38 protein-coding genes (1 of these 38 running past the window's edge) are annotated in these 41,129 nt (G+C 53.0%); 32 read left to right on the forward strand and 6 right to left on the reverse strand.

The features are described from left to right. The 4 genes from HVE01_RS07795 to HVE01_RS07810 all read left to right on the forward strand — a co-directional run. Window positions 1-191 carry the 3' portion of a hypothetical protein gene (locus HVE01_RS07795; RefSeq protein WP_125749045.1) on the forward strand. It extends 163 nt beyond the left edge of the window, so 191 of the gene's 354 nt are visible here — the last part of the coding sequence; its start codon lies off the left edge, out of view; the stop codon is at window positions 189-191. Window positions 192-275: 84 nt separating this feature from the next. Then, on the forward strand, window positions 276-3,008 hold the full coding sequence (gene secA / locus HVE01_RS07800; RefSeq protein ID WP_146943347.1) for a preprotein translocase subunit SecA: 2,733 nt from the start codon (window positions 276-278) through the stop codon (window positions 3,006-3,008). 36 nt (window positions 3,009-3,044) lie between these two features. After that, the gene (argJ, locus tag HVE01_RS07805; RefSeq protein WP_125749039.1) at window positions 3,045-4,274 is read left to right on the forward strand and encodes a bifunctional glutamate N-acetyltransferase/amino-acid acetyltransferase ArgJ; all 1,230 of its coding nucleotides are present in this window, start codon (window positions 3,045-3,047) and stop codon (window positions 4,272-4,274) included. Window positions 4,275-4,386: 112 nt separating this feature from the next. Then, window positions 4,387-5,334, forward strand: coding sequence for a Nudix family hydrolase (locus tag HVE01_RS07810; protein WP_125749036.1), 948 nt, complete (start codon window positions 4,387-4,389; stop codon window positions 5,332-5,334). A 172-nt stretch (window positions 5,335-5,506) separates the two neighbouring features. Here the strand turns inward: HVE01_RS07810 and HVE01_RS07815 are convergent, their stop codons facing one another. Both HVE01_RS07815 and HVE01_RS07820 read right to left on the reverse strand, forming a co-directional pair. Further along, a complete protein-coding gene (locus HVE01_RS07815; RefSeq protein WP_125749033.1) occupies window positions 5,507-6,409 on the reverse strand; it encodes a carbon-nitrogen hydrolase in 903 nt (300 codons plus the stop codon). 9 nt (window positions 6,410-6,418) lie between these two features. After that, window positions 6,419-7,489: an agmatine deiminase family protein gene (locus HVE01_RS07820; protein ID WP_125749030.1), complete on the reverse strand. Its 1,071-nt coding sequence runs from the start codon at window positions 7,487-7,489 to the stop codon at window positions 6,419-6,421. Window positions 7,490-7,688: 199 nt separating this feature from the next. Here HVE01_RS07820 and HVE01_RS07825 point away from each other — a divergent pair, with 199 nt between their 5' ends. Next, window positions 7,689-8,930, forward strand: coding sequence for a lipoprotein-releasing ABC transporter permease subunit (locus tag HVE01_RS07825; protein ID WP_125749027.1), 1,242 nt, complete (start codon window positions 7,689-7,691; stop codon window positions 8,928-8,930). Between the two features lie 10 nt (window positions 8,931-8,940). Then, window positions 8,941-9,651: an ABC transporter ATP-binding protein gene (locus HVE01_RS07830; RefSeq protein WP_125749024.1), complete on the forward strand. Its 711-nt coding sequence runs from the start codon at window positions 8,941-8,943 to the stop codon at window positions 9,649-9,651. An 11-nt stretch (window positions 9,652-9,662) separates the two neighbouring features. Here the strand turns inward: HVE01_RS07830 and HVE01_RS07835 are convergent, their stop codons facing one another. Next, window positions 9,663-10,214, reverse strand: a complete 552-nt coding sequence (locus HVE01_RS07835) for a DUF2062 domain-containing protein (protein WP_125749021.1) — start codon at window positions 10,212-10,214, stop codon at window positions 9,663-9,665. 96 nt (window positions 10,215-10,310) lie between these two features. Between HVE01_RS07835 and HVE01_RS07840 the strand changes: the two genes are divergently transcribed. From HVE01_RS07840 to murB, 7 genes are read left to right on the forward strand one after another with little or no spacing between them, the layout of a single operon-like run. Then, window positions 10,311-12,578: a DNA internalization-related competence protein ComEC/Rec2 gene (locus HVE01_RS07840; RefSeq protein ID WP_146943349.1), complete on the forward strand. Its 2,268-nt coding sequence runs from the start codon at window positions 10,311-10,313 to the stop codon at window positions 12,576-12,578. Between the two features lie 56 nt (window positions 12,579-12,634). Beyond that, the gene (msbA, locus tag HVE01_RS07845) at window positions 12,635-14,371 is read left to right on the forward strand and encodes a lipid A export permease/ATP-binding protein MsbA (RefSeq protein ID WP_146943351.1); all 1,737 of its coding nucleotides are present in this window, start codon (window positions 12,635-12,637) and stop codon (window positions 14,369-14,371) included. Further along, window positions 14,368-15,384: a tetraacyldisaccharide 4'-kinase gene (gene lpxK / locus HVE01_RS07850; RefSeq protein WP_146943353.1), complete on the forward strand. Its 1,017-nt coding sequence runs from the start codon at window positions 14,368-14,370 to the stop codon at window positions 15,382-15,384. Before msbA ends, lpxK begins: the two co-directional genes overlap by 4 nt. Further along, window positions 15,377-15,586, forward strand: coding sequence for a Trm112 family protein (locus HVE01_RS07855; RefSeq protein ID WP_125749008.1), 210 nt, complete (start codon window positions 15,377-15,379; stop codon window positions 15,584-15,586). The genes lpxK and HVE01_RS07855 overlap by 8 nt, the downstream gene beginning before the upstream one ends. Further along, window positions 15,586-16,374, forward strand: coding sequence for a 3-deoxy-manno-octulosonate cytidylyltransferase (gene kdsB / locus HVE01_RS07860; protein ID WP_146943355.1), 789 nt, complete (start codon window positions 15,586-15,588; stop codon window positions 16,372-16,374). Before HVE01_RS07855 ends, kdsB begins: the two co-directional genes overlap by 1 nt. Then, a complete protein-coding gene (locus tag HVE01_RS07865) occupies window positions 16,374-16,859 on the forward strand; it encodes a low molecular weight protein-tyrosine-phosphatase (RefSeq protein WP_125749001.1) in 486 nt (161 codons plus the stop codon). Before kdsB ends, HVE01_RS07865 begins: the two co-directional genes overlap by 1 nt. Further along, window positions 16,846-17,901, forward strand: coding sequence for a UDP-N-acetylmuramate dehydrogenase (gene murB, locus HVE01_RS07870; protein ID WP_146943357.1), 1,056 nt, complete (start codon window positions 16,846-16,848; stop codon window positions 17,899-17,901). Before HVE01_RS07865 ends, murB begins: the two co-directional genes overlap by 14 nt. A 39-nt stretch (window positions 17,902-17,940) precedes the next feature. On the opposite strand, the gene rne is transcribed toward murB, so the two are convergent. Continuing rightward, window positions 17,941-21,588 carry a ribonuclease E gene (rne, locus tag HVE01_RS07875; protein WP_146943359.1) on the reverse strand — a complete coding sequence of 1,216 codons (3,648 nt, stop codon included), beginning with the start codon at window positions 21,586-21,588 and terminating at the stop codon, window positions 17,941-17,943. A 434-nt stretch (window positions 21,589-22,022) separates the two neighbouring features. On the opposite strand from rne, the gene HVE01_RS19820 reads away from it, so the two are divergent. The 4 genes from HVE01_RS19820 to sppA all read left to right on the forward strand — a co-directional run bounded on the left by HVE01_RS19820 (window position 22,023) and on the right by sppA (window position 25,080). Further along, window positions 22,023-22,163 carry a hypothetical protein gene (locus HVE01_RS19820; RefSeq protein WP_164517093.1) on the forward strand — a complete coding sequence of 47 codons (141 nt, stop codon included), beginning with the start codon at window positions 22,023-22,025 and terminating at the stop codon, window positions 22,161-22,163. 101 nt (window positions 22,164-22,264) lie between these two features. Continuing rightward, window positions 22,265-23,206 carry an RluA family pseudouridine synthase gene (locus HVE01_RS07880; protein ID WP_146943361.1) on the forward strand — a complete coding sequence of 314 codons (942 nt, stop codon included), beginning with the start codon at window positions 22,265-22,267 and terminating at the stop codon, window positions 23,204-23,206. Window positions 23,207-23,212: 6 nt separating this feature from the next. Next, entirely contained in the window at window positions 23,213-23,863 is a 651-nt protein-coding gene (locus HVE01_RS07885) for an HAD family hydrolase (RefSeq protein ID WP_146943363.1), read from the forward strand. Between the two features lie 89 nt (window positions 23,864-23,952). Beyond that, window positions 23,953-25,080: a signal peptide peptidase SppA gene (gene sppA, locus HVE01_RS07890; RefSeq protein ID WP_146943365.1), complete on the forward strand. Its 1,128-nt coding sequence runs from the start codon at window positions 23,953-23,955 to the stop codon at window positions 25,078-25,080. A gap of 3 nt (window positions 25,081-25,083) precedes the next feature. Here sppA and HVE01_RS07895 read toward each other — a convergent pair whose 3' ends face one another. Further along, window positions 25,084-25,686: a Maf family protein gene (locus HVE01_RS07895; RefSeq protein ID WP_146943367.1), complete on the reverse strand. Its 603-nt coding sequence runs from the start codon at window positions 25,684-25,686 to the stop codon at window positions 25,084-25,086. Between the two features lie 163 nt (window positions 25,687-25,849). Here HVE01_RS07895 and HVE01_RS07900 point away from each other — a divergent pair, with 163 nt between their 5' ends. The 15 genes from HVE01_RS07900 (at window position 25,850) to HVE01_RS07970 (ending at window position 39,001) form a co-directional block, all read left to right on the forward strand. Beyond that, the gene (locus tag HVE01_RS07900; protein ID WP_146943369.1) at window positions 25,850-26,398 is read left to right on the forward strand and encodes a YceD family protein; all 549 of its coding nucleotides are present in this window, start codon (window positions 25,850-25,852) and stop codon (window positions 26,396-26,398) included. 36 nt (window positions 26,399-26,434) lie between these two features. Then, a complete protein-coding gene (gene rpmF / locus HVE01_RS07905; RefSeq protein WP_009099300.1) occupies window positions 26,435-26,605 on the forward strand; it encodes a 50S ribosomal protein L32 in 171 nt (56 codons plus the stop codon). A gap of 42 nt (window positions 26,606-26,647) precedes the next feature. Beyond that, on the forward strand, window positions 26,648-27,667 hold the full coding sequence (plsX, locus tag HVE01_RS07910) for a phosphate acyltransferase PlsX (RefSeq protein ID WP_146943371.1): 1,020 nt from the start codon (window positions 26,648-26,650) through the stop codon (window positions 27,665-27,667). A gap of 149 nt (window positions 27,668-27,816) precedes the next feature. Next, window positions 27,817-28,776, forward strand: coding sequence for an ACP S-malonyltransferase (gene fabD / locus HVE01_RS07915; RefSeq protein WP_125748975.1), 960 nt, complete (start codon window positions 27,817-27,819; stop codon window positions 28,774-28,776). A 66-nt stretch (window positions 28,777-28,842) separates the two neighbouring features. Next, window positions 28,843-29,586, forward strand: coding sequence for a 3-oxoacyl-ACP reductase FabG (gene fabG / locus HVE01_RS07920; protein ID WP_038485281.1), 744 nt, complete (start codon window positions 28,843-28,845; stop codon window positions 29,584-29,586). Window positions 29,587-29,710: 124 nt separating this feature from the next. Beyond that, a complete protein-coding gene (gene acpP, locus HVE01_RS07925; RefSeq protein ID WP_008956801.1) occupies window positions 29,711-29,944 on the forward strand; it encodes an acyl carrier protein in 234 nt (77 codons plus the stop codon). Between the two features lie 193 nt (window positions 29,945-30,137). After that, complete coding sequence (fabF, locus tag HVE01_RS07930; RefSeq protein ID WP_125748972.1) at window positions 30,138-31,376, forward strand: beta-ketoacyl-ACP synthase II; 1,239 nt, start codon at window positions 30,138-30,140, stop codon at window positions 31,374-31,376. 6 nt (window positions 31,377-31,382) lie between these two features. Further along, window positions 31,383-32,189 (forward strand): aminodeoxychorismate lyase, encoded by an 807-nt coding sequence (gene pabC / locus HVE01_RS07935; RefSeq protein WP_146943373.1) that lies wholly within the window; start codon window positions 31,383-31,385, stop codon window positions 32,187-32,189. Between the two features lie 30 nt (window positions 32,190-32,219). Then, window positions 32,220-33,227 carry an endolytic transglycosylase MltG gene (gene mltG, locus HVE01_RS07940; RefSeq protein ID WP_146943375.1) on the forward strand — a complete coding sequence of 336 codons (1,008 nt, stop codon included), beginning with the start codon at window positions 32,220-32,222 and terminating at the stop codon, window positions 33,225-33,227. 63 nt (window positions 33,228-33,290) lie between these two features. After that, on the forward strand, window positions 33,291-33,944 hold the full coding sequence (gene tmk / locus HVE01_RS07945) for a dTMP kinase (RefSeq protein ID WP_146943377.1): 654 nt from the start codon (window positions 33,291-33,293) through the stop codon (window positions 33,942-33,944). Beyond that, window positions 33,935-34,918 carry a DNA polymerase III subunit delta' gene (locus tag HVE01_RS07950; RefSeq protein ID WP_146943379.1) on the forward strand — a complete coding sequence of 328 codons (984 nt, stop codon included), beginning with the start codon at window positions 33,935-33,937 and terminating at the stop codon, window positions 34,916-34,918. The genes tmk and HVE01_RS07950 overlap by 10 nt, the downstream gene beginning before the upstream one ends. A gap of 36 nt (window positions 34,919-34,954) precedes the next feature. Next, entirely contained in the window at window positions 34,955-35,290 is a 336-nt protein-coding gene (locus HVE01_RS07955; RefSeq protein WP_146943381.1) for a PilZ domain-containing protein, read from the forward strand. A 76-nt stretch (window positions 35,291-35,366) separates the two neighbouring features. Further along, window positions 35,367-36,200, forward strand: a complete 834-nt coding sequence (locus tag HVE01_RS07960) for a TatD family hydrolase (protein WP_146943383.1) — start codon at window positions 35,367-35,369, stop codon at window positions 36,198-36,200. 30 nt (window positions 36,201-36,230) lie between these two features. Then, window positions 36,231-36,797 carry a DUF1285 domain-containing protein gene (locus HVE01_RS07965; protein ID WP_146943385.1) on the forward strand — a complete coding sequence of 189 codons (567 nt, stop codon included), beginning with the start codon at window positions 36,231-36,233 and terminating at the stop codon, window positions 36,795-36,797. Further along, window positions 36,794-39,001: an ATP-dependent helicase gene (locus HVE01_RS07970; protein WP_146943387.1), complete on the forward strand. Its 2,208-nt coding sequence runs from the start codon at window positions 36,794-36,796 to the stop codon at window positions 38,999-39,001. The genes HVE01_RS07965 and HVE01_RS07970 overlap by 4 nt, the downstream gene beginning before the upstream one ends. A 39-nt stretch (window positions 39,002-39,040) precedes the next feature. Here the strand turns inward: HVE01_RS07970 and HVE01_RS07975 are convergent, their stop codons facing one another. Beyond that, window positions 39,041-40,705 (reverse strand): electron transfer flavoprotein-ubiquinone oxidoreductase, encoded by a 1,665-nt coding sequence (locus HVE01_RS07975; protein ID WP_125748949.1) that lies wholly within the window; start codon window positions 40,703-40,705, stop codon window positions 39,041-39,043. Between the last annotated feature and the right edge of the window lie 424 nt (window positions 40,706-41,129).

Raw genomic sequence — 41,129 nt, forward strand, 5'->3', positions numbered from 1 at the left:
TTTGGGTGCCAGCGATGCTGCGTGCCCAATCTGAGTGGATTGCTAAGAAGCGCTGCGCGCTGCGCCGCTGGGTACGCAAAAAAGCGCATGTTTATCCTGCTGTTTTGCACTGTTCCCGCTACTTTCTTCATATCCCACGTCGATTGGTTGCCGCGATTGATGTGCTGACCCCTCGTGGCCCGCCAGCTTAGCTGTCCATTTACTAAATTTACCCTTATTTGCCTTATATAAAAGGGCGCGCCTGAATGGGGCGCTCGTGAAGATTTGGAACTTTCATGATTAATAATTTGTTACGTAAAGTCGTTGGCTCTAAAAATGATCGCGACGTTAAACGCATGCAAAAAAGTGTGCTCAGTATTAACGTTTTAGAGAAAACGCTTGAAGGGGTGAGTGACGCTGAGTTGCAGGCAAAAACAGAGCTGCTACGACAAAAGTTAGCAGAAGGCGCCTCTGTTGATAGCTTATTACCCGAGGCGTTTGCCGTCGTGCGCGAGGCTAGCAAGCGGGTAATGAATATGCGCCACTTTGACGTCCAAATGGTCGGTGGCATGACGTTACATCGTGGCCGGATTGCGGAAATGAAAACCGGCGAGGGTAAAACCCTAGTGGCCACGCTTGCGGTCTATTTAAATGCGCTGCCAGGCAAGGGCGTGCATGTTGTCACCGTTAACGACTATCTTGCTCGCCGCGATGCTGAGTGGATGCGGCCGTTGTATGAGTTTCTTGGACTATCGGTAGGCGTTATCTTTGCTGGTCAAACGGGTGAAGAGAAGCGCCATGCCTATCAGTGTGACATCACTTACGGCACTAACAATGAGTTTGGTTTCGACTATCTGCGCGACAACATGGCGTTCTCGCTTGAAGATAAAGTGCAGCGTGGTCTGCATTACGCCATTGTCGATGAAGTTGACTCTATTTTAATTGATGAGGCCCGTACGCCGTTAATTATCTCCGGCGCAGTGGATGAAAACACTGATCTGTATGGCATTGTGAATCGTCTGGCCCAACAGTTAGAGCAGGGTGAAGCCTCTGAAGACAGCGATGCGCCGGTTACGGGGGATTTCCTGCTTGATGAAAAACAAAAGCAGGTAGAGCTTACCGAGCAGGGGCACAACAAAGTTGAAGAGTTAATGCGTGCCGAAGGGTTGTTGGGCGAGGGAGAGTCGCTTTATGCAGCACAAAACCTAAACTTGCTTCAGCATATGCATTCCGCGCTGCGCGCACGACATCTTTATCATTTAGATGTTGATTACATCGTGTCTGAAGGCCAGGTCGTCATTGTTGACGAGCATACCGGGCGTAGTATGCCGGGGCGCCGTTGGTCAGAGGGGCTGCATCAAGCGGTTGAAGCGAAAGAAGGGGTGACGGTTCAGCGAGAGAGCCAGACACTGGCATCGACTACTTTCCAAAACTATTTCCGTTTGTATGAAAAGCTCGCAGGTATGACGGGTACCGCTGATACCGAAGCGTTCGAATTTCGGCAAATTTATGGCCTGGATGTGGTCGTTATTCCAACGAATCGACCGTTGGCACGTAAAGATCTGAACGATTTGGTTTATCTGAGCGCGGAAGAGAAATACGAAGCGATTATTAAAGATGTGAAGGCCGAAACCGAAGCTGGACGCCCTGTTCTAGTGGGCACCGCGTCGATTGAAACCTCAGAGTACCTAGCGCGCCTTATGCGCGAAGCTGGCCTGACGTTTAGCGTGTTGAATGCTAAGCAGCACCAAAGCGAAGCAGAAATCATCGCTCAAGCAGGTCGCCCTGGCGCGATTACTATTGCAACCAATATGGCAGGCCGTGGTACCGATATCGTCCTGGGGGGGAACTGGGAAGCAGAAGCAGCTAAGTTACAAAATCCCACCCAAGAACAGCTTGATGCGCTAAAGGCGGAATGGCAGAAGCGCCATGACGGTGTTTTAGAAGCGGGTGGTTTGCATGTGATTGGTTCTGAGCGTCATGAGTCCCGCCGTATTGATAATCAGTTGCGGGGGCGTGCGGGACGCCAAGGTGACCCAGGCTCAACACGCTTCTTCCTCTCGCTAGAAGATAGTTTGATGCGTTTGTTTGGCTCTGACCGAGTGAAGCGCTTGATGCTAGCTCTCGGGCTAGAGCGAGGCGAGGCGATTGAGCACAAGATGGTGTCGAACGCTGTCGAACGCGCCCAGAAAAAAGTAGAGGGGCGCAACTTTGATATCCGCAAGCAGCTGCTCGAATACGATGATGTCGCTAATGACCAGCGTCGAGTTATCTACGAACAGCGTAATGAAATTCTTTCCGCTGATGAGGTTTCTGACGCCGTTATCGGTATTCGCGAAGAAGTCATGGAAGATGCCATCAGTGATTTTGTACCCCCTCAGAGTCTGGCGGAACAGTGGGATTTACCTGGGTTAGAGGCGCATCTTAAAACTGAATTCAATCTTGACGCTCCTGTTACGCAGTGGGCGGCAGAGGATGAACGTTTCAGTGAAGAGAAGCTGCGTGAGCGTTTACAAGCGATGCACCGTGATGCGTATCAAGCCAAAATTGAGGCTGCTGGCGCCACGTTGATTCGCCGGTTTGAAAAACAAGTCATGCTCCAGGTGTTGGATACCCGCTGGAAAGAGCATCTTCAGTCGATGGATCACCTGCGTCGCGGCATTCACTTGCGTGGCTATGCCCAGAAGAATCCTAAGCAGGAGTACAAGCGGGAGTCCTTCGAGTTATTCCAGCATCTGTTAACCAACATCAAGGCCGACGTTACGCGTATTTTAAGCCATGTTCAGGTTCGTCAGCCTGAAGAGGTTGATGCGTTAGAGCAAAAGCGCCGCGAAGAGTCGGTGCGTGAACGTGCCGCAGCAGCAAGCCGCCACGATGACCCTAACGCCCCGCAGGGCGATGTTGCTCCGGAAGCGCCTGGGGCGGATGGTCGTCCGTTGCGTCGCGAAGGACCAAAAGTAGGGCGCAATGATCCGTGCTCATGTGGGTCTGGTAAAAAATATAAGCAGTGTTGCGGAAAACTAAGCTAATCACGCGTGGCGAAATTGAGCGTAAAGGAGAAAAACATGGCGGTGGGAGATCTTGCTTTTCCGGAATTGCCACCCCTTAACGGGGTGCGCTTGGGCAGTGCTATGGCAGGTATTAAAAAGCCAAATCGCCGTGATGTGGTGGTGATTGAGCTACCTGAAACTGCCACGGTAGCTGGCGTTTTTACTCGCAATGCGTTTTGTGCTGCCCCTGTGGTCGTTGCGAAAGCGCATCTTGAAGCGTGTGCCAGCGCAGAGCGTGTGCCTCGCTACTGGTTGGTAAATACTGGCAATGCCAATGCGGGTACTGGTGCATCGGGCCTGCAAGATGCTTATGCCAGCTGTAGCGCGCTTGCCGAGCAAATGGGGGTTGATAAAAGCCAGGTCTTGCCCTTTTCAACCGGCGTGATTGGCGAACCTCTGCCCATGACACGCCTGCTTGCCGGTATACCTCATGCGCTAAATTCCTTAACGGATACTAGCCTTGCTTGGCAGCAAGCGGGTGAGGGAATTCTAACCACGGATACCCGTGCAAAGGGCGCAACGGCAACTGTTTCAATTGGCGATCAGCAGGTCACGATCAACGGTATTACCAAAGGTTCAGGCATGATTAAGCCTAATATGGCGACCATGTTGGGCTTTGTAGTAACCGATGCGGCGATTGCGCAGCCGTTGTTAGCGAGCTTGTTACGAGAAACGGTGGATCGCTCCTTTAATTGCATCACTGTCGATAGCGATACATCAACCAACGATGCATGCATGCTGGCAGCGACAGGTACCGGCGCTTGCATCGAAAACGAAGCACAGGTGGCCATTTTTCGGGATGCGCTGCAGCGCGTGATGACCGAACTCGCCCAAGCGATTATTCGTGATGGCGAAGGGGCAACGAAGTTTGTGACGCTCCAAGTGGATGCAGCAGCCACTCGGCAGGAAGCTTTGGATGTTGCTTTTACCGTTGCTCACTCGCCGCTGGTGAAGACCGCGCTCTACGCTTCCGATGCTAACTGGGGGCGTATTTTAGCCGCAGTTGGGCGCGCGCCGGTTGAGGAATTCGATGTTAATCAAATTGTGATTGATTTGGGTGACGTTCGCTTGGTTGAAAAGGGCGGTCGTGCTGACAGTTATACAGAAGCGGCGGGCAGTGCCGTCATGGCGCAGGAAGAGATCATCATTCGCATTAATTTGGGCCGTGGTGAAGAGAGTGCCACTGTGTGGACCTCGGACCTGTCTCATGACTATGTGACTATCAACGCGGATTACCGTAGCTGAAGTGCACTGAAAAGTAGCCAAAAACAGTTGCAGTGACGTGCTAATGCAGCGAGATAGCGTCGTCTTTGGTTAAGGCGGCGCGCAAAAAGTGGGTAAAGACGTAATGAGTGTAATGGTAAAACGACGAGTTCATGTCGCGGCGGCTGCAATGATCAGCGCCGATCAGAAGCGGGTGCTGATTGCGCGTCGGCCCTCTAATGTTGATCAAGGCGGCCTATGGGAGTTTCCAGGAGGCAAGCTGGCGCCCTACGAAACAGGCTTGGAAGGTCTCAAGCGTGAGCTTCATGAAGAGCTTGGCGTCGAGATTGTACGGGCTCGGCCACTTATCCGCGTTCACCATGAGTATCCTGATAAGCACATCTTGCTAGATGTTTGGCAAGTTCAGGAGTTTGCCGGTGAGCCGTTTGGCCGCGAAGGGCAGGCTGTGCGCTGGGTGCCTATGGAAGAGTTGGTGAACTATCCTTTCCCTGCTGCTAACTTGCCTATTTTGCGTGCGGTAATGTTGCCCACCGATTATCTGATTACCGGCGAAGAAGCTAACGAAGAGCGTTTCGATAGCTTGTTAGAAAGAGCGCTTAGTGAAGACGGTGTCAGACTCGTACAGCTGCGGGCAAAAAATCTTGATGAAGCGGCATACATTGCCCGCGCTGAGCGCGCCCTGCGCCTTTGCCGTCAGTACGATGCAAAGCTGCTGCTGAATGGCGAGCCTGCATTGCTTGACGCTGTTGATGCTGACGGTATTCATTTGACCAGCGCACGGTTAATGGACCTTGAGCGTCGCCCGATTGCAGAAAATAAATGGCTCTCGGCGTCGACTCACGATCAAAAGCAACTTTCTCAGGCTGCGGTTTTAGGTTGTGATTTTGTCACGCTGTCGCCGTTGCGCACTACGCCTTCGCATCCTGAGGTGGCTCCGCTGGGCTGGCATGACTTCCAGCAGCTAGTGGAACGTGCTGGTATGCCGGTGTTTGCACTGGGTGGTATGACACGTTTTGATGCTAACCATGCACGCGCTGTTGGCGCTCAGGGAATTGCGTCTATTCGTGATTTTTGGAAATAAAGCCAACCGCCACACGTTAGTTTTTTGAATGCTGCGCCTGCTCTCGATGAGAGCAGGCGTCTGTGTTTTACCAATCTGTGTTTTACCAACCTATGTTTTACCAATCTATGTTTTTATCAGCCTATGTTTTTATCAGTCGAGATTGGTTATTGGGTATCCTGCGAGTGGGTTATCAATCGCGATAGCGGCGTGTTAAATCACCGTAAGCATCAATGCGGCGGTCGCGCAAATAAGGCCAAATGCGCCGAGTGTTCTCGCTACGCGCCATATCGATGTTGACCACTAGTTGCTGCGTCTCTTCACCTGCATGCGCTAGCATTTCTCCCTGTGGGCCGCATACAAAACTTCCTCCCCAAAACGCAATGCCGTTACCAACGCCAGAGTGGTCGGGTTCAAAGCCGACTCGGTTAGCGACCAGCACGGGCAGCCCGTTAGCAACGCCATGGGAGCGCTGTATAATTGTCCAAGCATCTTTCTGACGGGCTTTTTCAGCGTCATCATCACTTGGGTCCCAGCCGATGGCCGTGGGGTAGAGCAGCAGCTCCGCCCCACTTAGTGCCATTAAGCGTGCCGCTTCCGGGTACCATTGATCCCAACAAACTAGCACGCCTAGTCGCCCAACAGAGGTGTCAATGGGCGTGAAGCCTTGGCTGCGTCCGTCGTCAACATCGCCAGGGGTAAAGTAAAATTTTTCGTAAAAGGCCGGATCATCCGGGATGTGCATTTTACGGTACTGTCCTACACGTCCTTTAGCACGGTCATAAACGACGGCTGTGTTGTGGTAAAGCCCCGCCGCGCGCTTTTCAAACAACGACCCCACCAGCACAATATTCAGTTCCTTGGCTAGTGCGGCCAGGTGCTGGCCAGTAGGGCCGTCTAGTGGTTCAGCCAAGTCAAATAGTGCAGGGTCTTCGTATTGGCAAAAGTAATGTGTGGCATGCAGCTCCTGCAGCAACACTAACTGTGCGCCTTGGCTAGCAACTGAGCGTATGCCTGCTTCGCTGGCAGCAAGACTACGTGCTTTATCTGGCCACGCGGGCTGTTGAACAACACCGACGGTTAAGTTGTTAGACATGGTGGCTCCTTAGGGTTGACTAAGCGTAGGGGCAAGGGTGCCTTTCGGTAGCTGCATGGTTAAACAGTGAAGGCTGCCATGCTGACGAATGACGCTATTACATTCGATTGGAATCAGAGTGTGTTCTGGAAAGGCAACACTCAACGCTTGTAGCGCGACCAGGTCGGCGGGATCGCCGTAAGTGGGCACCAGTACGGCATGATTGATAATTAAAAAATTCGCGTAGGTAGCTGGGAGGCGATGACCATCTTCAGGATCAAAGCATGCCTGTGGCCACGGCAAGGCGATTAATTGGTAGGGCTCGCCGTTGCGCTGACGAAACGCCATAAGCTCTTGCTCCATTGCGTTTAGCGCTGAGTAATGAGGGTCACTTGGATCATCGCAACGCACATAGGCAATGGTAGAGGGATTGCAAAAGCGCGCAAGCGTATCAACATGACTGTCAGTATCGTCACCTTCAAGGTGCCCATTGGCTAACCATAGGACTCGATCGACGCCAAAATCTTCCGCTAACTGGGCTTCAACATCCATACGCGAGAGTGACGGATTGCGGTTGGGATTTAGTAGGCAGGCCTCAGTGGTTAGCAGCGTGCCCTCTCCGTCGGTTTCAATCGCGCCGCCTTCTAGCACCATGCTGCGTGGCGTGATGGGGCAGGCCCACACCCCGGCATTGTCCAGCCACTGAGTAAGGCGATTGTCATGCTCGGCAGGAAATTTACCGCCCCAGCCAGTAAACGTGTAATCCAGCATAAGGGGCTGCTGTGTTTCGTCCACCACGGTGATCGGCCCATGATCTCTGGCCCAAGTGTCATCCGTAGGAGCGACAATGAGCATCAGCTGTTGTGGAGCAATGCCATAGGCCTCAAACGTCGCAGCCAAACGGCGCTGAGTGGCGCTATCAGGAACGCTGATTAACACGCGCTGATAGCGTGTCGTGGCAATCACGATGCGCTCAAGTGTTGCTTCGATGCGCGATAGCAGCGGTGACCAGTCGCCGTCTGGGCGGGGCCAAGTCAGTTGCAAGCCGTCCTGGGGGGACCACTCGGGCAATAAACGGTAAGTCTTGTTAGCCAACGTCACGAACGCTCTTAATAGTCGAAAAAATCCTTGTCCTAAAGACAAGCAGAATGGGCGCAATTTAGGGGCTTGCTTAGCAACATGCAAGCGTTACCGTGCTTGAGGGAACGCTAGGCTGACTTGTTACTCTAACGCAGCGTTCGTACATGCACCCATGCTAAAAAAACCGTACCATGGACGCTTATTACTAAGGAATGATGCCATGCTTGATCGTTTGCCTTTTCTGGTGGGGCTGCGCTACGTGCGCGCTAAACGCCGGAACCACTTTATTTCGTTTATTTCGCTAACTTCAATGCTGGGATTAATGCTTGGCGTGGCAGTGCTGATTCTTGTGCTGTCGGTGATGAATGGGTTTGATCACGAGCTGCGTACTCGAATTTTGGGCATGGTGCCTCACACTAAAATTGAGTCTCAAGCAGGGTTAGTTGAGTGGCAAGCGTTAGCAGAGCAGCTTGTTCAGCGTGAGCGAGTTATTGGTGCAGCGCCTTATGTTGAACAGCAAGGTATGTTTTCAGCGGGTGGAAGAAATCAAGGGGCTATGGTGAATGGCATCCACCCGGACTGGGAAGATCAAGTGTCGATTATTGGTGGGCATATGCGCCAGGGCCAGCTCTCTGATCTTGTGCCTGGTGAGTGGAACGTAGTGTTGGGATCTATGTTGGCACGTCGCTTGGGGGTTGGGGTCGGTGATCGCGTCACGCTACTTGTTCCAGAGGCATCGATTACACCGGCCGGGGTTTTTCCAAGGCTCAAGCGGTTTACGGTTAGCGGTATTTTTAGTGTAGGCGCTGATTTAGACGCTAATCTGGCCTATGCCAATATTGAAGATATGCAAACGTTAGCGCGCCTAGGCGATGCGGTGGGTGGCCTGCGGCTAGAGCTGGATGACCTGTTCGTGGCTGGCAGTGAAACGCAAGCGATCGTTAACGAACTTGGTGCAGGGTACCGCGGTACGGATTGGACTGCTTCCCATGGCAATCTGTTTCAAGCGATTCAGATGGAAAAGCGTATGATTGCATTGCTGTTGACGGTCATTATTGCCGTTGCCGCATTTAATATAGTATCGACGTTAGTCATGGTGGTGACCGATAAGCGAGCGGATATTGCCATTTTACGCACCATAGGGGCCACCCCACGTTCGATCATGGGGATTTTTATCGTGCAAGGGCTGGCTATCGGCCTGATAGGTATTGCGATTGGCGTTGCTGTGGGCGTTCTTCTGGCACTGACTGTCTCTGATTTGATCAGTTGGTTTGAAGCAACTTTCGGTATTCAGTTCTTGGATGCCGGGGTTTACTTTATTAGTGATTTGCCCTCTCAACTGCAGTGGGGTGATGTGCGTAATATTGTCATCGCTGCCTTTGGTCTGACCTTCCTCTCGACGCTGTATCCTGCTTGGCGGGCTGCTCGGGTTCAGCCGGCCGATGTACTGCGTTATGAATAAGGAAGCAACGATGACCTCAACTACACAACGCTCAACCACAGTTATGCTGGAATGTAACAGCCTGACACGGGTATATAGCGAAGGCCCTCAAGATCTTACCGTACTAGATCAGCTTGAGCTTCAGGTACATGCTGGAGAGCGTGTTGCCATTGTAGGCAGCTCAGGCTCGGGTAAGACAACGCTGTTAAACCTGCTGGGAGGGCTTGATCGGCCTAGCGCTGGTAGCGTCGTGATTGCTGGCGAGCCATTAGCCGGCCTTAATGAAGCGGCACTAGGTCGTTTTCGGAACCGCTATATCGGCTTTGTCTATCAGTTTCATCACTTGCTCGCTGAGTTCACTGCGCTAGAGAACGCCGCGCTGCCGTTAATTATTCGCGGCCAGTCTAAAAAGGCAGCTGAGCAGCGGGCTATGCTGTTGCTTGAGCGAGTGGGCATGAAGGCGCGAGCAGATCATAAACCGGGCGAGCTTTCGGGAGGGGAGCGTCAGCGGGTGGCCATCGCCCGTGCATTAGTGACGGACCCCCGTCTTGTGCTAATGGATGAGCCAACCGGGAACCTTGATCAGAGCACGGCCAGTACCATTTTAGCGCTGATGGATGAATTGGCTAAAGAGAGTGCCTGCGCGTTTGTTATTGTCACTCATGATGTTAGTTTGGCGGCCCACCAGGATCGGGTATTAAGGCTGGATAGCGGGCGGTTAGTTGAGCAGAATAACGTCTAATACCCTAGGGGCTAGTCGTCGAATTCTGATTCAACACAAGCTCGGCGCTGCCGTCTCTTTAGGCGGCGGCGCTTCCAATGATGGGAAACATGCCAGCGCCAAATTAGCCGTATAACGATATTGGCAAGCATGGCTAATAGTAAGGCAGAAATTAACGATCCAAGCATTAGCGGTGGCAGAATGTCGTGCATTTGTTCTGCAATCCAGCGCGTAGAGATACGCGATGGCGCCTCTCTCACTGGTGCTTCTAACAGAAACGTGCCAATTCGATAATTAAAATAAAAAATAACCGGCATGGTAAGTGGATTGGTAATCCACACTAATCCTACCGAAAGAGCCAGGTTGCAACGGCTAAACTTTGCCCCCAATGCTGCCACTACCATTTGAAACGGAATGGGTAGCATGGCGCAAAAAAGCCCCACGCTGAACGCGTTTGCAACGCTTCGGCGTGTTAAAAGCCATAACCCAGGATCCGCAATTAACGGCGCAATAAAGCGTAAAGAGCGCTGTTGCCTTAATGTGTCGGGTTTGGGCATGTAGCGCTGCAGGAAACGGCGCGGCATGTCAGGTACTCTTTCAATTGGTACATCCTATTATCCATATAGCAGCGTGCTTCGGCTATGGCGTGGGTATGAATGACCCAGCACCAAGGAGGGGATATGCAATTAGGCGCTGCACTACCTGCTGCCTTGGCAGTATTGATGGGGGCGCTAGCGGCGTGGATAAGCGGCCCCCAAGCGCACCTGCAGAGTTTGCTGCCGGGTGTGCTTGTAGTGCTGCTGTGCTTGGTTGTAAGCCGGCGTCGCCTATTAATTTGGGTAGTTATTTCAGGCTGGGTTTTTATCAGCGTGCAGCAGGAGTGGGGGTACCGCTTGCCAGCTGGGCTTAGTGGAGAAGATGTCACTCTGCAGGCTCGAGTAATCAATGTTCAAGCACAAGCTGAGTCGTCACGAGTGCGCTTGGCAGTTGAGTCTTGCCGCTCTCCCGAGGGGCTGCCCAGCTGTAGCGCACTGCGAAGCGTGCGAGTAAGTGCTTATGGCAGTCAACGCTATCTTGTTGGGGAGCGCTGGCGGATGACGCTGCGACTTCGCCCGCCTAGCGGCTTTTCTAACCCGCATACGTTCAATTATCAGCAATGGTTATGGCGCGAAGGCATACATGCGACAGGCTATGTGCGGCAAGAACCTAAGCCTGAACGCTTGTCGGGAGCAGTGCCGACACTTCGTCAGCGAGCAATTGCGACGTTGGCTAACCAACCGCTGCAAGAGCAGACCCGGCGCTGGCTTGCGGCGCTGACGCTGGGTGATAGCGAGCAGTTGAGCCAAGATGATTGGAGCTTGCTCAACGCAACGGGTACGACGCATTTAGTGGTCATTTCTGGCTTACATGTCGGGCTGGTCGCTTCATTTGTACTGCTGTTGGCACGCTTTACTGCCAGGCTGATAACGCCAACCAATTGGCGCCTGCGTGCCTGGCCCTGGTGGTTAGCAGGAGTGGCAGCGGTGGGATACGCCATGTTAGCCGGACTAGCACCCCCTGCCATGCGCGCCATGATCATGACGCTGTTAGGCTTGTGGGTGCTTAGCGGGCGTCATGCGCCAGGGGCTTGGCAAGCTTGGTGGCTTGCTCTCGGGATAGTGTTAGTAGTTGATCCGCTTGCACTGTGGAGACCCGGCCTGTGGCTATCGTTTATTGCGGTAGGCTGGTTGATTATTATTTGGCAAGGTCGCCCCCGTCCGCAGGGCCTAAAAGGCTGGTGCTGGGCGCTATTGCGCTCTCAACTCCTTATTGCACCGTTGATGGCGGCGGCTGTGCTATTGGCATTTGGAAGAGTGGCTCCTGCGGCTCCGTTGGTTAATCTTGTTGCAGTACCATGGGTAAGCTCCGTTATGGTGCCCAGTGCGCTATTGGGGTGGTTGCTGTCGCCACTGCCTGGACTAGGGCTGTTGGTGTGGTGGTGTTTTGAGCAGGCACTGCAGATTTTTCATCAGTTACTCGTTATTGCCGTGCAATGGGCACCGCTTTTGCAGCCACCGTCAAGCTTGGTGTTTCCGCTAGCAGGTGCACTGATATTGATGTCGCTGTGTTGGGGTCTTCCCAATGTCCCTGGGTGGCTGCGTGTTGGCGCGACATTACTGCTATTAAGCTTTCCGTGGTGGTCTGCGGACGAGCAGTCTAACCCAGGTGAGCTACATGTTATTGTTTATGATGTCGGGCAGGGCCAGCTGATTGAGTTACGTAGCGCTAACTATCGGTTGTTGTACGACACAGGACCTCGCTTTCGCAGTGGGTTTATGCCACTGCAAACTCTCTGGCCTCCAGGCCAGTCGTTCGAACACGTTATTGTCAGTCATGCCGATACCGACCATGCGGGAGGGATTAGCGCGCTTTTAAATGACCATCAGGTAACGCAATGGTGGGTTCCCAACGGAGAGCTTCTACCAGTTGCTAGTTCGGAGTGTGCTCAAGGGCAGCGGTGGCGACGTGACGGCATTGACTATCAGATACTATGGCCCCCGAAAGGGGAAAACATGCTCTCCTCAAATGATCGCTCTTGCGTACTTCAAGTAAGCGTGGGTGGCCAGCGTTTGTTGATTACCGGTGACGTTGGTAAGGACGTTGAAAGGAGAATCTTAGCGAATATTGTGACGCCGATTAGCGTATTAGTAGCTGGGCATCATGGCAGTAATACAAGCTCGGGTGTTCAGTTCGTTCAAGTAAGTCGTCCTCGGCATGTCATTTTTAGTGCCGGGGAAGATAATCCCTTTGCCCATCCGGCCGACGCGATAGTGCGCCGCTTTCGACAACAGCAGAGCTGCTTATGGAGTACCGCCCAGGATGGTGCGCTCGAACTCAGGCTCACCGAGACTCAGCCAATTCAGATCATTCCCATGCGAAAGCAGCAGGGCGTTCGTAAGCGGTGTTGATGCGCGTCGCCATAAGGTAGAATTCTCGCAACTGCACACTATGGCCGGGAGCGCGTGTGACTGATTCAGGTTGGGTTCTCTACAAACGATTATTAACTTACGTCAAACCTCACTGGCGCGCATTCGCGTTAGCGATCGTTGGTTTTATCATTTACGCCGCCTCCAGTACGGCACTAGCTGAAATGATGAAACAACTGATTGATGGCATTCAAAACCCTGATGCTGCCTTCCGTTTATTACTCCCTCTGTTTGTGGTGATTATGTTCGCTTCACGTGGGCTGGGGACATTTTTAAGCACTTACTTTATGTCTTATGTGGGACGCTATGTGATCCACACGCTGCGCTGCGATGTATTTGCGCACTTGCTACATTTGCCAGGGCGTTTCTTCGACCACCACTCCAGTGGCCATTTGGTATCTCGAGTAACGTATCACGTAGAGCAGGTCGCGGGTGCTGCCACGAAAGCGGTCACTATTATTTTACGCGAAGGTCTGTTCGTTATCGGGCTGATCGGTTATCTATTCTGGACCAATTGGATGCTAACGCTGCTATTTCTGGGCGTAACGCCGGTGATTGCTGTTGTGGTGAGCTATGCCAGCAAACGTTTTCGGCGTATCTCTAAGCGTATTCAGCACTCCATGGGGGATGTGACGCACGTCGCTTCTGAAGCGCTATCTGGCTACCGCGTTGTGCGTACGCATGGCGCTGAAGAGTATGAAAAACAGCGCTTTGAGCGGGTAAGTGAAGAAAATCGTCGTCAAAGTATGAAAGAGGCGATGACGCGCGCTGTGAGTTCACCAGTGATCTTGATGCTGGTAGCGATTTCCATGGCAATTCTGGTTTGGCTTGCCATGGCGCCTGCGCTTATGGAAAACATGACGCCGGGGGAGTTTGTTGCTTTTATTACCGCAGCAGCGCTAATGATCAAGCCAGTGCGCCAGCTCACCGAAGTGAATAGCGAGATTCAAAAGGGTATTGCGGCGGCGTCTGAGCTATTTGGCTTGCTTGATTTGACCCCTGAGCAAGATGAAGGTAAGACCACTCCACGCCAGCTAACCGGCAGCGTAGTGATTGATAATGTCAGTTTCCGCTACGCTGATGACCAGCCTAATGTATTGCACGGTATTAATATTAGTGTGGCACCAGGTGAGTTAGTGGCGATTGTTGGGCGCTCTGGTAGCGGTAAATCAACATTGGTCAGCCTGCTGCCGCGCTTTTATCGTCCTAGTGAAGGGCGCATTTTGATTGATGGGGTAAATGCCGATGATTATGCATTGGGCCCTTTGCGTCAGCAAATTGCATTAGTGTCGCAACAAGTCACGCTATTTAATGCAACCATTGCTGACAACATTGGCTATGGCGTTACCAACCCAGACCCAGCCGCCATTGAAGCGGCCGCTCAGGCGGCTTACGCCAGTGAGTTTATTGAAAAGCTGCCTCAGGGCTATGCCACGCTAGTGGGTGAAAACGGCGTGATGCTATCCGGTGGGCAGCGCCAGCGCCTAGCAATTGCTCGGGCAATTTTTAAAGATGCACCTATTCTTATCTTGGATGAAGCGACATCGGCACTAGATACCGAATCCGAACGCTATATCCAGAAAGCGCTGGAGCATGTGTGTAAAGGGCGTACCACCCTGGTCATTGCCCACCGTCTATCGACGATTGAACGGGCTGACCGTATTTTGGTGATGGACCAAGGGCGCATTATTGAGCAGGGTACCCACCAAGCGTTGCTAGAAGCGGGAGGTGCCTACGCAGCGCTGCATCAGCTTCAGTTTCAGGAGAGTGAATGAGCCTGGAACAACGCTGGCTTAAGGCGGCTTACCAAGGAAGCCGATGGCTGACGCCACTTTATCCGCTGGGTGCTTTATACCGTTATCTTATGGCGCGGCGTAATCGCCACTATCATTCTGGTAAAAAGCTAGTTGTTAAAGCATCCATACCCGTTATTGTGGTGGGTAATATCACCCTTGGTGGAACCGGCAAGTCGCCGTTAGTGGCGTGGCTGGTCAACTGGCTAGCAAGGCAAGGGTGGTCGCCAGGTATTATTACCCGTGGTTACGGTGGTAAAGCATCGCACTACCCGTTATTGGTAACTGCAATCACCGAGCCCGCGCAAAGCGGCGATGAGCCATTAATGTTGGCGCAGCAAACGGGTTGCCCGGTCGTGGCTGATCCGCGTCGTCCACGTGGCGTTCAAGCCTTGGTTGATATGGGGTGCGACATTATTGTCAGTGACGATGGATTACAGCACCTGGCGTTAGGGCGTGATATTGAATTAGTCGTTGTTGATGGCGGGCGAGGGCTGGGTAATGGGCGCTGCTTACCTGCTGGGCCGCTGAGAGAATCACCCAGAAGATTAGCTGAGGTTGATGCGGTGATTATTAATGGTGACGCGTGTCGCTCCTTGCCCATAGAAGGAGTGGCGATGCAACTAGCGCCGCTAAGCTGGCGGCGAATGCGGGATGGCCAACGCATGCCGCTTACCCCCCTACCATTTACGCTACCTGTGAATGCCGTAGCAGGCATTGGCCATCCTGAGCGTTTTTTTAATACGCTGCGCAGTCTGGGAGTGGACGGCGAAATGCGTCCGCTAGCAGATCATCAGCGCTTTGATGACCAGACTTTCCGTTTTAGTCATCAACGCCCCGTTGTAATGACCGCCAAAGACGCAGTGAAGTGCCAAGCGTTGGCGCCACCCGATAGCTGGGTGCTCGAGGTAGAAGCCGTGCTTCCGCCAGAGTTTGAACACTGGCTGGCAGCTAAATTGTCAGCGCTTTCTGAAAAGGGATACACCAATGGATAAAGAATTACTGGCAATGCTGGTTTGCCCGCTGTGCAATGGCAAGCTCAAGTATAACCGTGAAGCCCAGGAGCTTTGCTGCCACTACGACGGTTTGGCGTACCCTATTCAAGAAGGCATCCCTGTGATGCTTCCTGAAGAAGCGCGCGCGATGGGTGCCGATGAAAAATTACCTATCTCGCCTGGCCGTACCGGAGAGGTGTAATGTCAGTCGCTAAGACCGAATTTATTGCCGTTGTTCCCGCGCGTTTTGGTTCGTCCCGGTTGCTGGGTAAACCGCTGCTGGATATCGCGGGTGAGCCAATGGTTGCCCATGTCTGGCGGAGAGCCTGCCAAAGCCAAGCCAGCCGAGTCGTGGTAGCCACTGACGATCTTCGCATCCGCGACGCGATGCTACCCTACGGTGCGGATGTCGTCATGACGCGCGCGGATCATCCTTCTGGTACCGACCGATTGGCTGAGGTGGCAGAGCAGCTCGGGTTAAGCGACGACACTTTAGTGGTGAATGTGCAAGGCGATGAGCCGCTTATCCCACCGGCCTTAATTGACCAAGTGGCGATGCGTTTAGCCGAAGATCGAGAAGCGGCCATTGCGACGCTTGCTGAGCCCATTACTGATGTTGAAACGTTATTTAACGCTAACGTCGTCAAAGTTGTTCGCTCCTTGCAGGGGCGCGCGCTGTACTTTTCTCGTGCCCCCATTCCTTGGGATCGAGAGCAATTTAAAGTCCAGCCCGCACTTTTAGCCACTGATGCGTGGTTGCGCCATATTGGTATATACGCCTACCGTGCCAGTTTTCTTACCGCTTATCGTGAGCTGGCGCCGTCGAGCCTTGAACAGTTGGAGCAACTAGAGCAGTTGCGTGCGCTACAGCATGGCTATGCGATTCAAGTTGCGCTGGCCAGCACTATCAATCCTGCTGGTGTGGATACGCCTGAAGACTTAGCCAGAGTGAGAGCGCTTTTGGCGAGTAAAAGTGAAGGTGAAAGCTAATGAAGCGCGTCCTATTTGTTTGTTTGGGCAATATTTGTCGTTCACCAACGGCCGAAGGCGTCTTTAGGCACGCTGTTGAAGAGGCTGGCTTAAATCGTCATATCAGCATTGACTCTTGTGGTGTAGGTGGTTGGCATGTTGGAAAAGCGCCAGACAGCCGTGCCCAGGTAGCCGCATTAAGGCGTGGTATCGATATTAGCCATTTGCGCGCTCGCCAGCTAAGCGCCAGTGACTTTCTTGAATTCGACTATGTGCTGGGCATGGATCGCGATAATCTCAAGGCCATGCGAGCGCTACAGCCAGGTGCCAGTCGTGCCCATGTCGGGCTCTTGCTAGATTTTGCCGATATGCCTGATGCGGAAGTGCCCGACCCTTATTACGGTGGTGATGAGGGCTTTGAGCATGTCCTGAATTTAATTGAGGCGGCTTCTGCAGGGCTAATTGCTCAGCTGAGACATGACGGGCTGAGAAATGACAGGTTGTGAAATCACGAGTTGTGAAAAAAGCCATAATGAGCTGCTTAGTCGTTGCCTGTCAGTCGATTTAACCTCTGCGAACACGCTGCGTTTACCATGCTTAGCTGAGCGTTATGTGGTGCCTAAAACGCTAAGCGCGCTCCAGCGTGTGCTTCGTGAGGCTGCTGATAAACAGTGGCATATTACGCTTATGGGAGGTGGCAGTAATGTGCTGCTTCCCGCACAGCTAAAAGGCATTGCGATTCGACCGGGCATGCAGCAGTGGTGGTTAGAACGTTGCGGAGAGTCTGTTGTTGCTCATGTGGGAGCTGGCGTTAATTGGCATTCGTTAGTAATGACGCTATCGGCTCGCGGCCTGTGGGGTATTGAAAACTTAGCGCTGATTCCCGGTGATTGCGGCGCAGCACCAGTACAGAACATTGGTGCCTACGGTGTCGAGCTTAAAGACGTTCTGGTAGGGGTGCAGGTAGTCGAGTTGGCGTCGGGCAATGTGCGTTGGTTAAGCGCCGATGCTTGCCAATTTGGTTACCGAGACAGCATCTTCAAAAAATCGCTCGCGGATAAAGTCGTCATTACTCAATTGACGCTTCGGCTATCGAAAACGCCGCAGCCAAGACTGGGTTATGGAGACTTAGCTGCCCGAGTAGCTGGCACGGCGAATTGCTTGGCGGTGGCTCAAGCAGTGTGTGCTATTCGCCAGGAAAAACTGCCGGACCCTCAGGTGCTCGCAAATGCGGGTAGCTTCTTTAAAAACCCGCTAGTTAGCAGCGATCAGTTATCGCGCTTGCTACAAGCATATCCTGATATGCCATATTTCCCGCAGGTTAACGGCCAAAGCAAACTGGCAGCGGGGTGGTTAATTGATCAATGCGGGCTGAAAGGGATTCGGCAGGGAGCTTTCGGTGTTCACGCGCGCCAGGCCTTGGTGCTGGTGCATTTTGGTGGTGGCGATAGGTGTGAGCTGCTGCAGTTTGCAGAGCATATTGCCCACAAGGTCTATGACCAATTTGGTGTTGAGTTAGAGCCTGAGCCACGCTTGGTACAAGCATAAAAAAACCCCGCTAAGCGGGGTTTTTAGTGCGACTAGCGATCACTCATTAGGCGTTTTCTGTGCTTGTTTGCGCAGTTCACGAGGATCATTGTGAGCGCGACGGCGGCGGCGAGGCTTAGGTGCCGTGTCTTGAGCAGCAGTAGGCGCTTGCTTTGCTTCTTCGGATGTTGCAGTTGCAACGTTGGCTTTAGCTGACGGCGTTTGAGCCTCTTCATTCGTTGCCAATGTTGACGGTGGCTCTTTGTCTTCTTGAGCGTCAGCGCTGGCAGTTTCTGAAGTGGTGTTTGAAACCGTTTCTGAAGCAGTTGTGGTGTCTGAAGCAGCGGTATTGCTCACTGCGTCGCTGTCTAAAGAAGCTGCTTCTGGCTGCTCAGTGCTCTCCGGAGAGTTTGCTTCAGCGCTCGCCGCCACACGTTGCGGTGACGCCTGGGTGCTAGCGCTACCGTCAACCGTCTCAAGCGCTTTCGGTGCTTCTGAGTGGGTATCAACAGCTACGGATGTCTCTTGTGCTGCTTCTTGAGGCTCGTCAGACAACACTGGTTCCTGATGCACACGTTCTTGAGGCTCAGAAGGTTCTTGAGACTTAGCAGGCTCTTGAGGCTCAGAAGTCTCTTGGGGCTCAGAAGTCTCTTGGGGCTCAGAAGGCTCTTGAGACTTAGCAGGCTCTTGAGACTCAGAAGTCTCTTGAGGCTCAGAAGTCTCTTGAGGCTCAGAAGTCTCTTGAGGCTCAGAAGTCTCTTGAGGCTCAGAAGATTCTTGAGGCTCAGAAGCTTGAGAAGATACCGGCTGCTGAGGTTTATCAGCCTCTTTTGCAGCCTCTTCACCAGGCGAGCTTGCTGATTCGCTGTCGGTGGTATCAAGCTCTTTCACGTTTGCATCAGGCGCTTTTTGCGGCTCCACTTCCGTAACTGACGAAGGCTCACTATTTGCGACCTCAGCCGAATGGCTGCTCGTCTCTTGGGGCGCTTCTTGAGTCGCGGTTGCATCATGAGTTGGCAGTTGAGGTTTGTCCTCAGCGCTCTTCTCTAAACGTGTTTCTGCTTCAGGTTCAGCTTTTTCTGCCGCTTGCTGAGATTGGCGGCGTTGGCGCGTAGTCTTGCGTGGTTTCTCCGCCTTGTCGGCAGGGCGCTCAGCCGTCGTTGTTTCATCGGCAGTTGCTGATTCATCTGCCGTTTGCTCAGACGCTTCAAGGGTTGCTTCAGCGCTGGGTGCGGCGGTAGTGCTGGCCTCATCTTGTGAAGTGGGCCTTGCCGGCGCTGCTTTGCGGCTGTTCCCTTCAGCAGCAGGCGTTTCAGCAGCAGCTTCAACAGAAGGAGCGTCTACAGAGGGAGCTTCAGCCGCTGCGGCTTGCAGTTTCAGCTGCTCCGCTTCAGCTTGAGGATTCACGGCCTGTTTACGCGTGCGGTTGCGCGGATTGTTACGCGTGCGTTTCGGCTTGCCGTCATCTTGTTTATCGTCCGCTGGTGATGCGGGCTCACGGGTAACTTCATTTTTCGGCTTAGCATCACGTGGTTTATCGCGACGATTGTCTGTTTGAGCAGTAGATTTAGCCGCCTCATCTTTTGATGACTCTTTCGCCGCTAGGTTTGCCTGCTGCTCTTTTTGACGATTGCTCTTCTGTTCATTGTCCTGGAGCTTGGCATCGTCTTGCTGCGGGTGGCGTCGACGATTGCGAGTACGGCTAGGGCCGCTACGTTTATCGTTAGCGTCGTCGTTACTATCAGCGTTGCGCGATTGGCTAGGCTGCTGGCTGCTCGGCTGTTGGTTGCTCGATTGCTGCTGGCTGCGCTGCTCGTTTTTGCTGGCATTTTCGCCACGTTCGCGGGCAGGCTTTGACTTACTGTCGCTGCGCTGCGAGCGATTTTTGCTCGTTCTCTCCGGTTGCTTACGGGCAACAGGAGCCTCAGGTTCGGGTTGGCTCGTGTTGGTATCTTCTCCGCCTAGCAGTTTGGCAAAGCCTCTGATGAAGCGGCCAATGACACTGGGCTGTTCTTCAGTGGCAGGAGTCGTCTTGGTAACGGCTTTATCTGCCTTGGCAGCTCTCTCTGCCTTCTCTTCAGTCAGCAGGGAGGCCGGCGCTGGTGCATTATGTACAACGCTTTTAACCGCAGCTTCAGCGCGCATGGCGGGAGGAGTGAAGCTAGGGTCAGGCTCTTTGCCTACTTCAGTATCGGTTGAAAGCTCGAAGCTGGATAGCGTCAGGCTTTCATCATCGTCTAAGTGGTCATCACGCAGCCGTTGAACGTCATAATGTGGTGTATCCATTTCTGGGTTTGGCAGGAGAACCACACGTACGCCTTGGCGTGATTCGATGTCCGCCAGAACGCTGCGCTTTTCATTCAGCAAGTAGGTGGCAACAGGGACTGGAAGAATGGCGCGGATTTGAGCGCTGCGCTCTTTCATGGCTTCTTCTTCAATCAAGCGCATGATAGAGAGTGACAGAGAGCGAACATCACGGATAGTGCCTTGGCCGTTACAGCGTGGGCAAACAACGCCGCTGGTTTCGCCTAGCGAGGGGCGTAGCCGCTGGCGTGACATTTCCATCAGACCAAAGCGAGAAATCCGACCAATCTGAACGCGTGCACGATCCAGCTTCAGGGCATCGCGCATGCGGTTTTCAACCTCACGCTGATTGCGCGCAGGGCCCATATCGATAAAGTCGATAACGACGAGACCACCGATATCACGCAGGCGCAACTGTCGAGCAATCTCATCGGCTGCTTCAGAGTTGGTTTGCAGGGCGGTTTCTTCAATATCGCTGCCGCGTGTGGCTCGGGCAGAGTTAATATCAATCGAGACTAGCGCTTCGGTATGATCGATAACAATAGAGCCACCAGAGGGAAGCTTTACTTCGCGCTGGTAAGCAGTTTCGATCTGCGATTCAATTTGGAAGCGCGAGAAAAGAGGGACTTCATCGGCGTAAAGTTTAATTTTCTGCTGATAAGAGGGCATTACCTGACGGATAAAGCCCAGTGCTTCTGCATGAATCTCGGGGCTATCAATTAACACCTCGCCAATGTCTTGGCGCAGGTAATCGCGCATGGCGCGGATAATGACATTAGATTCGCGGTAAATCAGGAATGGGGCTGAGCGCTTGCCTGCTTCAGTGGTGATCGACTCCCACACTTGGACGAGGTAATCCAAGTCCCACTGCAGCTCTTCTGGGCTACGGCCAATACCGGCGGTTCGAACGATCAGGCCCATTTTGTCTGGCACTGTCAGTTGGCCCATGGCGTCTTTTAGCTGGCTGCGGTCATCACCTTCAATGCGGCGTGAAATACCGCCTGCACGGGGATTGTTCGGCATCAGAACCAGAAAGCGGCCCGCTAAACTAATAAAAGTCGTCAGTGCTGCCCCTTTGTTGCCTCGCTCTTCTTTATCAACTTGGACGATGACTTCCTGGCCCTCTTTCAGTACTTCTTTGATACTGGGGCGACCAGACACATCTTTGATAAAATATTCGCGGGAGATTTCTTTTAATGGCAGGAAACCGTGGCGTTCGGCACCAAAATCAACAAAAGCGGCTTCAAGGGATGGTTCTACCCGGGTGATTTTTCCCCGGTAAATATTGGCTTTTTTCTGTTCTCGAGCGCCAGATTCGATGTCTAAATCGTAAAGGCGTTGCCCGTCTACCAGCGCAACCCGCAGCTCTTCTGGCTGGGTTGCGTTAATCAGCATCCGTTTCATGTTGTCTCACATAGCATTGCGAGCCGACGAGCCGTCTAGGCGTGGCGTAGACGAATCGCTGGGTGCTGCGTGCTTGTGCTCGGCGCATTGCTATGCTGACGCATTAAGCCGGGAAGGCAATCATGCCGACCCGGCCGAAAGGGCGTTGAGTACGTGGCGGAGGCAGAACATGTTTCGGTGGCTGTCACGTCCATCCGGCTCTGCTGACACCGCCAACACCTGGCATTCATCGATTCGTCAACGCCGGTCATCGGCACAGCGTTGAACTTGGCGCCCCAAGTCAAGCAGTACCTTGTGACGAACAGGATGGGCTGCTTGGGGCGTGACGTTTGTTAATTCAATTGCCTGCCATTGCGGGCGAAGCAAAAGTGTCTCTGCCGTCAAAAAGCATGCGACAGAGTAACTGTATATCCAGTACGTAAGGCGTGTGGGTAATGCGTACACTACGCCATTTTGCCTGTGCTCTGGCCTGCGTGTTTGTCGGGCAGGCGCTTGGCAAGCGTGGTAGTGCTCCCGTTACGACGTGTCTGTTTACGGGTAAGCCACACTTGGCCGCTGAACGTTTTGGAATATAACAGTAAAGACAACTACCAGCAATTGACGCAATGCGCATTGGTCTACGCTAGAATGCCGTTTTTAGCCTGTCGCTATTAGATCACACCAGGAGTGAGCGTTAATGTCCGAAGGGCGGGAAGTACAGTGGGTGGATATCGCCCCGGAACAAGCAGGTCAGCGAATCGATAATTTTCTGATGACGCGTTTAAAAGGTGCTCCTCGTGCATTGATTTACCGCATTGTGCGTAAAGGTGAAGTAAGGGTTAATAAAAAACGCGTCAAAGTAGATTACCGACTTCAAGCGGGCGATCTAGTGCGTGTGCCGCCGCTGCGATTAGCCCCGAAAGAAGCGGTTAAAGAGGTGAGTGACAACTTACGTGATTTGTTAATTGGTAGCGTCATCATGGAAGGGCCAGACTGGATGGTGATTAACAAGCCATCGGGATTGGCTGTCCATGGCGGAAGCGGCGTTAAAATTGGCCTCATTGAAGCGCTTCGACAAGTGCGCGACGACCTTACTTTTTTAGAGCTTGTCCACCGATTGGACCGTGATACATCGGGCTGCTTACTGTTGGCGAAGTCTCGTGATGCGCTGGTCACACTGAATGAGTCGCTGAAAAAGCATGCAATGGACAAACGCTACTTAGCGTTAGTCAGCGGGCGCTGGCCTGCTCGGAAGACCTATGTGAGTGCTCGCTTAGATCGCTTTGATGCGGGTAACGGTGAAAGGCGGGTGCGGGTAGACCCAAATGGCAAGGTCTCACGGACTCACTTTTCGGTAGTGGAAACCTTTGAAAAGGTCACGCTGATAGAGGCGGAGCCTGTAACAGGCCGCACCCACCAAATTCGTGTCCATGCCGCTCATGCTGGGCACGCCTTACTGGGCGACGATAAATACGCTACCCGCGAAAGTAATCATATGACGCAACGCCTTGGTTTGGGGCGTCTATTTCTCCATGCCTGTGCCTTAACATTTCCTGAGCCTGGCAATGGTCGACCCGTTACGGTAAAGGCGCCGCTGCCTGAGGCATTGGAAGAAACGTTAAAGCGCGCTCGGAGATAAAGCGATATGCGCTATGAGCTAATTATCTTTGATTGGGATGGCACATTGATGAACTCTGTGCCGAAAATTGTTGCCTGCATGCAGGCAGCAGCTTCTGATGTCGAGTGGGATGAGTTAGACGTCAGTGCTATCGAGAATATTATTGGTTTGGGGCTGCCTGAAGCGATAGCAACATTATGCCCTGGTATGGATGCAGTTCAGGCTGAGCGCTTGCGTCAACGCTATGCCTATCATTTCGTTCAAGGTGATTCGACACCCATGCCTTTTTTTGAAGGCGTTAAAGAGCAAGTCGCCCGACTGCGTGAACGCCCTTGTCAGCGTCTAGCGGTGGCGACGGGGAAGAGCCGTCGTGGCCTAGATCGGGTGTTTGCCGAAACAGCGTCTGGTGATTGGTTTAATGCCAGCCGAACGGCAGATGAAACGCGCTCTAAGCCTCATCCGCAGATGCTCCTTGAACTGCTTGAAGAGCTGAAAGTGCCCGTTGAGCGCGCTGTGATGGTCGGAGACACCGAGTATGATCTTGAAATGGCAAGGTCTATTAATATGGATCGTGTGGGCGTTACTTACGGGGTGCATACCCCCGCTCGGTTAGCGGCTAGCCAGCCGCTATGGCTGGCGGATGATGTAGAGAGCCTGTTCGATTGGCTTCACGGTTAGCGGCGCTCACAGCCGCTGTGGGTAGTCGTTACTGTTAGCGGTCGTTACTGTGAGTAGTCGTTGTGCGAAGCAATACTAGGAAATTGTATATGAGTGATGAGCAGCAGCGCGATGGAAGTAATGATGGTAGGGGCTCTCAGTCGGGGGATAGTTTTCCTGGTCAGGAGAGCGGTGATCGTTGGACCGATGGGCCGGAGGTTGTCCAGCAGGATAAAAAGCCACCGCTCCCGGGGGCGGAGAGTGATGATGCCGAAACGCTACGCGAGCGCCAACGGTTAGCCCAGTTGGAAATGATGGATCGGTGGGTTGGCGGTGTGTTAGCGGAACAGCGCCGAACACGACGCTGGAAGTTGTTCTTTCGTTTGATGCTGTTGGCGATTGTGTTGATATCGTTAACAACAATGCTATACCGCGTGTTTCTCGCTGAGCCAACGGCTTCATTGCCCACCGAGAGCCACGTAGCACTGGTGGAAGTGCATGGTGTGATTGCCAGTGATGCGCCAGCAAATGCTGAACGCATCATTAAGGGGTTGAATCGGGCATGGTCATCAGAGAGCGCTGCAGCTGTTGTGTTGCACATTGATAGTCCTGGTGGAAGCCCTGTGCAATCGCAGCGTGTTTACGATGAAATTATGCGGCTGCGTGACCAGGGCGACAAGCCCATTATTGCCGTGATAGAGGATATTGGTGCGAGCGGTGCTTACTACGTTGCTTCTGCTGCCGATAGCATCGTGGCGTCCCGTGCAAGCTTGGTTGGCTCTATTGGTGTTATCTATGCTGGCTTTGGCTTCCAAGAAGCGATCAACCAGATTGGCGTAGAGCGTCGCGTAATGACTGCCGGTGAAAACAAAGCCTTTTTGGATCCTTTTCAGCCGCTGGGTGAGGAGGCTGCCGATTTCTGGCAGGGCGTTCTGACTCAAACCCATGAGCAGTTTATAGGCGATGTGAAGGCGGGGCGTGGTGATCGTTTGAGCAACAGCCCTGAAATTTTCTCAGGGCTTATCTGGAGCGGTGAGCAAGCGCTGGAGCTAGGTTTGATAGATGAGCTGGCCAGCCTTGAGCAAGTCGCCCGTGAGCAGGTAGGCGAGGCTGAATGGGAGAACTATACGCCTAGCTTGGACCCTTTCGAGCGTTTGACGCGTCGCTTTACGCAAACAGCTGCTGAAGTGCTGGGGCTTCAGCACGCACATGCTCCTTTACGCTTTCAGGCTCAGTAAATACTAACGTTCGCCGAGTGGGTTCATGCCTGCTTGGCGAAGCATATCGCATAGTGCGATGAGTGGCAGTCCAATAAGTGCATTTGGGTCTCGGCCTGCGAGTTTTTCAAACAAGCTAATTCCAAGCCCTTCCATGCGGAAGCTGCCAGCGCTATCTAAAGGTTGCTCAAGGGCAACGTAGCGGGCTATTTCGCGCTCGCTCAGTGAGCGAAAAAACACCTCAAACGGCTCAGTATGGACGTGATGCCGTTGGTGGCGGGTATCAACTAATGCTAAGCCCGTCAAAAAAGTCACTTTATGGCCAGAAAAGCGTGCCAGATTCTCCCGGGCGCGCTGTTCCGTATGAGGTTTGCCTAAAATGTCACCCTCAAACAGGGCTATTTGATCAGAGCCAATGATGCAATGATTGGGGAAATGCTCAGCAACAGCGTTGGCTTTGCTGAGCGCCAGGCGGTGCACTAAGGCGTTAGGCGTTTCATTAGGATAGGGCGTTTCGTCGATGTCTGGGGAGCAGCACTGATAGGGCAGTAATAGCTTGTCCAGTAGTGCTTGGCGGAAACGAGAGCTTGATGCCAGGACAAGTGGCGCGTTATCGGTTTGAGGCACAGTGTTCTCCTTTAATAGGCCTGGTTGAGGATTAATTGGCGTTCAAACGAGTGTAACGAAACCTTGTTAGCCTGCCTATTTATGTGGTTTTGCGAGATAATCTCATAAGAATTACGCCGACAGCTTTGACAGCGGGGGGGCGAGTGCCTATCATTGCGCGCCTATGTTGACCTCACAAATCCCCAGCCGGGTTGAGCCTTATAAGCTTGTAGCCCGCCGCGAACGACTAGAAGGCATTGTGGCGCTGAATAAGCTGCCACGCCTAGCTGAAGAAGCAGGTGACCAAACCGGCGACTGTCATGTCGTACTTGAGTTTGGCGTTGATGCCCAAGGTCGTCGTGAAATTCGTGGCCATTTGCAAGCGACCCTGGCGTTGCCTTGTCGCCGTTGTCTAGTGCCGCTAAGCCAAGACGTTTCCAGTGATTTCTTATTAGGAATTATTGCCGACGAAGCTTTGGCTGCCGAGCTACCTGCTAGTCATGAACCGGTGCTGGTGGAAAATGAACAGCTGGACTTGCTGACGGTAATAGAGGATGAGCTTATCCTTAGCTTGCCGCAGGTGGTCTATCACGATGAGACCGAATGCCATGTCTCGGCGGAGCAGCTGGTCAGCAAGACCGAAGGCACGGCGGAAGACTCCGCTCCGGCCAAGAACCCTTTCGCAGTGCTTAGTGCTTTGAAAAGCAGTGGCGCTTTGAAAGGCAAAAAGTAAGCATCACTTACCTTAATTACCTTGGAGTAAACACCCATGGCAGTTCAACAGAACCGTAAAACTCGTTCCAAGCGCGGTATGCGTCGTAGCCACGATGCGCTGAGCGCACCGACTCTGTCTCAGGACAAAGAAACCGGTACTACTCACCTGCGTCACCACGTTTCTCCCGACGGTTTCTACCGCGGTCGTAAAGTGGTCGAAGTTTAAGCCTAAGCGCTTATATGAGCGGCAAAACAGGGTGGGTGCTGTGTGCGCCTAGCGATTGATGTAATGGGGGGTGACCAAGGCCCCCGTGCCATTATCGAAGGCTCCGCAAGGGCGGTTATTGAACGCCCCGACCTAGCATTAACTCTGTTTGGTCCGCGTCAGCAGATTGATGCTGAACTTTCGCGTTTGCCGCAGCCTTTGGCTGCGGCAACGTCACGTTTGGTGGCAGCTGATGCTCCCGAAAGCATCTCTCAAGCGGCTACTGCCGCCTGGGCAATGCGACGTGGAGGCGCTACTAGCATGGCGTGTATGCTGCGTAGCCTGTCTTCAGGTGAAGCGGCAGCAGGCGTGAGTGCGGGGAATACCGGAGCGTTAGTCGCGCTAGCGCGGCGTGAACTTGGTATGTTGCCTGGCATCTCAAGGCCTGCAATAAGTACCGCAATCCCCGCGCGTGGAGGACGGCGCTGTTATTTGCTTGATTTGGGGGCGAATGTCGACTCGCCTGCATCCAGGCTGTTTGATTTTGCCATGATGGGCGCCGCCATGGCTCAGTGTATGGATCGCATTAGGCGGCCCCGCGTTGCCTTGTTGAATGTAGGGTCTGAAGCCACGAAAGGTAGTGCTAATGTGCGCGAAGCGGATCGTTTGCTGCGTGAGAGCGCTAGCGACTTAAGCTTTGATTACCTTGGTTATGCTGAAGGTGGGGATATTTTTCAGGGCGATCTTGATGTTGTGGTTTGCGATGGCTTTGTTGGTAATGTCACGTTGAAAGCCAGTGAAGGGTTGACTCGTATGTTGGTGGAGCGTGTGCAAATGGCGTTTGAATCACGCCTGAGTGGGCGTTTGGCAAGTATACTGGCCAGGCCTGTACTAAAGAGGCTTAAGCGGGAGTTAGACCCCGTACGTTATAATGGAGCCAGCCTCCTGGGATTGCAGGGTATTGTGGTGAAAAGCCACGGCAGCACCCAGGCGGATGGTTTTTATTATGCTATTCAGCGTGCATTACAAGAAGTGGAGCATGATTTGCCTGTACGAATTGCAGCACGCTGGTCGCGTTCTTGAGCGCTATCAGCGCAATAGATAATAAGACGTTATATATTTTTGCGGGCTATTGGTGGTAGCTGAATGTGCCAAAGTTGTTTTAGCAACGGCGCCAATAGCACGCTTATCGCTCAACTGAGCAAATGCCTACAAGAGCAAAGGTGAACGACATGTCTCAACCCCTTGCCCTCATTTTTCCCGGGCAAGGCTCTCAGCAGCTTGGAATGCTGCGAGAGCTAGCCGAGCGCTACAGTGTGGTGGGAACTACATTTGAGGAAGCGTCAGACGCTCTGGGCTACGATTTGTGGAAAGTCGTCCAGGAAGGTCCAGAAGAAGCGTTGAATGCGACGGCATGCACTCAGCCGGCACTACTTGCCTCCAGTGTAGCTATCTGGCGTATCTGGCAAGAGTTGGAAGGGCCTCGCCCAAGTGTCATGGCTGGGCATAGTCTTGGCGAGTATAGTGCCATGGTTTGCGCGGGAGTGATGGGGTTCGCTGAAGGTGTGCGCCTTGTTCGTCTGCGTGGTGAGGCTATGCAGGAAGCTGTCCCGGCGGGAGAAGGTGGTATGGCGGCGATCCTTGGGCTTGCCGACAGCGCAGTTGAAGCGGCCTGTGCCCAAGCGGCTGAAGGCGAAGTTGTATCTGCTGTTAATTACAACTCGCCTGGACAGGTTGTTATCGCGGGCAGCAAAAGCGCCGTAGAGCGCGCTATCACTGCCTGCCAGGAGGCGGGAGCCAAGCGAGCGCTTCCGCTACCGGTGTCAGTGCCTTCCCATTGTGCCTTGATGCGGCCAGCTGCTGAACGGCTTTCCGAAGCGATGCAGAAAATTGAGCTGCGTGCTCCTCGTTATGCGGTTGTTCAAAACGTTGATGCGCAAGCCCATGCTGATATTGAGACATTGCGTACGCGCCTCATCGAACAGCTTTATCAGCCCGTTCGTTGGTCATCTTGCGTTGAAGCGATGGTCGAGCAGGGTGCTAATGTGTTCATTGAATGTGGGCCTGGTAAAGTGCTTACCGGATTGAATAAGCGCATTGTGCGCAGTGCCAAAGGGTTGGCGGTAAATGATCCTGATAGCTTGGATGCGGCCCTTGAGTTAGCCCGTGAGGCGTCGGCGGGTGGTGCGTGAAAAATGGTGCGTGTTAAGTCGCTATTTTCCGCTACCCTTGCTTAGTTAGGTTGAAGGAAGAACGTTATGACTCAAGAACGAAGAGTTGCACTAGTCACTGGTGCTAGCCGAGGTATTGGGCGAGCCATTGCTCATGAGCTTGGGCGCCAAGGGCGCATTGTAGTGGGAACTGCCACTAGCGAATCAGGCGCTGAAAAAATTGATGCTGACCTAAAAGAGCATGGCATTGAGGGTGCAGGTATGTGCCTTAATGTTACTGATCAGCAGAGTATTGATCAGGTGCTCAAAACAATTGGCGAACGTTTTGGTGCGCCCACGATTTTGGTCAATAATGCCGGCATCACCCGCGATAATTTGTTAATGCGTATGAAAGAAGATGAGTGGGACTCCGTGATGGATACCAATCTCAAATCTGTTTATCGCGTTAGCAAGGCGTGTCTGCGCGGTATGACAAAGGCGCGCTTTGGGCGTATCGTGTCGATAAGCTCTGTAGTGGCGACGATGGGTAACCTAGGCCAAACTAACTACGCCGCCGCTAAAGCAGGCATGGAAGGCTTTAGTCGTGCTTTGGCGCGTGAAGTTGCTTCCCGTGCTATTACGGTTAATGCGGTTGCGCCTGGGTTTATTGCAACGGATATGACGGAAGCGTTGCCTGAAGCGCAGCATGAAATGCTGCTTAAGCAAATTCCTCTTTCGCGTTTAGGCGGGCCTGAGGAAATTGCCGCTGCCGTTGGATTTTTGACAAGTGATGCTGCAGGTTATATCACTGGCGAAACGCTACACGTGAACGGCGGCATGAATATGCGTTGATGGCCTTGAGCTTGGCGGTTGCGTCAGCTTAAGGGCGTCTATAAACTACCCCGCAGCTTTTGGCTTGCGGTTTCCAAATGGCTGGTTATCAAAAACGGCTAATGTGAACGACTGGAGTACGTTGATGAGTACTATTGAAGAGCGCGTTAAGAAAGTTGTGGCAGAGCGCCTGAACGTTAAAGAAGAAGATATCCAGAACAGCTCTTCTTTTACTGAAGACCTGGGTGCTGATTCTCTTGACACCGTTGAGTTGGTGATGGCGCTTGAAGAGGAATTTGATACTGAAATTCCTGACGAAGAAGCTGAAAAAATCACCACGGTTCAAGAAGCTATCGACTACGTAAACGCCCATCAGTAAGGGTTGAGTCGAAGCAGTGAGCCAGGGTGGGGTGCTTACCCACCCGTATAAAAAGCCGTCCTGAGTAAGGGCGGCTTTTTTGCTTTGTTGTCACAATGAATATAACGTTCAATCTCCGTTATACTAGTCACCAAATCTCTGCAGCAAATGACCCAGATGGGTCGTGTCACCATGGATGCCTGGAGGAAAGCTAATGGCGCGAAGAAGGGTAGTGGTAACTGGGTTAGGCCTGGTGACCCCAGTGGGTAACAGTGTTGATGAGTCGTGGGCAAATATTGTCGCCGGCAAAAGTGGCATAGCACCGATTGAGCACTTTGACACAAGTGGCTTCAACACGCGTTTTGGAGGATCGGTTAAAAATTTTGATATTAGCCCTTATTTAAATCCTAAAGACGCACGCAAGATGGATTTGTTTATCCAGTACGGTATGGCGGCGGGAGCCCAAGCCATTCAGGATTCGGGGCTTGAATGTAGCGAAGAGAATGCTGAACGCATTGGGGTGGCTATTGGTTCAGGCATTGGTGGTTTGCCGATGATTGAACATAACCATAATGCGCTGAATAAAGGGGGCGCACGCCGCGTCTCGCCGTTTTTTGTGCCAGGTTCAATCATTAATATGATTTCTGGCAACATGGCGATTCAGCATGGCTTCAAAGGCCCGAATATCGCGATCACCACAGCGTGCACAACGGGTACCCATAATATTGGCTACAGTGCTCGCACGATTGCATACGGCGATGCCGATGTGATGATCTGTGGCGGTGCGGAAATGGCTACTACCCCATTAGGGTTGGGCGGGTTTTCGGCCGCGCGAGCGCTCTCTACTCGTAATGAAGACCCTCAGGCGGCGAGTCGCCCGTGGGATGCTGATCGTGATGGCTTTGTGTTGTCAGACGGTGCGGGTGTGCTTGTCTTGGAAGAGTACGAGCATGCGAAAGCGCGTGGTGCCAATATCTACGCAGAGCTTGCCGGCTTTGGTATGAGTGATGATGCCTATCATATGACGGCGCCGCCGGAAGATGGGCGTGGCGCTGCACTTTCCATGAGCAATGCCATTAAAGATGCGCGTATTGACCCAGCGGATGTGCATTATATTAATGCGCATGGCACGTCTACCGCAGCGGGTGACTTAGCCGAAAGCCGGGCGATTGAAAAAGTGCTTGGTAGCGCAGCTCAGCAAGTGGCTGTGAGCTCTACCAAATCAATGATTGGCCACCTATTAGGTGCTGCAGGAGCCGTTGAGGCGGTGTTCAGTATCCTGGCTATTCGCGACCAGATTGCGCCGCCGACCATTAACCTGGATAACCCTCAGGAAGGCTGTAATCTTGATTATGTGCCACACACTGCGCGGAAGATGTCGATTGAAATAGCGCTCTCAAACTCGTTTGGGTTCGGTGGTACCAACGGCTCACTGCTGTTTAAAAAGGTATAATACGCGATGCCAATGCCCCAGGTGCCGTTTGACGACCGAGGGCTTGCGTATGGTGACGGAGTATTTGAAACAGTGCTGCTGCGCGCTGGTGCCCCTGTATTGTGGGAGTATCATTACGCGCGTTTACGGCTGGGCTGTCAGCGTTTAAATATTCCGTTGCCCTCCATGGAGCAGTTGGTCGCCACTTGGCAATCTCCGTCTAACGCCGAGCTTGAAATACTCAAACTAATCCTAACCCGAGGAAGTGGTGGGAGGGGTTACGCGACGCCGGATACCCCTCAGCCTCGTTTGCTTAGCCGTCGAACACCTTTTGTGGTAAATAGCGACCGTTGGCATGAGGGAGTTAACGTACGGATTTGTCAGTTGCGTTTGGGGCATCAGCCGCTTTTAGCAGGCATTAAACACCTGAATCGCTTGGAAAATGTACTCGCGCGCCAGGAGTGGAGTGACCCGGCCATCGCTGAGGGGTTGCTTGGCGATACTGATGGTTGGCTGGTGGAGGCCACCAGTATGAATGTCTTTTGGCAGCAAGCGGGGGTGCTCTTCACACCTCTATTGTCGCAGTGCGGCGTGGCGGGTACGCTGCGAGCCGCATTATTGGATTATGGCGTCGTGCAGGAAGCTCCTATTGCGTTGAACGCTATCCATGAGGTTGAGCGTCTTTGGGTAGCTAACTCGGTACAAGGTGTGTGGCCAGTGAATAAGCTGTTAAGCGAAGCAGGTGAAGTCCTGCAGTCCTGGCCGCCGCGAGGTCAAGATAAGCTGCAAGCAATAGGCCATGGCTTGCTTGGCTATTCGCCGACATCCCGTTAGGCAGAATTTTATCAACATTATTGAGGTGTCATGGTGAAACGGTTTTTAGCTGCTGCAGGTGTCGTGGTCGTGGTTGGATTAGCAGCCGTTGCGGGCGGCTATGTTTACTGGCAGCAGCGCCTATCGGCACCGGTCACACTCGAGGAGCCTGCGCTTTATCAGGTTCCTGCAGGGGCTGGGTTCAATCAGGTCGTTCGAGAGCTGGAAAGCCAGGGCTTTATTAAAGATGCTTGGGCATTTCAACTATTGGCGCGTGTTGAGCCTGAGCGCGTACCACGCTTACGGGTGGGCGAGTATCAGTTAACCCCAGGCATGAGTGGCCTTGAACTAATTGCCCTATTGGGCAGCAATAACGTTGTCACTTATCCGTTAACGATTCCCGAAGGATGGACGTTCCGCCAGATGCGCGAGCTGTTGGACAGTGCGCCAAAACTTGAGAATCGGACGGCAGCGTTAAGTGACGACGAGATTATGTCATTGTTGGATCGAGAGGGGACTTTTCCTGAGGGCTGGTTTTTCCCTGATACCTACCGCTATCACCTGGGCATGAGTGACGTTGATATTCTACGTCAGGCGCTTTCCCGCATGGAGCAGATTCTAGAAGAGGTCTGGGACGAGCGTGATGATGACCTGACCATCGAGACACCTTATGAAGCGCTTATCATGGCATCGCTCATTGAGCGTGAAACAGGTGCGCCGGAAGAGCGTCGGGAGATTGCAGGCGTCTTTAAACGTCGTATGGAGAAGGGGATGCGCTTGCAGACAGATCCCACCGTCATTTATGGCATGGGCGAGCGCTATGAAGGCAGAATTACGCGTGCGGATTTACGTGAGGCGACTCCCTATAACACTTATGTGATTGACGGTATGCCACCAACGCCGATTGCCTTACCCGGGCGTGCCTCCCTTGAGGCGGCTGTGAGTCCACTGCCCGGAGAAACGCTTTACTTCGTCTCGCGCGGTGATGGTACCCACCATTTTTCACGTACGTTACGTGAGCACAATAATGCGGTTAATCGCTATATTCGTAATCGCTAATTAGGTTGAGTCATTGTTTAACTGCGATGTGTTTTTTTCGAATTTACTGAGTAAGGGGCTTCAATGAGCAAGCGCGGACGCTTCATCACCCTTGAAGGTGGTGAGGGAGTCGGAAAATCTACTAACGTGGCGTTTGTAGAGGCATGGCTACAAGAGCGCGGGATAGAGGTTGTGCGAACCCGTGAGCCCGGGGGGACGCCACGCGCTGAAGCGATTCGAGGATTGCTGCTTGATCCCTCTTTCGATGAGCACTTGCACAGCGATGCCGAATTGCTATTAATGTTTGCCGCGCGAGCCCAGCATTTAGCGCAAAAAATAGTGCCAGCCCTTGAACGCGGTGCTTGGGTGATCTGTGATCGTTTTACCGACGCAACCTTTGCTTACCAAGGTGGTGGCCGCGGTATTGAAACAGATCGGATTGCGCAACTGGAACAGTTCGTGCAAAAAGGTCTCTCCCCAGATCTAACCCTGTTACTAGATATGTCACCTGAGGCTGCGAAAGAGCGTCTTGAAGGGCGTTTAAGAGACCAGCAAACGCAGCGTGATCGCTTTGAACAAGAGCAAGTAACCTTTTTCGAAGCAGTGCGGCGGGCTTACTTAGAGCGTGCCGCTGCCGCCCCCCAGCGTTTTGCCATTGTTGATGCGGGGCAAGCGCTTGATCAAGTCCAGGCGTCTCTAGCTCAAGCGCTAGAAGAGCGAATAGCTATATGGCAATAACGGGAGTGCTGCCTTGGCATCAGTCGACGTGGCAGCAGTTGGTTCGTCTCGCCAATGAAGGGCGTTTACCGCACGCCCTGCTGATCAGTGGTGCCCACGGCGTTGGCAAGCAGCAGTTGGCGGAAGCGTTGGTTGCTCGGACGTTATGCGCCCAGCCTGGCGAGCTAGCCTGTGGTCACTGTCATAGCTGTGCCATGCTGGCTTCAGGCTATCACCCCGACTTGATGCGCATTTCTCCAGAAGAGGGTAAGCGTCAGATTCGCATTGACCCCATACGTGATGTAAATCGCTTTGTTTCGCAAACCGCGCAGCAGGGCGGTTATCGAGTGATCGTGATCTCTCCCGCGGAAGCAATGAATATTGCGGCGGCAAACGCACTGCTCAAAAGTCTTGAAGAGCCTGGTGATAAAACGCTATTTATTTTGCTATCAGATGTCCCTTCGCGCACGCTGCCGACGATTCGCTCCCGCTGTCAGCAATGGCCATTAGCCAGCGTGTCCTTTAATAATTGCCAGGGCTGGCTGACTGAAAAACTTGGCAGCGACGAAGCGTACTTTTGGTGGCGAGTGTCGGGTGGCTTGCCGCTGCTTGCTGTGGAGTTAGCAACGCCGCAGGAACGCGCTCTTCGCCATCAAATTCATGACAGCTTCGAACAGTTGGTGCGCGGTGCTGAGCCTGTTTCAGAAGCTGCTAGGCTTGATCGTCAGGCCATTGATGGCATCTTGTGGTACGGTATTGCTTGGCTTGAAGACTTGATCCGGCTGGGTTTGTCTGGCGAAACCTCGGTGCTGCATAACCCCGATTTAGAGCCGTTATACCGTCAAGCGATGAAAAATGGTCGGGTGCAGGATTGGTTCCGGTTACTGGATTATGCTCGAGAGCAGCGCCGTTTATTCGCAGTCGGTGCTAATCCTAACCCTCAGCTAGTGCTTGAAGCGTGGCTGGTGCGCTGGTCGGCGCTGTTACGCTCCTAGGATGGTTGCTAAACAGGGATTGCCAACGAGGCTATTATGACGGTTCAAAAAGCACTTTCTTTGACAATCCCTGATATGCCGACGTTGCTTTCCGCGTATATGCCTTTTCTAGATAGAGGCGGTATTTTTGTTCCGACTAAAACGCTCTATCGGCTTGGGCAGCAGGTTTATCTATTGCTGACCCTACCGGGAGAGAGTGAACCTCTTGCTATCTCCGGCCATGTTGTGTGGGTTTCTCCTGAGGGCGTGAGTGGACAGCGAATGCCCGGTATTGGGGTGCATTTTAGCCAGCAGGACTACTCCGCACGTGATCGCATTGAAACGTTGTTGGCCGGCCAGTTAGATAAAGCACCTCCGTCCTTTACGCTTTGATAGCCGCGAGTTAGCACCGCAATAACACTGTACAAAGCCTGCCCTTCACCTGTTGACGAGAATTTAAGAGAGTTGCATGTTTGTTGATTCCCACTGCCATTTAGACCGTTTATCTGAGCTAACCCACGACGGTGATATTGCCGCAACGCTGGCGGCTGCTCGTGCTGCTAATGTGAGCCAGTTCTTAGCTGTTGCGGTGACGCTTGAGGAGATGCCGGGATTGGCGGCAATCGCTCGTGAGCACCACGACGTGGTTATTTCGGCGGGACTGCATCCACTTCATCAGGCTCCGAAAGAGCCAAGCGTCAGCGATATTGTTGATGCTGCTGAGCAGTACGGTGCCGTCGCCATCGGTGAAACAGGGCTGGATTATCACTATCAGGACAGCGTGCCCGTAGAGGTTCAGAGCGAGCGATTTAAGCGCCATTTAATTGCGGCCAATGAGCTAGAGCTGCCGGTAATTATTCATACCCGTGAAGCGAAAGAAGACACCTTAGCATTGCTGCGTGAGCACACTAATCCAGAGGTAGGTGGCGTATTGCACTGCTTCACTGAAGATTTAGATATGGCGCGTGAAGCGGTGCGGCTTGGGTTCTATATCTCGCTATCGGGTATTATTACCTTCCGTAATGCGGGATCGCTTAGGGAGCTGGCCAGAAAACTGCCGCTTGATCGGCTGCTAATTGAAACCGATAGCCCTTATTTGGCGCCTGTTCCTTATCGTGGCAAACCCAACGAACCCGCTTGGGTAGTTGAGGTGGCAGAGTGTATCGCTAAAGAGCGAGGAATCAGCGTTGATGAAGTGGCGATGCAAACCACTGCCAATTTTTATCATCTGTTCCGCGCTGCCGTGCCCGATGCACCTGATAACGTAAAGCAAGCGTTGGCGCAGTCTGGTTTAGTGGTATAAGTGCTGCAAGCACAGCCTGGGAGGTAAGCGATGAATATTGATCGGCTTATGCAGCAATTTGACGGCGCGGCGGCGATTCCCCCCGTTGATCAGTGGCAGCCAGCCCTAAGCGGCGATATCGATATCGTTATTCAGGCTGATGGCACGTGGCTGCATGAAGGAAAGCCGTTTGAGCGCCTTGCCATACCACGGTTGTTAGCGAGTCTCTTACGCCGCGATGCCGATGGCTATTGTCTGGTAACGCCTGTTGAGCGTTGGCGTGTCACCGTGGTTGACTGTCCGTTTGTGGCGGTTGAAGCAGATTTTTACGATGATGCTTGGTGGCTGACGACCCAGTTCAATGACGTTGTGCGTGTGGATGCAGAGCATCCGCTTAGTCTCTCCAAAACGCCTGAGGGTGTCTTTGCCCCTGAGTGTGCCATGCGTTTTGGGCTGGCGGCTCGCTTGCATCGTAATGTGTATTATCGGTTGGTAGAGCAGGCCACGCTGAGCGAAGCAGACGACGGTGAATGCCAGTGCCGACTGTATAGCGCAGGGTCTTGGCATGTCTTAGGTCAGTTTAATGCCAATGATGCGATGCCAGGCGAGGTGACGTGAAGTTAACCGCTGAACAGCAAGCCGTTGTCCATCATCGCGAGGGGCATGCCCGCGTAGCGGCTGTCGCAGGAGCGGGCAAGACCACCACTATGGCGGCAAGAGTGCTCCACCTGCTGGCGTCGGGTGTGTCGCCGAAGCGTATGCTGGTGCTGATGTTTAACCGCTCAGCGCGAGACGACTTTCAACGCCGCCTGATCAGCATGGCACCTCAGGGGCAAGCGTTGCCAGATGTGCGGACCTTTCACTCACTTGGTCATCGGTTGACGCAGAGCCTATGTCGCTGGGGGGCGCTTGCGCCGAGACGCCTGCTGTCTGCTGATTGGCAGCTAGAGCGCCTTTTACGCCAGGCGAGTTTGAATGTGCTTCACGATGCCGTTGAGCGTCGCGATGCGGCTATCGAAGGTGACCGATTAGAAGCGCTTGCTCACTTTTGTGGGCTGGTAAAAGCCGAAATGCTATCGGCTGATGTGCTTTATAAGCGTCTTAATTACGAGCCGGATACTGACTACTTTCCTAGCGCATTTGATGAAGCTGAACGGCTGCTGCACGTTGAAGGCGTCATGACCTACGCTGATTTGCTTTATCGGCCCCTGCAAGTGTTAGAAGCTGAACAGACCTTGCGCAGTCGTGTGGAAGGTTTTCTTGACCATGTGATCATTGATGAATACCAGGATATTAATACTGCCCAGCAGCGGTTGCTGGCGGTATTGGCGGGTTCCAGCGCCAGTGTAATGGCGGTAGGTGATGCAAATCAGTGCATCTACGAATGGCGGGGCGCACGTCCGGACACCATGCTGGAGAACTTTACTGCCACGTTTGGCAGCGCCACAGACTACCCGCTCTCGATCACGTTTCGTCATGGCCACGCGCTGGCGCTAACCGCAAACCATGCCATCATGGCTAATCAACGCCGACCAGACCAGCTCTGTTTGGCGGATGCTAATAACCCTGAAACCCATATATCCGTTGGCCAGGGCAGTCGACTGCTGCTCGATGCCTTAGTCGACTGGCAAGCGCAGGGGCGCGCGTTGAGCGATGTGAGTCTGCTGGTGCGTAGTTGGGCGCTGTCGGTGCCTTTTCAGTTGGCGTTACTACAGGCGGGTATTCCATTTCGTCTTCAACGAGAAGATCGTTTCGTTTTCAGACTCCCTCTCGTGCAAGCCTTAGCTGGCTATTTGAAACTGTCTCGCCAGCCAGAGCTGCTGCACGACCCCGAGCAACTCTTGCTTTTGCTCTCTCAGCCAACGCCTTTTGTTGCCCGTGAGCGGCTTCAGCAGCTTGCCTATCAGCTGGCCAGCACCCAGCTCTGGCCTGAGCGCCACGAGCCGGTACTAACCTCTTTAAAGCCGCTGCAGCGCCGCACGCTCAAAAAACGCTGGGCGCTGCTATGTGAGCTGCCTAAATTAAGTGATTGGCCGCCTGCAAAGCTGCTGAGTCATGTGGTGGAAACGATTGAAGCTGAAAAAACCTTAAAGCGGGCAGCGGCAAGACGCGACAAGGGCGAGGAGGACGTTCGTCTATTGGATGTGCTTATCGAACAGGCCGATAGCGTGAAAGATCCAGATGCGTTTATTGAACTGCTCGAGCGCCCAGTAGAGAACCAAGCTGGCGGTGTTCTGATTAGCACGGTACACGGAGCGAAAGGTCTAGAGTGGCCGTTGGTCGCCGTTGCTGGAGTGAATGAAGAGGACTTTCCGCACTACAGTCGCGACAATCCGCTCAATGACGAGAGGCTAGAAGAAGAGCGACGGCTGTTTTACGTAGCGATTACGCGGGCTCAAGAGCAACTGCTGGTGTTGCACGATGGTGGTGTTCACCGGCCTAGTCGCTTTATTGCGGAAAGCGCTTGGCAGGATAGTTTGCGGGTGGCGTCATGTTTGTCGCGTCAAGAGGCGCCTGCCACGGCTGTGCAGGTAACATCGCCAAGTTTGGTGAAGCGCTATCTTGAGCGGTTAGGGCGAACGAATATTGAGCTGGCAGCGCCGCAAGTCAATGAGGCAGCGGCAGGTTATCGGGCTGATGCACACTTCTACCCTGGGCAGCGCTTAATACATGCCGTGTTTGGGGAAGGTGAGGTGGCCTCGGTAGAAGGTAACCCCTCCGATCCTGTCATCGATGTGCGCTTTGCACAGGCCGGTCGGCGTCGTCTTATTGCTCGACGCGCGCCGATTGAGTGCCTAGAGCCACCGGCGCAGCCAGCGTAACTGGCTGCGTCGTATGATCCTGCTAGTACCTATGGATGATTACATATTGGGGTAGTTAGGCCCGCCGCCGCCTTCTGGTGCTACCCAGGTAATATTTTGGGCAGGGTCTTTAATATCGCAGGTTTTGCAGTGGACACAGTTCTGGAAGTTGATCTGGAAGCGTGGCTTGCCTTGATCATCTTCCACCACTTCATAAACCCCTGCAGGGCAGTAGCGTTGAGCCGGTTCTGCATAGGTTGGCAGGTTGTCACGAATCGGCAGCTCAGGGTCTGCTAAGCGCAGATGGCAGGGCTGGTCTTCTTCGTGGTTAGTGTTAGACAAGAACACTGAGGTCGATTTATCAAACGACAACTTGCCATCGGGCTTCGGATAAGTGATTTTTTCGAACTCAGCAGCAGGCTTCAGTGCGCCGTAGTCGGTGGTAGTGTCATGAACATTGGGTAGCTTATTGCCCAGTAGTTGATTGGCGAAATTGTAAGCACCGCCACCTACCGTGCCATATTTATGGATAGCAGGGCCAAAGCTTGCGCTCTCTTTCAGCTCTTCATAGGCCCAGCTGGCTTGCCATTTCTCAGTGAAGCTACTTAGCTCCTGAGCACCTTCATCACCCCCTTTGATGGCTTCAAAGACACTTTCTGCAGCGACCATGCCGGATTTCATCGCTGTGTGCAGGCCCTTTATTTTGGCAAAATTCAGCGTGCCTGCATCGCAGCCAATCAACAGACCACCCGGGAACGTCATTTTCGGTAGGCAATTAAAACCGCCTTTGGTAATGGCGCGCGCACCATAGGCAACCCGTTTGCCGCCTTCTAAATATTGGCTAAGCACCGGGTGATGCTTCATGCGCTGGAATTCATCAAAAGGTGACAGCCAGGGGTTCTTATAACCAAGATCCATAATGAGGCCCACGACGACCTGCTGATTTTCTGCGTGATAAAGGAACCAGCCGCCGTGAGTGTCTTTTTCAAGCGGCCAGCCCGAGCCGTGGAGCACAAGACCGGGTTCATGTTTGTCGGCGGGAACATCCCACAGTTCTTTCAAGCCAATTCCATAGTGCTGCGGGTCACGACCAGCATCTAGTGAGAACTCTTTGATTAACCGTTTACCCAAGTGGCCGCGAGCGCCTTCAGCAAATAGCGTGTATTTCGCGCGCAACTCCATGCCTGGCATATGGCCATCTTTGGGCGTGCCATCTGCGCTAACACCCATATCACCAATGAGGATGCCACGTACTGCATCATCTTCGATAATCACGTCCTGGGCAGCAAAGCCAGGGAATATTTCCACCCCAAGAGACTCGGCTTGCTCTGCCAACCAGCGGCATAGGTTGCCTGCGCTAATCACATAGCGGGTAAGCTCGCCGCCAGTGTTATGCATGCTTTTGGGCACTAGCGCATTAGGGATTTTTTGCGCTTTTTGAGCATCTTTTAATAGATAAACATCGTCACGAACGGCAGGTGTGTTGAGCGGTGCGCCGCGCTCTTCCCAATCAGGAAATAGCTCTGCCAGTGCGCGGGGCTCAAAGACAGCACCAGAAAGAATATGGGCGCCGACTTCGGAGCCTTTTTCGACGACACAAACCGTCAACTCTTGTTCCGCTTGATTTGCCTGTTGCATCAGGCGGCAAGCGGAAGCTAGACCAGAGGGGCCAGCCCCGACAATGACTACATCGAAGTCCATGACATCGCGTTCAACATTTTCCACCCGGCTTCTCCTTATTCTCATAAGAACCATTATTTACCAAAGCTAGCCTGTCCAAACGTAAAATGAGCGTTATGAGAACTAACTTATAAAAAGATGGCCTTAATTTTAAACGGTCGTTTGCTTCTGGTTATGCTCCATGATAGGCATAATACCCCTGTAAGGTCACCCCTACGATGGCAAAAGCACCATTTATCCATGAAGTTTACATCGCTGCTACGACCAAGGCCGTAGTTAATCAGTGTTGTCGCTAGTCACTAGGTTGTGGCAAATTGATAGGGTTTTTCATTTACAGACCTATCAAACGCTTGCATGAATTTTTTAAGGTGGCGTATTTAAATACACGTCGCCGCTATTTTTAGAGGCATCAGTTGGTACGATGCTGAGACAAGCTAACGGCTTCCATCACAAGCCAAGCGAGGAATCT

Origin of the sequence: Vreelandella venusta, from assembly GCF_007989605.1 — a bacterium.
Taxonomy (GTDB): Bacteria; Pseudomonadota; Gammaproteobacteria; order Pseudomonadales; family Halomonadaceae; genus Vreelandella; species Vreelandella venusta.

Excerpts from the sequence above, each read along its gene's own strand:
- mltG (WP_146943375.1), top strand. The coding sequence starts at position 32,220 with ATGGTGAAACGGTTTTTAGCTGCTGCAGGTGTCGTGGTCGTGGTTGGA.
- rne (WP_146943359.1), bottom strand. The coding sequence starts at position 21,588 with ATGAAACGGATGCTGATTAACGCAACCCAGCCAGAAGAGCTGCGGGTT.
- murB (WP_146943357.1), top strand. The coding sequence starts at position 16,846 with ATGACAGGTTGTGAAATCACGAGTTGTGAAAAAAGCCATAATGAGCTG.
- HVE01_RS07900 (WP_146943369.1), top strand. The coding sequence starts at position 25,850 with ATGTTGACCTCACAAATCCCCAGCCGGGTTGAGCCTTATAAGCTTGTA.
- tmk (WP_146943377.1), top strand. The coding sequence starts at position 33,291 with ATGAGCAAGCGCGGACGCTTCATCACCCTTGAAGGTGGTGAGGGAGTC.
- HVE01_RS07835 (WP_125749021.1), bottom strand. The coding sequence starts at position 10,214 with ATGCCGCGCCGTTTCCTGCAGCGCTACATGCCCAAACCCGACACATTA.
- fabG (WP_038485281.1), top strand. The coding sequence starts at position 28,843 with ATGACTCAAGAACGAAGAGTTGCACTAGTCACTGGTGCTAGCCGAGGT.
- HVE01_RS07865 (WP_125749001.1), top strand. The coding sequence starts at position 16,374 with ATGAAGCGCGTCCTATTTGTTTGTTTGGGCAATATTTGTCGTTCACCA.
- rpmF (WP_009099300.1), top strand. The coding sequence starts at position 26,435 with ATGGCAGTTCAACAGAACCGTAAAACTCGTTCCAAGCGCGGTATGCGT.
- acpP (WP_008956801.1), top strand. The coding sequence starts at position 29,711 with ATGAGTACTATTGAAGAGCGCGTTAAGAAAGTTGTGGCAGAGCGCCTG.
- HVE01_RS19820 (WP_164517093.1), top strand. The coding sequence starts at position 22,023 with ATGCGTACACTACGCCATTTTGCCTGTGCTCTGGCCTGCGTGTTTGTC.
- HVE01_RS07825 (WP_125749027.1), top strand. The coding sequence starts at position 7,689 with ATGCTTGATCGTTTGCCTTTTCTGGTGGGGCTGCGCTACGTGCGCGCT.
- HVE01_RS07955 (WP_146943381.1), top strand. The coding sequence starts at position 34,955 with ATGACGGTTCAAAAAGCACTTTCTTTGACAATCCCTGATATGCCGACG.
- HVE01_RS07880 (WP_146943361.1), top strand. The coding sequence starts at position 22,265 with ATGTCCGAAGGGCGGGAAGTACAGTGGGTGGATATCGCCCCGGAACAA.
- HVE01_RS07815 (WP_125749033.1), bottom strand. The coding sequence starts at position 6,409 with ATGTCTAACAACTTAACCGTCGGTGTTGTTCAACAGCCCGCGTGGCCA.
- HVE01_RS07950 (WP_146943379.1), top strand. The coding sequence starts at position 33,935 with ATGGCAATAACGGGAGTGCTGCCTTGGCATCAGTCGACGTGGCAGCAG.
- argJ (WP_125749039.1), top strand. The coding sequence starts at position 3,045 with ATGGCGGTGGGAGATCTTGCTTTTCCGGAATTGCCACCCCTTAACGGG.
- HVE01_RS07965 (WP_146943385.1), top strand. The coding sequence starts at position 36,231 with ATGAATATTGATCGGCTTATGCAGCAATTTGACGGCGCGGCGGCGATT.
- HVE01_RS07830 (WP_125749024.1), top strand. The coding sequence starts at position 8,941 with ATGACCTCAACTACACAACGCTCAACCACAGTTATGCTGGAATGTAAC.
- HVE01_RS07810 (WP_125749036.1), top strand. The coding sequence starts at position 4,387 with ATGGTAAAACGACGAGTTCATGTCGCGGCGGCTGCAATGATCAGCGCC.
- secA (WP_146943347.1), top strand. The coding sequence starts at position 276 with ATGATTAATAATTTGTTACGTAAAGTCGTTGGCTCTAAAAATGATCGC.
- fabD (WP_125748975.1), top strand. The coding sequence starts at position 27,817 with ATGTCTCAACCCCTTGCCCTCATTTTTCCCGGGCAAGGCTCTCAGCAG.
- kdsB (WP_146943355.1), top strand. The coding sequence starts at position 15,586 with ATGTCAGTCGCTAAGACCGAATTTATTGCCGTTGTTCCCGCGCGTTTT.
- pabC (WP_146943373.1), top strand. The coding sequence starts at position 31,383 with ATGCCAATGCCCCAGGTGCCGTTTGACGACCGAGGGCTTGCGTATGGT.
- HVE01_RS07885 (WP_146943363.1), top strand. The coding sequence starts at position 23,213 with ATGCGCTATGAGCTAATTATCTTTGATTGGGATGGCACATTGATGAAC.
- HVE01_RS07840 (WP_146943349.1), top strand. The coding sequence starts at position 10,311 with ATGCAATTAGGCGCTGCACTACCTGCTGCCTTGGCAGTATTGATGGGG.
- HVE01_RS07855 (WP_125749008.1), top strand. The coding sequence starts at position 15,377 with ATGGATAAAGAATTACTGGCAATGCTGGTTTGCCCGCTGTGCAATGGC.
- fabF (WP_125748972.1), top strand. The coding sequence starts at position 30,138 with ATGGCGCGAAGAAGGGTAGTGGTAACTGGGTTAGGCCTGGTGACCCCA.
- lpxK (WP_146943353.1), top strand. The coding sequence starts at position 14,368 with ATGAGCCTGGAACAACGCTGGCTTAAGGCGGCTTACCAAGGAAGCCGA.
- HVE01_RS07960 (WP_146943383.1), top strand. The coding sequence starts at position 35,367 with ATGTTTGTTGATTCCCACTGCCATTTAGACCGTTTATCTGAGCTAACC.
- sppA (WP_146943365.1), top strand. The coding sequence starts at position 23,953 with ATGAGTGATGAGCAGCAGCGCGATGGAAGTAATGATGGTAGGGGCTCT.